Origin of the sequence: Rhodococcus sp. 852002-51564_SCH6189132-a (genome assembly GCF_001665495.1) — a bacterium.
In the GTDB taxonomy this organism is placed as follows: Bacteria; Actinomycetota; Actinomycetes; order Mycobacteriales; family Mycobacteriaceae; genus Rhodococcus; species Rhodococcus pyridinivorans.
Window position 1 is genome coordinate 1 of record NZ_LZMJ01000046.1, and the last position, 40,560, is coordinate 40,560.

Genomic DNA, 40,560 nt, shown 5'->3' on the forward strand with positions numbered 1-40,560 from the left:
TCGGCACAGGGCACATCCTTCCAGCAGTGCCTTGCGGCACCACAGATCAGATGTCACCTATCCGTGCAGCAGTCCCGCCGTAATGCTTCGGCGATCTCTTCGAAGTGTTGCGCCGAGCGAGAATATCGGTCGGGGCCATGAGGACCGCCTGAAAGCCGCCTTCGATTACCAGTAACGCAAACGCAGTGGCTGCCAGGGCGGGGGCCTTTCCGGCGCCGACGTCTCCCTGCAGCAGCCGATTCATCGGCCGGAGGCGGTCATGTCGGTGTGGATATCGGCTATCACCCGCAGCTGTGCACCTGTGGGGTGTACGGCAGGCCGGCCAACCATGCATCGAGCAGTCGCCCGGTGGGCTTGTGGGCGATGCCGACTTCTGCGGCTTGTGCGTTTCGAAGCACTCCGAGGGCAAGCTGCGACCGCAGGAGTTCTTCATAGGCCTGTCGGTCCCGTCCCTTTTCTGCGTGCTGTTTGGATGCGGGGACATGGAGAGCGCGTAGCGCGGTCAGCTGCGACGGCAGCTTCCGTTGAGCCAGCAAGGTCGAGGGATTCGGGTCATCCAGCTTCGGGAGTCGGCGGCGTGCATCGACCGCGGCACGGCGCAGCATCCACGTGTCCACCTCATGTTTCTGCGATTGGGGTAGATCGCGAGCAGTGGTGCGGTGGATTCGCTCATCGGTTCCAACAGTGGTGAGGTCATCTGCAATGCGCCGTTGAAGAACATGGCGGAGACTCGGGTGTTTTCGTCCGCGAGTTGGAATCGCACGTAACATTTTCCCCAGTTCCCCGTATGCTCACGAGTCGTGCGTATCGATCAGGTGTGGCGTTATCCGGTGAAATCGTTCGGAGGAGAACGGATCGACGCCGCAGCGATCGAAGCGGACGGTGTGCGCGGCGACCACCTGTGGGCGCTGGTCGACGCCGAAACCGGAAACATCGCGAGTGCGAAGCGTTTCCGACGCTACGGACTGCTGTTGACCTGCTCCGCACGACTTCTGAACGACGACGACCCCCGCGATCCGGCGGCACTCGAACTCACGCTCGCCGACGGCACGGTGGTGCGCGGCGACGATCCCGAGGTCGACGACCTGCTGTCGAAGCTGGTTGGTCACGACGTGCGGCTCGAACCGCGCGACCGCACCTACGACGAGGCGCCGGTGCATCTCGTCTCCCGCTCCGCGGTCGAAGCGCTCGGCACCGGCGACCCCACCGATGTCGCGTTGCGGCGGTTCCGGCCGCAGTTGGTCGTCGACACTCCGGACACGACCGGTTTCGTGGAGGACGAATGGATCGGCCGACGGGTGTCGGTGGGCTCGGCAGTCCTCGAACCGCACGAGCGCACCGCGCGGTGCGTCATGGTGACGCTCCCCCATCAGGAGGTTCCCGCGCGGCGCGACATGCTGCGTGAGGTGATGACCGCGCATCAGGTGCCCAATGTGCCGGAGGGCAAGCCGATGCCGTGCATCGGTGTTTACGCGACCGTCCCGACTCCCGGCGACATCACCGTCGGCGACGAAGTCCGGATCGGGTAGACCGGGTCACTTCCCGGCGAGGTAGTCCTCGACGAGAAGCTTCTTCTGCACCTTGCCCATGGCGTTGCGCGGAAGAGCGTCGGCGGTACGGATCTCGCGGGGGCGCTTGTGGATCGACAGGGTCTGCGCGACGAAGTCCGAGAGTTCGCCCGGATCACGGAGATCCCCGACGACGTAGGCGACGATCCGCTGTCCGAGATCGTCGTCCGGCACACCCACCACCGCCGCCTCCTGCACGCCGGCATGGTTCAGCAGCGCATGCTCCACCTCGCCGGCGCCGATCCGGTAGCCGCCGGACTTGATCATGTCGACCGATTCGCGGCCGACGATGCGGTGGAAACCCTGGTCGTCGATCACGGCGATGTCGCCGGTCTTGAACCAGCCGTCCTCGGTCATCGACTCGGCGGTCTTCTCGGGGTTGTTCAGGTAGCCGTCGAACAGGGTCGCGCCGGACACCTCCAACTGGCCGAGGGTGTCGCCGTCGTGCGGCACGAGGTTGCCGGCCTGGTCGCGCAGGCGGGTGGAGACGCCCTGGATCGGCAGTCCCACCCAGCCGGGCCGGCGCTCACCGTCGTGGCGTGTGCTGATCGTGATGATCGTTTCGCTCATCCCGTACCGCTCGATCGGCGCGGAGCCGGTGAGGGCGAGCATGCGCTCGAAGACCGGAACGGGAAGGGGCGCACTGCCCGAGACCAGGAGGCGTGCGGACGACAGTGCGCGAGCGGATGATTCGTCGGCAGCGACCCGCGACCACACGGTGGGAACACCGAAGTACAGCGAACCACCGGCTGCCGCATAGGCTTCGGGTTTCGGTCGCACCGTGTGCACGAGTGGCGAGCCCTGCCGGAGCGCGCCGACGACACCGAGGATGAGTCCGTGGACGTGGAACAGGGGAAGTCCGTGGACGAGCGTGTCGTCGGACGTCCAGTTCCATGCCTCGGCAAGACCGTCGAGACCGGCCGCCACGGCGGACCGCGAGAGCACGACCCCCTTGGGGGCGCCCGTGGTTCCCGAGGTGTACATGATCATTGCGGCGCTGCCCGGGTCCGCCTCGGCGTGCGAGGACGACGAACGCGCGCTCGCGTCGACAGGGATCGCAGGCAGGGTGACATCCTCGGGGGCCGTGCCGAGCCACACCTGCGCACCCGAGTCCTTCAGGATGTGGGCGCGCTCGGCAGGACCGGAATCCGGCGGCACGGGCACCGCGGCCACACCGGCCATGAGGCATCCGGTCGTGGCGATCACCGTCTCGATGCTCGCGGTGGCGTCGACAGCGACCCGCGAGGAGCCTGCGACCTCGTCGGCCACAGCGGCGGCAGCCGCGATCAGTTCGGATCGGGTGAGCGAGACGTCTCCGACTCGGACGGCACTGCGGTTGTCGCCGCCTGCTCCGGACTCGGTGAGCGAGGTCAGCAACGGCACGGGCGTGGTGGTCATCGGTGGGTCCCTTCTCGACGTCCTGCCGGACGGTGTCGCGCAGCGTCTGATCCATATTGTGGACCGATGTGCTACGATGCAGTCCGGCTCAACCTATATTCCGTGACGCCTGCCGTCAACGACGCGTGAAAGGTTCCGATGAACAGCGTTCTCACCGCACTCCGCGTGTTCGAAGAGGTCGCGACCACGCAACCGGTCGGGCTGTCGGAGTTGAGCAAGCGCCTCGACGTCCCCAAGAGCACCGTCCAGCGATGCCTCAGGACCCTCGCCGAGGCCGGCTGGCTGCGCCCCTCGACGGCGAACGCCGGGCAGTGGGTCATTACCGGCCGCGCGTTCAGCCTGGGCAGTGCGATGTCGTCCGGCGACGACCTACGCGAGGTCGCACTCCCGGAACTGAACCGCCTGCAGGCCGAGACGGGTGAGACCGTCCATCTCGCCGTGCCGGACGGGAACGAGCTGGTCCTGATCGAGCGACTCGACAGTCCCCATCAGCTGCGCGCCTTCCTCGCCCTCGGCACGCGCCTTCCCCTCCACGCCGCGTCGACCGGCAAGGCCTATCTCGCGTCGCTGCCCGACGAACGGATCGAAGACTTCCTCGCGACCGAACTCCCATCACTGACCGAGCGCACCGTCACCGAACCGGCGGCGCTGCGCGAGGAGATCGCCGAGATCCGCGCCCGCGGGTATGCCGTGACCGAACAAGGGCTGCACGACGGCATCGCCGCCGTCGCCGTCGCGCTGCGTGGGCGCGGTGGCACCGTGCGCGGTTGCTTCAGCATCTCCGGTCCGGCTTCGCGGCTGACACCCGACCTCTTCGCCGACTACGGCGCGAAGGCGCTGGCAGCGCGGGACGCGATCGAGCGTCGCCTACCCTGATCCGCTCCGAGCAGGACTGGCGGGCGCCCCCACCTCTGGACATATCGTTTATCGATAGGTATAACGATTATCGATGGTATCGACAATCGATAGCCCCGCCGTCCGGCGAGTTCGGAGACGACCATGAATTCCACCCACGACACCGACCACCCCCAGAGCCCGGGCGCCGAACCCGACACGCTCTCCCCCACCGAGACGTCGAAGAAGGACCGCACCGAACTGTGGGCGTCGCTCTCGGTCTTCGCGCTGACCTCGGTGATCGTGCTCTTCGACTACGTCGGCGGGCTCCTCCGCTCGCTGAACGACGGCATCGTGACGGCACGGGTCGAGTTCGACGACCCGACCTCCCCAGTGCTCAGCACGCCGAACGGCACCGACCTCGCGACCGCTTCGACCACCGTCATCGATGCCCCCACCGACAAACTCTCCCCCGTCACCGTCGGATTCCTGCGCTCCGCCGAAGCCCTACAGACCCTTGGCTACCTGGCGGCCCTGGGCCTGCTGAGCTGGATCGTGGTCCGATTCGTCCGCGGGCGACTGTTCGACCGTGGCGTCATCCGGCTCGTGAACGCCGCCGCCACCATCGCCATCGCGACGGTCTTCGTGCCGACCATCCCTCGAACGCTCGGCACCAACATGCTCATCCGCGACGTGGACATGAACGACGTTCTCGACAACGCCCCGATCGGCCCGGAGTTCTGGTACGCGTACGTCTTCTGCATGGCGTTGTCCGCCGTGGCAGTGGTCCTGCGGATCGGAAGCCGTATGGCCCGCGACAACGAAGGCCTGGTCTGATGCCACCCGAGAGTGAGCACGCCGTCCTGTGTCACCTCGACCGGCTGCTCGCGGACCGCGGGATGACGTTGACCGAACTGGCCGAGCAGGTGGGAGTGAGCGTCGTGAACCTGTCGGTACTCAAGAACGGACGCGCCCGCGCGATCCGCTTCTCGACCCTCACCGCCCTGTGCCGCGTACTGGATTGCTCTGTGGGCGACATTCTTTCGGTCGACTGACCGACCCCGGAAAACAGCGATGCCCGGAACCTCGTGGGTTCCGGGCATCGCCGATCGGCCCGGCCGGTGGCGCTCCGGCTGACGCACGGACCTGTTTCCTCTATTCCCCGATCGCGGGAAGAATGCGGGTGCGGACCTCACCGAAGCCGATGCGGGTCCCGTTCGGGCCGGGCGCGGTGGCAGAGATGGCGATCTCGTCGCCGTCCTCGACGAAGGTGCGCGTCTCGTCGCCGACCTGCACGGGTTCTGCTCCGCCCCAGGTCAGTTCGATGAAGGCGCCGCGCTGGTCCTTCTCCGGGCCCGAGATGGTGCCGGAGCCGAACAGATCACCGGTGCGGGTCGCGGCACCGTTGACCGAGGTGTGGGCGAGCATCTGCGCGGGCGACCAGTACATCTGCGCGTACGGCGGGCGCGACACGACGTGCCCGTTCCACTCGACCTCGAGATCGATGTCCAAGCCCCACTTCTCGGTGCCCTTCAGGTACGGCAGCGGTTCCGGGTCCTGCACCGGGGTGTCGATGCGGGCGGCCTCGAGCGCGGCGATCGGGACGACCCACGGTGAGATCGACGTCGCGAAGGACTTGCCGAGGTTCGGGCCCAGCGGCACGTACTCCCACGCCTGGATGTCGCGGGCCGACCAGTCGTTGAGGATGACCGCGCCGAAGCAGTGGTCGGCGAACTCGTCGGGGGTGATCCGCGAACCCATCGGGGAGCCGACACCGACAATGAAGCCCATCTCGGCCTCGATGTCGAGGCGGATCGACGGACCGAAGACCGGCACAGGATCGTTGGGACCCTTGCGCTGTCCGCACGGACGCACGATGTCGACGCCCGAGGTCACGACGGTGCTCGACCGGCCGTGGTAGCCGACGGGCAGGTGCTTCCAGTTCGGCATCAGCGGGTCGGGATTCTGCGGGCGGAACAGCCGGCCGAGGTTCGACGCGTGGTTCTCCGACGCGTAGAAGTCGACGTAGTCGGCCACCTCGATCGGCAGGTGCATCGTCACGTCGGCGACGGCGAAGACGGCCTCGTCGGCGACGTCACCGGCGACGAGTTCCTTGATCGCAGCGCGGACTTCGTCCCACCGGGCGCGGCCCCGGGCCATGAACGCGTTGAGCGACGGCTCGGCGAAGACGATGTCGTCCTCGAAGACACGGCTCAGGTCGAGGACCGAATCTCCGACGCGGACACCGACGCGGGGTTCGCTGTCGGCCGTGGAGAAGATGCCGTACGGCAGGTTGTCGAGGCCGAAGAGCGAGCCCTCCGGAATGGCGATGGTGGTCATGCGTTCGTTCCTTCGGTGATCGGGGAAACGGTCGAGGGTGCCAGACCGAGGCCGAGCAGATCCTCGAGCGGTTCGGCGATGCTGCAAGTGCCGTACGACAGGAAACGGCGCCGGACCTCTGCGGCCCGGTCGTCGGAGAGTGCGCCGAGACGTGCGGAGAGCACTGCCCCGTCACGTTCGGCCAGCACGGACGCGACCTCGTCGATGTCGGCTCCGGACAGCACCGCGTCCACCGCGGCCAACAGGTTCACGAACCCGTGCTGTTCGAAGCCCGTCCTCGGGTCGGTGTTGCGCACCGCGTGGTGCAGACCGGCGGTCGCCTTGAACGGAACTCCCGTGGTGACGACCGTCGAGACCGCTGCGGCGAGCTCGGCTTCGTCCGGATAAGCCTCCGCCACGATCCCGCCGGTGCGGAACTTGGCGGCGTACGGCGTCCCGGTCAGTCGGGCGAGGATCTCGGCTCGGCGCTCGTCACGCGGAACCTCGACGAATACATCGATATCCGGTCGACTCACCCTGATCTCGTCGAGCGCCGCGAACAGCTCGTCGACGGATTGCTCTGCGGGGACCGCGATCTCGAGGGCCACCACGGACACCGAGTCCATTGCGTCGACCTGCTCGAGTGCGGGCCGGACGGCGGCGGTGCCGGTCGGTGCGGTCAGGCTCAGGGCCAGCTCACCGGGATACGGGTGCTGCGCCAGGTGATCTGCGAGTTCACCGAGGCGACCGGCCGGGAAGACGAACGCTCCGACGAGCGGTGCGTGCGCGGACGAGCGGTGCCCGGCGTGGGCGGGGACGGCGACGGGCAGCGGGGCGTTGCCCGGAGGGAACAGCGCAGCGTCGTCGCACAGTCCGGTCAGGAGAGGTCCGAAAGTCATTTGGCCGCTCCTGCATTGCGGTTCCAGCTGCCGGCGTAGGCGGCGTCCTCGCACGCGAGCGCACCCTCACCGAGTTCGAGCGGGCGGAAGGTGTCGACCATGACGGCAAGTTCGTCGAAGAACTCGACACCGATGCTGCGCTCGTAGGCACCCGGCTGCGGGCCGTGCGCGTGACCACCGGGGTGCACCGAGATCGAACCCTGGCCGATGCCCGATCCCTTGCGGGCCTCGTAGTCGCCGCCGCAGTAGAACATGACCTCGTCGGAGTCGACGTTCGAGTGGTAGTACGGCACCGGTACGGCCAGCGGGTGGTAGTCCACCTTGCGGGGCACGAAGTTGCAGATGACGAAGTTGTTGCCCTCGAACGCCTGGTGCGCCGGCGGCGGCTGGTGGACGCGACCGGTGATGGGCTCGAAGTCGTGGATCGAGAAGGTGTACGGGTACAGGCAGCCGTCCCAGCCGACCACGTCGAAGGGGTGGTGCGGCATCAGGTAGCGGGTGCCGACGATGCCCTGCGAGGTGCGGTGCTTGACCAGCACCTCGACGTTCTCCTCCTCGACCTGCATCAGCTCGGTCGGTCCGTGCAGGTCGCGTTCGCAGAACGGCGCGTGCTCGAGGAACTGCCCGAACTTCGACAGGTAGCGCTTGGGCGGCACGATGTGGCTGTTGGCCTCGATCGTGTAGGCGCGCAGCGGTGCGTCGCCCTTGGGTACCCAGCGGTGGGTGGTGGCCATCGGCAGCAGGACGTAGTCGCCGGCCTTCGCCTCGAGCGGACCGAAGACCGTCTCGACGGTGGCCTCACCGGACTCGACGTAGACCATCTCGTCGCCGACCACGTTGCGGTACAGCGGCGAGGGCTCGGTCGACACGACGTACGAGATGCGGACGTCGGCGTTGCCCAGGACCAGACGACGACCCGTCACGACATCCGTCTCGGCCCAGATCGTCTCGGGGAACAGATCGTGCAGCTTCAGGTGCCGCGGCTCGAGCGGATGGTTGGGCCTGGTGGTCTGATCGGGCAGCTTCCACTCGGTCGCGTCGACGATCGCCGACGGGATGTACCGGTGGTAGAGCAGCGCCGAGTCGGACGAGAAGCCCTCCTCGCCCATCAGCTCTTCGTAGTACAGGTTGCCGTTCTCGTCGCGGTGCTGGGTGTGACGCTTAGGCGGGATGACGCCGAGCTGTCTGTAGAACGCCATGATTTGACTCCTCGCGGATCTCGGGCGTGCGAGGGAAGGTCGCTCGCCTGGAATTAGTAAATACGTTAACTAATCCGAGGGTGTGAGCGCAACCACGGAGAGGTCACGAGGCTGTGTCAGTTGCGTCCGCGCACGTCGAACTGGCTGCGGTTGGTGATCAGCTTGTTCAGGAGCATCACGAGAATCTGCTGCTCGGTGGGGGTGAGCACCTCCACCCAGGCATCCTCGCGCTCGTTCTGAGCACGGAAGCTGTCGCGGATCTCCTTCTCCCCTGCTTCGGTGAGCGACAACTGCACCGAACGCGCGTCGTGACTGACCGGAGTCTTCTCCAGGATTCCCGCCTCGACCAGCGGTTTCGCGAGGTTGGACACGGCGGCGCGGCTCATCCCGGTGAGCCCCGCGGCGACGTTCGGTTCGATCGGGCCCGCGAGCCAGATGACGAACATGAGCCGATAGGCCGACCACGACCGGCCACGCGGACGGTGGACCGCGGCCTCGAGGTCGTAGGTGACGATATCCGAGGCCCGATTGAGGGTGAGCAGGACTTCGGTTGCGCTGCGGTGATGTTCGCCGCCGAACTTGCTGTTCAGACGCTCCTGTGCGAGTTCGACGAAGGACCAGTAGTCGAGGTCGCGGGGTCTGGACATGCGGTCACAGTACCGCAGATCCGGGATAATTCATCTATTTACTATCCGGTCGAGCGACCGGCATTCGGCAGGACTGTGGAAAACCGCACTCCGATCGCCGCGAAGTCGGCGGAAAACCGCAGCGACCTGCACGTTCATCGCTCATAGTGTTCCGGACATGAACCTCGCACACACCCTCACGCAGTCCCCCACGGACGAACTCCACGGCCTCGCGGGTCTGTCGCTACAGCTGATGGAGATGCTCGGAGCACCCGGTGCCGGTGTCGCGGTCGCCGCGGAGAACCTCTTCCCGCCGATCCCGAGCGAGGTGATCCTTCCCCTCGCCGGCTTCGCGGCCTCCCGCGGGGAGATCTCCCTCGTCTCGGCCGTCGCGTGGACCACCCTCGGCTCCCTCGTCGGCGCACTGCTGCTCTACCTCGCCGGACGCGCCTTCGGCCGTCAGCGGATGTATGCCGTTGTCGAGCGACTCCCCCTGGTGAACACCTCCGATCTGCGGCGCGGCGAAGAGTGGTTCGCCCGGCACGGCGAGAAGTCGGTGCTCCTCGGCCGGATGGTGCCGCTCGTGCGGAGCGTGATCTCGGTTCCCGCCGGGGTGGAGGCCATGCCCGTCGGTCGGTTCGTCGTCCTGACCGCCCTCGGTAGCGCCCTGTGGAACTCGATCTTCGTACTCGCCGGATACCTCCTCGGTGAGAACTGGGGAGTCGTCGAACCGTATGCCGATGTGCTGCAGAAACTCGTGATCGTCGCGGTGGTCGCAGCAGTGGCGGTGTTCGTCGTCCGCCGTGTCCGATCGATTCGCGCCCGTTAGGGTCGGTCCGTGATCGATCACCTTCGGCGCTCACTCGGGACCTCGGTCCGCGCCGTCGTCGGGCTTCTGCTCGGGATCGTCACCGCGGTGACGGGTGTGGCGGCATCGGCTCGCCGTACCACCGACGGACCGGGTCGCGCGGCCGAACGCGACCGTATTCGTCTCGTGCGATGGTTCGACGCCGAGGCGGTCCGGGATCTTCCGGATCGCGAGCCGACCGGATATTTCCTCGTCCGCCTGGCCTACGGTCCGCTCGTCGGCCTCGTCGTCCTGCTCGTCCTGATCTCCGCGACCGGCTACGGGGGCTGGGCGTTCGTCCTGCTGGCAGGCGGTCGCATCTCCGTCGCCGACGGTCTCGTCTCGCTCCTCGTCGCCGCCGTGATGATCTATCTCTCCGTCCGGATGGCGATGATCGTGGGCCAGTGGGACGTCCGCACAGCCCTGCGGTTGCTCGGCGACGATGCCACGCAGCATCGCCTCCGCGACCTGCAGCGCACCCGCGCCGACGTCGTCACCGCCATCGACGACGAACGTCGGCGGATCGAACGCGCCCTGCACGACGACGTCCAGCAGCGGGCCGTCGCGCTCGCACTCGACGTCGGTCGCGCGCGTCGCACCGCCGAACGCGGCGGCGGGAACCTCGTCGCCGACCTCGACAACGCCGTCGCCCAGGCGCAGGCGTTGCTCACCGAACTGCGCGACGTGGCGTGGCGGATATACCCGGCCGCGCTCGACGAGCACGGACTCGCCGCGGCGCTGGAAGGGTTGTCCGCGCACACCTTCCTCCCCGTCGACCTGGATCTGTCGATCGACCCGGAACCACCACACGATGTCGCGGCAGCCGCGTACTACGTTGCCGCGGAAGGGGTCACGAACTCGACGAAGCACTCCGGCGCCGACAGTGTGTCGGTGACCGTCGCGGCGGACGGTCACGTCGTCACGGTCACGGTCGTCGACGACGGATGTGGCGGGGCCGAGATGACGGGCTCCGGGCTGACAGGTCTCGCGCGCCGTGTCGCCGCGCTGGACGGGCAGTTCTCCGTACACAGCCCCCGCGGAGGGCCGACCGTCGTGGAAGCGAGGATCCCGTGCGCATCGTGATAGCCGAGGATTCGACCCTTCTTCGCGAGGGCCTGTCCCGGTTGCTCGCGGACGAAGGCCACGAGGTGGTCGCCGGTGTGGGCAACGCCGTCGAGTTGCACCACGTCGTCGAGCGCGAGGTGCCCGACCTCGTGTTGCTCGACGTGCGTATGCCCCCGACCTACTCGACGGAGGGCATCGACGCGGCGCGGCGCATCAAGGAGGAACACCCGCAGGTCGCTGTGCTCGTGCTGTCGCAATACGTCGAGCACCGGAACGCCACCGGTCTGCTCACGAACGGGTGGGGTGGCGTCGGCTATCTGCTCAAGGATCGTGTGTCGGACGTGGGGGCATTCCTCACCGATCTGGAACGAGTGGCTGCGGGCGGGACGGCGTTCGATCCCGAGGTGGTGCGGCAACTGTTCGCGAACACCCGCCGCGCCGACCCCATCGCCGCCCTCACCGAACGCGAACGCGAGGTGCTCGAGGCCCTCGCCCAGGGTCTGACGAACAGCGGCATCGCCGGTCGTCTGACGATGTCGGTCAGTGCCGTCGAGAAGCACGTCAATTCGATCTTCGTGAAGCTCGACCTGCCGCGCGAAGCCGACCGTAGTCGGCGGGTACGGGCGGTGCTCCTCTATCTCGAGAGCACGGGCACCCCGAGCTCTCGGGACGACCGCTGACGCCCCGTGCGGATCAGAAGAGCGGATACACGAAGTGCCCGACGCCTCCGCCGGGTGCGCTCGACCCCGTCACGTTGGGCAGGTTCGCGGGCAGACGCTGAAGCTTGTGTGGACGGCCTTCGAGGTCGGCCTGCCAGCAATCGGTCGTCACGCCGTGGAAGCCCTGGCACACGATGCGGGTGTTCGCGCCGAACGGCGAGGTCAGCCGCGGCTCGTTCACCAGCGGATTCCAGTAGGCAAGCTCGTCCGGCGTGAGCCAGTTGGCGGGGTCCGCCTCGAACACGTAGATCGGGCTGTTGGGTTGCTGGACCGGCCACTCGTCCTGCGCCGCCGCGATGCCGGCGCCGCCGAGGACGATCCCTCCGGTCACTGCGGCGACCGCTCCCGCTCGCAGTACCCGCCGAAATCCGTTCGCCATCGTTCCCTCCACCCATTCTGTCGGATCCGTCCGTCGACCACATCGAAACACGGACCGCGGGGTCCGATACGACAAACCGAAATTGTCGATCTCCGAAGCTTTCCGGCAATTCGGGCGGGGAGGTCTCCTTCGAGTGACAGATCACGCAACCCGACCTCGCGTGCATTCGAGCACTCGAGCCCTCCAAGAGCACACATCTGTGTGCACAATTGATAGGTGAGTTCAACCCAGTCGACCACCGATCCGCACCACGGCACCCTTCGCAGCCCGCGCTTCTGGCTCGCGCCCTTCGCTGTCGTCGCAGCGATGATGAGTGCCCTGGCCTACTTCTATCTCGGCGCACTCCTCGATCCGAGCGAGAACCTGAGACAGTTCCCGATGGCCATCGTCAATCAGGACGTCGGCGATGTGCTGCCCGGATCGGACGAGCGACAGAACTTCGGCGACCAGATCACCGAGGGCATCCTCGACGGCATCGATCCCGAGGAGATCGACCTCCGACGGATGGGAATCTCGGCCGCCAACCAGGGCCTCGACGACGGCAGCCTGTACGGCGCGATCGTCATCCCGAGCGACTTCACCAAACGCATCTCGATCCTCGCGCAGGCCTCGGTCGTTCCCGGTGACATCGAGAAGCCGATCATCACCCTCTACACGAATCCCCGGACGGGCGCGTTCGCGACGGGCATCGTCACGACGATCGGCGACCGCGCGCTGACCCAGGTGAACGACACGGTCGGGCAGCAGCTGACCGAGACCGTCACCGCGACGCTCGCAGAGTCGGCACCCGACCTGCAATTGTCCGGAGCTTCCAGCCTCGTCCTGACCCAGCCGATCGATGCACTCACCGTCGAGCACAAGCCGCTGCCCGACGGGACGGGCGCCGGCCTGTCCGCCTTCTTCTACACCCTGCTGCTGATCCTGGCCGGCTTCACCGGCGCCACGATCATCAACGCGGTCGTCGACAGCGCCCTCGGTTTCGTGCCCACCGAATACGGCCCCCTCTACATCGCGCGGGAGACCACCCGGATGTCGCGCCTGCAGGTGCTGGCACTCAAGTGGGGCATCACGGTGGTCATGTCGTTGATCGTCTCGGCGTTGTATGTGTGGATCGCCACCGCACTCGGCATGCCGGCGCCGCGCGCGCTGCTGCTGTGGGAGTACGGGGCGCTCGCGATCTCGGCCGTGGGCATCACGTCCCTCGCGGTGATGTCGATCTTCGGCGCGGCGGGCCTGCTGGTGAACCTGATCGTGTTCATCGTGCTCGGCCTGCCGTCGTCCGGTGGCACCATTCCGATCGAGGCCACCCCGCGGATGTTCGAATGGTTGTCGACCTTCGAGCCGATGCACCAGATCTATCTCGCGGTGCGGTCCATCCTCTACTTCGACGGACGACCCGACGCCGGGCTCGGCCACGGCGTGACGATGACGATCGTCGGCGTCGTGTTCGGTCTCGTCGTCGGCGCCCTGGTGACGTGGATCTACGACCGCGTCGGTTTCCACCGGGCCGCGGACGCACCCGTGCGTCTGCCCTGGCGGCCGTCGCGACAGCAGGTTCGGGATTCTGCGGTCGCGACCGACACGGTTCGTTCGAACGACAGCGTGGACGCCGGTGAGGACGATCGTGACGATACGGGCGAATCCTCCGGCAGCTCCGAGCATGCGGGCGAAAGCGACGGGCCCACGAACGAAATGGGGGACCCCGCCGCGCGTCGGGGGTAGCGGCGGAGTCCCTCCACTACCACGGTAGTGGCGGTTCTCGCGGGGATCGCTCTCGATACGGGTGAATTCGAGGGTGAATCGGGGGGTCACCGCGCGTCGGGGTCTGTCGCCGTGATGGAGCACACTGTATGGGTGCGCACGGTCGTCGTTCCTCATCCTGCGGACGGCCGGGGCCGTCGCGGTGCAAGCATCGTCGAGGTCGACGCATTCGGTGCGCCGCTCAGCTCGGTGCGGGAGTACCCCGGATTCGCGGATGCAGTCGCTGCGATCGAAGCCGAATCGCGACCGCGCTGGGTGTGGACCTCGACGGCATCGGTCTATCCCGAGCTGCTCCGCGCCGATGTTCGGGTGCAGCGATGCCACGATCTCGCCACCACCGGCGCCATCCTTGCCGTACGCGAGGGCCTACCCCCGCCCACTGCGGAGGAGCCGGTCGACGAGCGGCCCGGCCTCTTCGATGCGGCTCCCGCGATCGACGTCGAGGCGGTGGTCGAGCAGTTCGCCGAGCAACGTCGCCGCATCTCCGGCGACGCCCGCCTCGAGTTGCTCACCGCCGCCGAATCAGCCGGCACTCTCGCAGCGGCCGAGATGGGTTTCGACGGGTTGCCGTTCTCGGCGCAAGCGCATCGTCGCCTCCTCGAGGACACCCTCGGGCCGCGCCCGACCGGCTACGACCTGCCGAGCCGTATCGCCGAAGTGGTCGAGGAGGTCAGCGCGGTCTTCGGCCGCCCCGTGAATCCCGCCTCCCACAGCGAGGTGCTCGAGGCGTTCCGTCGCGAGGGCATCACCATCGAGTCGACCCGCAAGCATGTGCTGCAGCGGATCGACCATCCCGCGGTGCCTCTGTTGCTGCGGCACCGCGAGCTGTCGAAGTTGTACAGCACGAACGGCTGGCACTGGCTCGACACCTGGGTCCGCGACGACCGGTTCCGTCCGGTCTATGTTCCCGGCGCGGTCGTATCGGGCCGGTGGGCGAGTCGCGGCGGTGGCGCTCTGCAGATCCCCAAGGCGCTGCGGTCGAGCGTGATCGCCGACCCGGGGCGGTCGTTCGTCGTCGCCGACGCGGGCCAGCTCGAACCGCGCATCCTGGCGGCGATGTCGGGCGATCGGCGCATGGTCGCGGCTGCCGGTTCGGACGATCTGTACGCCCCGGTCGCCGCGGCGTCCTTCGGCGGCGACCGCGCGAAGGCGAAGGTCGCGGTGCTCGGTGTTCTGTACGGCGCCACGTCGGGCGACGCGCGTGCCCTGCTGACGGTGCTGCGTCGCAGCTTCCCGACCGCCGTCGACTTCGTCGAACGTGCCGCCCGTGCGGGTGAACGTGGCGAGGTGGTGCATTCGTGGCTGGGCCGTGCGTGCCCACCCGCTCCGGAAGGCTTCCACTCCCACGGTGATGCGCATGCGCGGGGCCGGTTCACGCGGAACTTCGTCGTGCAGGCCACCGCGGCCGAGTGGGCGCTGTGCGTGCTTGCGGAACTGCGACGGCGGCTGACCACCGATCCCGACCCGACGGCCGGCGATCTCGTGTTCTTCCAGCACGACGAGGTGGTGGTGCACACCGGCAACCCGGAACTCGCGTCGTCGCACATCACGGCGTCGGTCGAGGTGGCGACGCGCCTGATGTTCGGCGACACGCAGGTTCGTTTCCCGATGGACACCGCCGTGCGCAGCGTCTACGCCGAGGATGCGGGCGGCGAGTAGGTGGCGTGTGTCCACAGATGCATGACGGCGTAGGCCCGCCACGGCCGCCATTGTTCGGCGCGCTCGGCGGCTTCGCGCGCACTCTCCACCTGCAGGGCTCGTCGGAGAACGAGGTCGCCGGACGGATACGCGTCGCGGTCGCCGAGTCGTAGAGCGAGATAGTCGACGGTCCACGGTCCGATCCCGGGAAGCGCGAGAAGGTCTGCCGCGAACGACAGATGCTCCGGCGCCACCCCGTCGGCTGCGGCCCGGGCCAGTTCGGCGACGGTGCGGGCGCGCGACTGCGTCGTGCCGATGACGGCACGCAGCTCGCTCTGCTCGACCGTCGCGAGTCGGTGCGGCGTAGGGAAGCATCGCAACCCACCGGGTGCACCGTCGCCGAAGGCTGCGACGAGTCGTCCTGCGAATGTGCATGCCGCAGCGACACTCACCTGCTGCCCGAGCACTGTCGACACGGCGGTGGCGAACCAGTCGGTGGTGCCGAGCACGCGCAGACCGGGGTGGGTCTGCACGAGAGGCCCGAGCACGGGATCGGGCTCGAATGCCGCATCCACGACGGACGGGTCGACGCCGAGATCGAGCCACTTCCGGACCCTCTCTTCGATCTCCTCGACATCCGCGCGACCTGCGGTCTCGACATGAACCTCGAGATGTCGCACATCCCCGTGTCTCCCGTCGTCGGGTGTCGCAGGGTCGGCGAAGCGGACGGCGACGTGCGCGGCGCCGCCGTTCGTGCGGATCGCGCGGTGATGGGTGCCGGTAGCGCTGTTGTGGTGTTCGTAGCCGGGGACGGTGTGGCTTCGCAGCGACGCGAGCATCGGCCCCACCGCAACGGGTTCGGCCACCGGGATCCGGAGGGTGGTGATCATGCCACCGACTCGAGTTGCAGCAGCGCCCTCTTCGCCTCGACTCCCCCGACGTACTGCCCCATGCTGCCGTCGCTGCGCACCACCCGATGGCACGGCACCACCACGGGCAGCGGGTTCTTCGCGCACGCCGTACCGACCGCCCGCACCGCGCGCGGGCTCCCGGCCGCGGCGGCGATCTCGGCATAGCTCGCCGTGCGCCCGTATTCGATCTCGGGCAGACGCGTGATCACTTCACGACGGAATCCGTCGGCGAGACGCAGATCGAGCGGAACGTCGAAATGTGTCCTCGTACCGGCGAAGTACTCGTCGAGTTGCCGGACCACCGGGTCGAGTCGCCGCGGCGCGTCGAGCACGCGCGGGCTGATCCGGCGGGAGAGTTCGTCGAGCACGGCGTCGGATCCGTCGGCGACGTAGGCGACCCGCACGAGTCCGACGGGGGTGGTGGCCAGCAGGAGCGGACCGACGGGGGTGTCGACGACGCGGAACGCGACATCGAGCAACCCGGCCGCCTCGGCATCGAGTACGAGCTTCTCCCGCAACCACGCGAGATCGGCCGATCCGACCGAGGGTTGTGGAAAGTTCATGAGCGACACCCTGTTCCGTGTTCGATCCGACGACGCAACGCAACCCGACCGTCGGCCGCCGCGCGACGTGCCGCGGCCGGGCTGTTGCCGAGGATCGTGCCGATCTCCGCATAGGGCAGGCCTCCGACGTAGTGGTAGACCAGCGCCGCACGCTGCGTGAAGGGAAGTTCGGCGACCGCGCTCCACAGTTCGTCGTCGCCCTCACCGGGGTTTCCCGTGGCCGACGCGGGTTCGGGGAGGTTCTCGGTGGGCACCGGCGTCCGCCCGCGCACCCGGTGGATGTCGACGGCCTTGCGGTGCGCGATGGTCACGAGCCACGCTTCGATCTTGCTGCCCGGTGGCAGGTCGGGATAGGCGCGCAACGCCGCGAGGAAGGTCTCGGACCAGGCGTCGTCGGCGTCGACCGGTCCGAGCAGTGCGCGGCAGACCCGGAGGACCGTCGCGCCGTGGCGGGTGACCACCTCCTCGAAAGGAGGCAGGCTCGCCCGCGGTAGGTGATCAGGCAGGGACATGGGTATCGCCGGCGACATCGGGCTCGGCGGAACTCAGCACCCGTGCCTCCTGGTCGAGCAGGAAGCGTTTGCGCTCGAGACCACCGGCGTAACCGGTGAGCTTGCCGCTGCTACCGATGACGCGATGGCACGGCACGATGATGCAGAGCGGATTGCGGGCATTGGCCGCAGCGACCGCCCGTACCGCAGTGGGCCGGCCGAGGGCGAGTGCAATCTCCGAGTAGGTGCGCGTGGTGCCGTACTCGATCGTCATCAGCGCCTCCCACACCTCGCGTTGGAACGGGGTGCCGACGGGAGCGATGGGGACAGTGAACCGGGTACGGCGACCCGCGAAGTACTCATCGAACTGGGTGATCGCCTCGTCGAACCCCCCGGTGACCTGCTCGCCGAAACCGGCGCGGTCGGGCGCGGGGTGATGCTCGGCCATGTACACGCCGCTCAGGACGCCGTCGGTGTTCACCAACGTCAACTCGCCGATCGGTGTGTCGATCACGGTGTGGGTGCGCGATGCGGTCACAGCCTCGATCCTTCCATCCGGTGTGTGCTCTGTACCGGGTAGACGAACGGGACGCCGAAAATGTGAGGTCCGCGATCACGACGATCGGACGTACTGCACTATGACGACATGATCTCGCTGCCTGTGCCCGCGCTCGGAGTCTCGGTCGCCGGTTCCATCGTCGACGTCACCCGGACCGTGCTCGGACGCACCCGCGAGACCGCCGAGTTCGCACTGTCGCTCCCGACGCGGGTGGAAGGCCTGCTCAGCGAGGCCGAATCGCTCATCGACTCGGTCGAATCGCTGATCCGCCGCATCGACAGCGTGGTCACCGACGCCACCGACATCGTCGAGGGAGCGTCGGTGGCCGTCGCGCAGGCCACGCAGGTGATCGCCTCGACCATCGGTGTGGTGGAGGAAGCCGCCGATGCGGTCACGCGCGCCACGGAGATCATCGACTCGACGGGCGGGGTCGTGCGCGATGCGACGGTGGTCGCGGCCGACGCGCGGATCGTCGTCGAGTCCGCCGGCCGCAGCTCCGACGCCGCCGGGGAACTGCTCGAGACCTACAAACCCCTCGCCGAACGTGCCGCTCCCCTCGCCACCCAGTTCGTCGAGGAGTTCTCACCAAAAGAACTGCGCGCCGCGATCAAGCTCATCGACCGGCTCCCCGAGATCACCGAGCGGGTCGACGCGGTCCTGCCCATCATGGCGACACTCGACACCGTCTCCCCCGAGATCCACGAACTGCTCCTCGTCGCCAAGGACGTCCGCCAGGCCATCGTGGGCGTGCCCGGGTTCAACTTCCTGCGCCGACGCGGCGTGGAGAAGGAAACCAACGGTGATGATTGACCGCACCGCGGTCGGTGATGATTGACCGCACCGCGGTCGGTGATGATTGACCGCACCGCGGTCGGTGATGATTGACCGCCCCGGACGGCTCTACTGATGGGCCGTGGAGAGGAACTGGTGCGTCGCCACGTCGACGATCTCGTCGGGCGAGATGGCGATCTCGTCGTTCAACCACGCGGTGACCAGTTCGGCCAGACCCCCGACGAACAGCAGTCCGTTGATCTCGCCCCGTTCGGGCGGCCACGCCCGGTCGCCGTACATGCGGGTCGCTTCGTCGGCGACCATCTGGGCGAAACTCCGTAGCGACGCTCGTCTGTGGGTGCGCAGGGGTTCGAAGCCGGCGGACTCGATGAGTGAGACCCGGCCCTTGCGCGGGTCGTCGGTGAGGATCGCGACGAACGACGCGATGGCGTTCCGCACGAGGTCTTCGAGTGTGCCCGTGCCGGTGCGGAGCACGGCGAGTACGGCCTCGCGCACCTCGTCGGCGATCTTGTCGAGAACCTGCTGCAGCAGATCGTCCCTGCTGGTGAAATTCTCGTAGAAATACCGCTCCGTCAGCTTGGCGTGGGCACACATGGCGGTCATGGTGGCGCCGCTCTTCCCCGAGGCCGCGAACAGTTCCAGTCCTGCTTCGAGCAGGGCTTCGCGCCGCAGCGCGACACGCTGTTCGCCGCTCAGACCGGCATAGCGGCGGGATGCGGGGGAAGTCATGGGACCGATCTTGACAGACCCGATCGATGTGACGCAGACTACACCCCAATCTGACAGGGTCTCCTGTCAGATATCCGCGGAACTGGAGGTTCGTCGTGACCCGGATCCTGGCGGCTCCCCCCGCCCACTCCCATCTGCGCCCGGTCCCGGGACGATCGGGAATACCCGGTATCGGGCACGTCCTCGAATACATCCGCGATCCACTCGCGATGATGCAGAAGCACTGGGACCGATACGGCGAGGTCTCCTGTTTCTCTGCGGCCGGTCGACGCTGGATCTCGGTTCTCGGACCCGACGCCTGCCAGGAGGTGCTGCAGAACAAGGACCGGGCCTTCGCCAACGGCGACGGCTGGTCGGCACTGATCGGGCCGTTCTTCCACGGTGGCCTCATGCTCCTCGACTCGGAGGAACATCTCCGGCACCGCCGCATCATGCAGCAGGCGTTCACCCGATCACGCCTCGAGAAGACCGTCGATGCCATGAATCCGTCGATCACCCAGAAGCTCGACAGGTGGGTTCCCACCGACGGATTCCGTGCATACACGGCGCTGAAGACACTCACGCTCGATCTCGCCACCGACATCTTCATGGGCGGGGCCGAGGACTCCACACCGGCCGAGATCGAAGCGGTGAAGAAGGCATTCATCGACTGTGTGCAGGCGGCGACCTCGATCGTCCGGTACCCCGTCCCCGGCACCCGGTGGAAGCGCGGACTCGACGGACGCCGAGTGCTCGAGGACTTCTTCCGGCACTATCTCCCGGCGCGACGGTCGCGGGAGACGGACGACCTCTTCTCGGTGCTGTGTCACATCGAATCCGAAGCGGGACAACGGTTCAGCGACGACGAGATCGTCGATCACATGATCTTCCTACTGATGGCCGCGCACGACACGTCGACCATCACGATCTCCACGATGATGCAGTATCTCGGGCAACATCCGCAGTGGCAGGACCGGTGCCGGGCCGAGTCGCTCGCATTGGGCACCGCCGTGCCGAGTCACGCCGACCTCGACGCGCTCGGCAGTCTCGATCTGGTGATGAAGGAATGCCTCCGCCTCGTCTCGCCGGTGCCCGTCCTCGCGCGACGAGCCGTGCGCGACATCGAGGTCCGGGGACATTTCGTGCCGGCCGGCACGTATGCCTCTGTCGCGCCGCACTTCACGCACCACATGCCGGAGTACTGGCCGGAGCCCGAACGTTTCGATCCCGAACGCTTCGCGGACCATCGACGCGAGGACAAGGTGCACCGCTATGCGTGGGAGCCGTTCGGTGGGGGCGTGCACAAATGCCTCGGCATGCACTTCGCCGGGGTCGAGGTCAAAGCGATCGTCCACCAACTGCTGCTGCGCTTCGAGTGGCACGTCGACCCCGGCTACGTCGCCCCGCTCGACTTCACGTCGTTGCCGTTCCCGTCGGACGGACAGCCGGTCGACCTGCGACTGCGGTCGACCGACCCCGATCGTCAGGCCATATAGACAATCAGGCCGTGTAGAGACCTGCGCCCGCGCGGCTGAGCACGAGCTTGGGCACCACCGCCCGCGACGACAGCTCGAGCAGCGCGTCGACGATCTCGACGACGTCGTTCACCTCGATCATGGACTCGGCCGGAATCTTGTCCTTGATCCAGTCGGACATGTCGGTGTCGACGTATGCGGGTGCGAGCGCCGATGCCGAGATGCCGTTACCGGACTCCTCGGCGTTGAGCGTCTCCACCAGCGAGATCAACGCGGCCTTCGTCGCACCGTAGGCGGCGAGACCGGCCTCGGCGTAGACACCCGTGATCGACGAGAGCGCAATGATCTTCGCTCCGCGGGCCGGATCGCTCTCCGCCTCGGCGCGCAACAGCGGCAGCGACGCCTGGATGAGCGCGAACGGAGCGTTGAGGTTCACGGCGACCGTCTTGTCGAACCGCCGGGCCGGGAACTCGGCGATCGGGCCTGCCGTGCCGACACCGGCATTGAGAATCAGGGCCTTCATCGAACCGAACGCCTCGCGGTGCGTCTCCACGACGCGGGCGGTGGCTTCCGGATCGGCGAGATCGGCTGCGACGGCGCGTACCTCCTTGGCGCCCACCTCCCGCAAACGCTCGGCGACGCTCTCGAGACGTTCCGCGCCGCGGGCGCTGATCGTCAGTGCGTAGCCGCGTTCGGCGAGACGGGTTGCGATACCGAGGCCGATTCCCCTCGAGGCTCCGGTCACGAGCGCGCTGGTCACGCGTGGGCTCCCTTCAGTGCTGCGAGTCCTGCTGCCACCAGGCCCGGCACGGCTTCACCGGCACAGTCGAAACCGTCGCCGACGGTCGCCCCGGCACGCCACCGATGGTTGATGCCCTCGGCGATCACGGCGAGCTTGAGGTAGGCCAGACCCATGTAGAAGTTCCAGTCGGCGATGTCGCGACCCGACGCCGTGGCGTAGCGCTGCACCAGATCGTCCGCTGCCGGCAGGCGGTCGCTCGACCATGCCGCCGGGAATCCCAGGATGTCGTCAAGGGCCGGATGCCGGTACGCGCACATCATGGCGAGATCGGTGAGCGGGTCGCCGAGGGTGGACAGTTCCCAGTCCACCACGGCGACGACGCATGTCGGATCGGTCGGGTCCAGGATGGTGTTGTCGATGCGGTAGTCGCCGTGCACGATCGACGGAGCGGGTGATTCCGGAATCGACTCGGCGAGCGCGGCGTGCAGCCGTTCGAGGTCCGGAAGTTCGCGGGTCTTCACGCGCCCCCACTGGCTCGCCCACAGCTTCACCTGCCGGGTCACGTAGCCGTCCGGCCGGCCCAGTCCCCCGAGACCGACGGCCTCGAAGTCGACGTTGTGCAACTCGGCGATGATGCGCACGAGTTCACCGACGCAGCGGTCGATCTCGTCGTCACCGAGCGCATCGAGGTCGGCCTTGCTGCGCACCACACGTCCGTCGACGAACTCGACGACGGTGAACGGCGCACCCATCACCGAGTCATCCTCGCACTGGACGACGGTGGGCGCGACCGGCACACCGGTGCCCTTCAGCGCCGACGTGATGCGGAACTCTCGGGCGACGTCGTGCGCCGACGGGGTCAGACCCGTGGTCGGAGGGCGACGCAGGACCCAGTGGGACTTCTCGTCGCGCAGCCCGTAGGTGAGGTTGGACTTGCCGCCCGAGATGAGCTCCGCCCGGAGTTCACCCTGAACGGTCACACCGCAATCGGCGAGGAAGCGCTCGAGGACGGCGAGGTCGAGTCCCTCGTGCACTGCGGTCATTTCGCGGCCTCGCGGGCTGCCTTGCGGACGGCGCCGACGGCACGCTTGGCGATGGCCCAGCGGTGAACCTCGGACGGGCCGTCGTACACGCGGAACGGCCGGACCTCGCGGGTGAGGCGTGCGATCGGAAGGTCCTCGGAGACACCGAGACCGCCGCACATCTGAGCGGAGCGGTCGACGATGCGGAAGATCGCCTCGGCGGCGAAGGTCTTGGCGATCGACGTGGCGTTCGACGCGTGCGAACCCTGGTCGAGTTCCCAGCACGCCTGCACGAGCAGCGCGCGGGTCGCGGCGATGTCGATCTCGTTGTCGGCGATCATCTTCTGGATCATGCCGAGATCGCCGAGGCGGGAGCCGAATCCTTCACGCTCCGCGACGTAGCGGACGGCGGTGTCGTGACCGCGGCGGGCGGCGCCGAGCCAGCGCATCACGTGCGTCATGCGGGCGGGGCCGAGGCGCACCTGCGCGTAGGCGAAGCCCTGGTCGACCTCGCCGAGCACGGCGGAGTCGGGGACGAACAGGTCCTCGAAGTCGACCTCGCAGTGACCACCGATCATGGAGCGGTCGAGAGTGTTGATGTGGCGGCCGACCTTCAGGCCCGCGGTGTCGGCGGGCGCGAGGAACATCGTGGCGCCGCCGCGCTGACCGGGCTCACCCGAGGTGCGGGCCATGATGATGAAGAATCCGGCACCGTCGGCACCGGTGATGAAGTGCTTGCGGCCGTTGATCTTCCAGCCACCGGAGACCTTCTCGGCGCGCGTGTTCAGAGCGTTGGGATCGGCGCCGGCACCGGGGGCGGGCTCGGTCATCGCGAAGGCCGAGCGCACGTCGCCGGCGGCGAGGGGCGCGAGGAACTGCTGCTTCTGCTCGTCGCTGGCGATGTGCGCGAGCATGTGCACGTTGCCCTCGTCGGGGGCGGCGATGTTGAGCGCGGTGGGACCGAAGAGCGAGTAGCCCGCGGCCTCGAAGACCGGAGCGCGGTCGGACATGTCCAGGCCGTGGCCGCCGTATTCGACGGGCGCGTGCGGAGCGAAGACACCGGCAGCCTTGGCGGCCTTCTGCAGGTCCGCCCGGATCGCGTCGCCACCGGCTGCGGTGATGTCGCCACCGTGGGCGTCCTCGACGGGAAGCACCTCGTCGCGGATGAACTGCTCGGTCCGCGCGATGAGGTCCCGGACGTGGTCCGAGTAGGACAGGTCGACCGCCATGCTGAGCTCCTTCCGTACCGACCGATCGATCGCTCGGTTGAGTTCACGGTGGCATATCCCCCGCCATCGGGTCAAGCCCGGACGGGGTGCTCGGCTACCTCGCTCCGACCGCGTTCCGCGCGACCTGCAGGTAGCGGTGCACGATCTCGTCCGGCGACAGCGAACCGTCCGGCCGGTACCAGCTCGCCACCGCGACGCACATCGTCGTCACGGCGCGACTGGCGTCCTTCGGATAGGGCGTGGAGAAGGTGCCGTCGGCGACACCGGCCTCGACGATCTCGTCGATCATGCACTGCTGCTCGTCGCGCAGGGCGACGAATGCACGGCGGGCCTCGGGTTCCATGCTGCGCATCTCGGTCGACGCCACGAACGCCTGATCGCGGCGGAACATATGGAAGCGCAGCAGCGACTCGACGACGGCGTCGAACTTCTCGGAGGGGGTTGGTCCGGCTTCATCGATCGCCTGCCGGCTGCGGGCGAGCAGGTCGTGCAGCACGGTGGTCGTGAGCGAGACGAGCAGCGCCTGCTTCGAGGGGTAGTGGTGGTACAGACCCGGCACCGACAGACCGGACCGCGACGCGACCTCGCGGATGGACGTGCCGTCGTAACCGCGTTCGGCGAACGCCTCGAGTGCAGCGGCGAGCGGCTTCGGCAGGTCGGTCGGGCCGTAGTCCCGCCAAGAGCCGACGTCGCCGGAAACCGAATCCTCACGCGTGTCCATGCTCAACACCGTAAGGGACGGCTCCGGCGACGTCGGCGCTCACAGGATCAGTAGTCGTCCTCGCCGTAGAGGACGAGACCGCGGAGGTTCTTGCCGGCGTGCATGTCGGCGTAGCCCTCGTTGATGTCCTCGAGCTTGTAGGTCTTGGTGACGAGGTTGTCGAGGTCGAGCTGCCCGTTCCGGTACAGCTCGAGCAACTTGGGGATCTGCGAGCGCGGGCCGGTGCCACCGAAGATGGCCCCCTGCAGACGCTTCTGCAGCAGCGTCAGCTCGAACAGGCTCATCGTCACCTGCGAGTCGGTGGCGTGACCCATGCCGACGACCACGACCTGGCCACCCTTGGCGGTGAGACCCAGTGCGGGGCCGATGATGTCGCCGGTGATCTCGCCGACGGTGATGACGGTGACGTTGGCCATCTGACCCCACGTGATCTCACCGATCACCGGTGCGGCCTCCTCGATCGACGCGAAGACATGCGTCGCGCCGAACTCCTTGGCCTTCTGCCGCTTGAACTCGACCGGGTCGATCGCGACGACGAACCGCGCCCCGGCGTGCGCCGCTCCCTGGACGGAGTTGATGCCGACACCGCCGACACCGATGACGACCACGGTGTCGCCGAGCTTGGTGCCGCCGATCTCGGTGGCCGAACCCCAGCCGGTCGCGACACCGCATCCGAGCAGGGCCGCCTTCTCGAGCGGGATGTCCTTCTCGATCTTGATGACCGACGCCTCGTTGACCGTGACGTACGGCGCGAACGTGCCGAGCAGGCACATCTGCAGCACCGGGTCGCCGTTCAGCGTCGCGCGGTAGGTCTTGTCGGAGATCGCCTGACCGGTGAGCAGGCCGGCACCCTCGTCGCAGATGTTCTGCATGCCCTTGGCGCAGGCCCGACAGCGGCCACAGGCGGGGATGAACGCGAGGACGACGTGGTCGCCCTCTTCGAGACCCCGTACTCCCGGGCCCACCTTGGTGACCACGCCCGCGCCCTCGTGACCACCGAGGACCGGGAAGGAGGGAAGCGGTGTCGCCCCCGAGCGCAGATGCTCGTCGGAATGGCACAGACCCGAGGCCGCGAGGCGGATCTGCACCTCACCTGCGACGGGATCGCCGAGATCGATCTCCTCGATCTCCCACGGCTGGTTGATTCCCTTGACGACTGCTGCCTTCGTCTTCACCCGAGCCTCCTGAACCGAAAGTGTGTGTGACGTGCGTCACGGCATTGAAACACTTATCGGACGTTAGAGCAACGGGTTCGGAACTCTTCCGCAGCGGCCATTTACCCGCTACATTCGGTAACAGACAACTTCTCGTGAAGGGCTCCGCCATGATTCACGTCCGCCACAGCGCCGTCGCAGACATCCCTATCGACCTCGCGTTCTCCTACGTCGACGACTACCGGAACGTCCCCGAATGGATGTTCGGAGTGGCCCGCTTCCAACCCGTGGGCGAGCAGATATCCGGCCTCGGTGCCGTCTACGACTCGACCATGCGGATCGGCCCCAAGGATCTCGACTCGCGCGTGGAAGTCGTCGAATGGGAACGCAATCGCGTGATCGTCCTCGACTCGATCGCCGGATTCCGCGCCGCGTCGTCATGGACCTTCACGGACCTCGGCGACGCGACGCGGCTCGACGTCGACTTCGGCTACCGACTGCCCGGCGGGATCGCCGGCCGCACACTCGGCATGCTTATCGAACCGATTGTGGGAACGGCGATCCGGCAGACCGAGCACGCGTTGCGCACGCGGCTCGGTCAGCTCGTCTAGGACCGGACTCAGAAATTGCCGCGCGCGGCCTGCTCCCGCTCGATCGCCTCGAACAGCGCCTTGAAGTTGCCCTTGCCGAAGCCGAGCGAGCCGTGGCGCTCGATCAGCTCGAAGAACACGGTCGGGCGGTCGCCGACGGGCTTGGTGAAGATCTGCAGCAGGTAGCCGTCCTCGTCGCGGTCGACCAGGATGCCCCGCTTCTTCAGCTCCTCGATCGGCACCCGGACCTCACCGATACGGGCGCGCAGCTCCGGATCGTCGTAGTACGCATCGGGAGTCGCGAGGAACTCGACACCCTCCTCGCGCAACTGGTCGACCGCCGTGAGGATGTCGTTGGTGGCCAGCGCGAGGTGCTGTGCACCCGGCCCGCGGTAGAAGTCGAGGTACTCGTCGATCTGCGAACGCTTCTTCGCGATAGCGGGCTCGTTGAGCGGGAACTTCACGCGGTGGTTGCCGTTGCACACCACCTTGCTCATGAGCGCCGAGTAGTCGGTGGCGATGTCGTCGCCGATGAACTCCGCCATGTTCGTGAAACCCATGACGCGGTTGTAGAAGTCGACCCACTCGTCCATGCGTCCGAGTTCGACGTTGCCGACGACGTGGTCGAGCGCCTGGAAGATGCGCTTGGGTGCACCCTCGCGCTTGCGGTAGGTCGAGGTGCGCTCGATGTAGCCGGGCAGGTACGGGCCGTTGTAGCGCGACCGGTCGACGAGTGTGTGCCGCGTGTCGCCGTAGGTCGCGATGGCGCCGATGCGGACGGTGCCGTTCTCGTCGCTGATCTCGTAGGGTTCCTCGAGAACGGTCGCCCCCTGCTTGCGGGCGTGCTCGATGCACTTGTCGACGTCCGGAACCTGGAGCGCGATGTCGACGACGCCGTCACCGTGGAGGCGGTGGTGCTCGATCAGCGGGCTGTCCGGATCCACCGCACCCTTGATCACGAATCGCACGGCGCCGCTGCGCAGTACGTAGGCGTGATGGTCGCGGTTGCCGGTGGTGGGTCCGGAATAGGCGATGAGTTCCATGCCGTAGGCGGACTGGTAGTAGTGCGCCGTCTGCGTGGCGTTTCCGACCACCCACACCACGGCGTCCCAGCCGCTGACGGGGAAGGGATCCCGTTCGCTGTCGTACTCCACGAGACCGACCAGGCGCCGGAGTTCCTCGGCGTCGAGTTGAGCGAGTCGTTCGCTGTCGGTCAGGATGTATTCCAGAGTCATCGCTGCAACCTCCTGCCGCTCACTGCGGCACAGTCGTTGTGTCGTGTGTCACCAGGAGAAACCCACCCGTCGGTTCGACGCAACGTCGCCTTCGGCAACTGGCCCGACTGACTGGAATTCGCCGGAATCTGCACACTCACCTATACAATCGGACTAGTTTTCGGCGCTCGATGGGAAGGAACCGCGATGCGCGAGCCTGTGCAGCTGGACGAATTGGATTTCGCCCTCCTCGAGGCCCTGCACGCCGACCCGAAGATCGGCGCGCTCGAGTTGTCCCGTCGATTGAAGGTCGCGCGCGCCACCGTCTCGGCCCGCCTGCGACGCCTCGAGGACACCGGGGTCATCGCCGGCTACGAACCCCGGATCAACCTCGCCGCAGCAGGTTTCGAAGTGCAGGCGTTCGTGACGATGGAGATCGTGCAGGGCGCGCTCGAAGACGTCACCGAGGTCCTCGAAGGCATCCCCGGTGTCCTCGAGGCGTTCGCCACCACCGGCGCGGGCGACGTCCTGTGCCGCATCGGAGCCGAATCACACCTCGGTCTCCAGCAGACCCTCATCGAGCTGAACCGCTCCTCGATCGTCGCGCGGTCCACGAGTGTGATGGTGCTGTCGGAAGTGGTGCACTACCGGGCGATGCCGCTGCTGCGCACCCTCGAGCCGGAACGATCCGCGAAGGCACCGGCCTACCGCCGCTGAACCGACCACGTCCACAATCCGTCTCCGACTAGCCGGATTGCACAGAAAAAAGCGCTTCGGGCATCCGGACCCTCCGCACGCTGCACAGTTCGATGAAGCACAGTTGCGCAGCATTTGTTACTGACGTCACAGTCTTTCGCCATGAAGAACCTGCTGACGCGATTCGAAGAAAAAGCCCCCGAGATCGTCTTCGAGTGGCACGACACCGAGACCACCGCCCGGGGCTGGGTCGTCATCAACTCGCTGCGGGGCGGCGCGGCCGGCGGCGGCACCCGCATGCGCCGCGGCCTCGACCGGCGCGAGGTCGAGTCGCTGGCGAAGACCATGGAGATCAAGTTCACCGTCTCCGGACCTGCGATCGGCGGTGCCAAGTCCGGCATCGATTTCGATCCGTCCGACCCTCGCAAGGAAGGCGTGCTGCGCCGCTGGTTCGCGGCCGTCACTCCCCTGCTGCGTGCCTACTACGGCACCGGCGGCGACCTCAACGTCGACGAGATGAACGAGGTCGTTCCCCTCACCGAGTCCAACGGCTTGTGGCACCCGCAGGAAGGTGTCGTCAACGGACACTTCGGCAAGGACGAGCGCCAGCGCATCCAGCGGGTGGGCCAGCTGCGACTCGGCGTCGCGAAGGTCGTCGAGGACGCGCGGTTCACCCCTGCAACCAGCACGAAATACACTGTCGCCGATCTGATCACCGGCTACGGCGTCGCCGAGTCGGTCCGTCACCACCAGCTCGTCTATCGGGGCACCGACCTCACCGGCAAACGCGTCGTGGTGCAGGGCTGGGGCAACGTCGGCGCCGCTGCTGCCTACTATCTCGCCCAGGCCGGCGCCTCGATCGTGGGCATCATCGACCGCGACGGCGGCATCCTCGCACCCGAGGGTCTCCCCTTCGACGAGGTCCGCACCCTGCTGCTCGAGCGCGACGGTAACGCCCTGCGCAGCGACCGCATGATCCCCTTCGACGAGGTGAACGCCCGCATCTGGGATCTCGGAGCCGAGATCTTCCTCCCCTGCGCCGCGAGCCGCCTCGTCACCCGCGAGCAGGTCGACCGCATGGTCGCCGCGGGACTCGAGTCGATCGCTTCCGGCGCCAACGTTCCGTTCGCCGACGACGAGATCTTCTACGGCCCCACCTACGAGCACGCCGACAAGTCCGTCGCCGTGATCCCCGACTTCATCGCCAACTGCGGTATGGCCCGGGCCTTCGCCCAGCTCATGGAGGGCGACGTGGAGGTCTCCGACGCCGCGATCTTCGGCGATGTGTCCACCACCATCGAGACGGCCCTGCGCCGCTGCCACGATCGGTCGACCGAGCTCACCGGGCTCGCCGCGACCGCCTTCGAGATCGCACTGGACCAGCTGGTCCCGGCCGGGGAGCGCATTGATGACTGACACCCTGGCCACGGCGACGACCGGCGCCCAGGGCACCGCCGGGACGACGACCGGCGCCCAGAGCACCGCCGGGACGACGACCGGCGCCCAGAGCACCGCCGGCCTGCATCGTGCCATGCGGCCCCGCCAGCTCGTCATGATGAGCCTCGGTGGCGCCATCGGGGCCGGCCTGTTCGTCGGGTCGGGGGCGGGTATCGCCGTCGCCGGCCCGGCGATCCTGATCTCGTTCCTGGTGGCGGCCGTTCTCGTCGTGTTCGTGATGCGCATGATGGGCGAGATGGCCGCGGCCAACCCCGCCAGCGGTGCGTTCTCCGAGCACACCGAGAACGCGCTGGGCCCTGTCGCGGGACGGACCATCGGGTGGTTGTACTGGGTGCAGGTCATCATCGTGATCGCCGCGGAGGCCACCGGCGCCGCCGCGATCACCGCGGTGGCGCTGCCCGGCATCCCCCAGTGGGCGTCCGCGCTGTTCTACATGGTCGTGCTGACGGGCGTGAACCTGGTCGGCGTCCGCCGCTTCGGTGAGGTCGAATTCTGGTTCGCCGCAATCAAGATCGTCGCGATCGTCGGCTTCCTGGTGATCGGCATCGCGATGATCGCCGGGTGGATGCCCACCTTCGAGACGACCGGCTTCTCCAACCTCACGGCGCACGGCGGGTTCGCCCCCACCGGTATCGCCGGTATTGCCGCCGGCCTGCTCATCGTGGTCTTCGCGTTCGGTGGCACCGAGATCATCGCGATCGCCGCCGCGGAGACCGCCGATCCCCGTCGCAACGTGGGCCGCGCGGTGCGCACCCTGGTGTGGCGCATCCTCGTGTTCTACATCGGGTCGGTGCTCGTGATGGTGACGATCCTGCCGTGGACCTCCGAGGATCTCGCGACCGGTCCGTTCGTCGCCGTGCTGCAGGCCGGGGCCGTCCCGGGCGCCGCCGCGGTGATGACCGTGATCGTCGTGGTCGCGCTGCTCTCGTCGCTCAACGCGATGCTGTTCAGCGCTTCCCGGATGATCTTCTCGCTGTCGCACCGCGGATCGGCGCACCCCGTCTTCGGGCGGCTGTCGTCCAACGGCGTTCCCCGCAATGCGGTGCTCGCCTCGGTGGCGTTCGGCTTCGTCACGGTCGGACTGAACTATCTCTACCCCGACCGGGTGCTGCCGCTGCTGCTCAACGCCGTCGGCTCCACGATCCTGGTGCTGTGGACGTTCGTCGCGGTCTCGCACCTCGTGCTCCGTCGTCGCGCACGCCGCAACGGCACCGAGGATGCACTGCCGCTGAAGATGTGGGGCTTCCCGTACCTTTCGTACGCGACGCTCGGTCTGCTGGCCGGCATCGCGGTGCTCGCCCTGTTCGACACCGCTGCCCGCACGCAGCTGCTCGCGACCGGCGCGTTGACCGCAGCGATCGCCGGTACCTGCACGGTGCTGGCACGGCGACGCGCTGCGGCCGGGACGGCTCGGGTCGAGACGGTTCAGGAGCGCCAACCGTAGGGACGCGTGATTATCTCCATGAAGTGACCGGCGGGGTCGAGGAAGTAGGTTCCTCGACCCCCGTCGTTTCTGTTGATGCCGTGCGCCGACTGCCGGGGATCGGCCCAGTGTTCGATCTTCTGCTCGAGGATCCGGGCGTAGATCTCGTCGAACTCCTCCTCCGACACCAGGAATGCGTAGTGCTGCGGCGGATACTCCACATCCGGTGGCGGTTCGGCGAAATCGAGGGTGACGCCGTTGGCGAGTTCGACAGCGAGGAAGTGCCCGGTGGGCACCGGATCGGGCAGCCCGAACAGGGTGGTGAGGAAGTAGGCCGAATGCTGCTTGTCGTCGGCCGCGACGATGGTGTGGTCGAACGCAATACTCAAGGAGAACTCCTTGTGGTCCCGCGCCTCCATGCCTGACGCAGTCCGTCATCGACACGCGACGCTGCGTCCAGAGATACCTTCCGCGCCGGAGGGATGCAAGCGATGAGTTCTCCGCGCTTCCCGGGTCTGTACTCGGCGACAACCTTCGAAAGGGGACGACGATGAAGCTCACGGTGACGACCTTCGTATCGGCCGACGGTGTGGCCCAGGGACCGGGTGGCCCCGACGAGGACCGCAGCGACGGCTTCGACCGCGGCGGTTGGGTGGTGCCGCTGTTCGACGAGGACACCGGCAAGTTCATCGACGAGGTGTTCTCGAAGGTCGACGCATTCCTGCTGGGCCGGAACACCTACGACGTCTTCGCTGCGTCGTGGCCGAACTCGACCGATCCCGACGATCCGGTCGCCCGTGCACTCAACACCCTCCCGAAGTACGTCGCCTCCACGACGCTCACCGCCCCCGAGTGGCAGAACACGACGGTCCTCGAGGGCGACGTGCCCACCGCGGTCGCGGAACTGAAGAAGCAGCCGGGACGGGAACTGCAGGTGCACGGCAGCATCCGTCTGGTCCACACCCTCTTCGAACACGGTCTCGTCGACGAGTACCGCCTCATCACGTTCCCGGTCGTCCTCGGTCAGGGGCGGCGGCTGTTCCCCGTCGGGGGTCGCGACACGAAGTTCGATCTCGTCGAATCGCGCACCACCTCGACCGGTGTCGTCATCACCGTGTATCGGCCTGCCGGACGACCCGAGTACGGACTCGCCGAAGTCGAGTGACCCGAAGTACGAGCCGGTCTGTATCGAGAGCTGCTCTGGCTCGCCTGCCTCATCATCTGTTCGAGACGGCTACGGACCTCGTTCCGGAACGGTCGGCCGGGGCCCGCTCTTGGGGGCCGGTCAAGATAGCATCGGGGCGGGAACTAGGTCAGGACTGGAGATGCCCCGCAACAGACGTCCGCAGGATCGGGAAGAGAAACGCGCAGAGATCGTGGTAGCCGCCCGGCGGTTGTTCGTCGAGGAAGGATACGACGCGGCATCGATGACGCGGATCGCCCGTGACGCCGGAGTCGTGTCGAACACGCTGTACTGGTACTTCCAGGACAAGGACTCGATATTGATCGCGGTCCTGGATGCGGTTCTGGCCGACTCGATGGCCTCCTACAGCGAGATACTGGGCTCGGGCCTGGCCGATCGACTCTTGTGGTTGGTCGAAGAATTGGAGCAGCTGGGTCGGTTGGTGAGCACGGTGCACACACGTGCCGAGAAGTCCGCGTCCGTTCAGCAATGGCACCAGCAGTTCCACACACTGGCCGAAGGATTGTTCCGGGCAGAGCTGATCGAACTCGGCGTGCCCGCTGACGAAGTCGATCCGCTGGTGGCGATCGGCGTTTTCGTGGTCGAGGGCTTGCTGATGCACCCGACGGATCAGGCTCAGCGGCGCGCGGTGATCGAGACGTTGCTCAACAGCGCTCGCAGTCGTGCCGCAGCCACCGGCTGAGCACCTGATCTGCGCGTCCACGAACGCGGAGCGACCTACCGTGCGGTGCGGTCGAATTGCCTTTCCAGGAAATAGAGTTGGTCACGCACGGCGCGTTCGAAGTGGTCACCGACGTAGATGTCGAAGTGGTCACACACGTAGCTCTGAACCTGTACGTGCGCCAGACCCTGTGCGTGACGCTTCGTGGTCTTCGCGGGCGCGGCCGCGTCGTTGTCGCAGACACACAGCAACGTCGGAATGCTGAAGCGGGCCAGCGCACGACCGGGTCGATCGAGCGGAAGACGCAGCGCCAGCCGGGCAGCGAGGGCGTTGGCCGCCTCGAATTCGCCGTTCGGACCGCGCAGTACACCCCAGACGCTGTCGCGGCCGACCCCGGTCTCGGGTTCTTCCCCACCGTCGATCTCCGTCGGCTCGATGTTCTTCGACAGCTGAGCCCGCACCGACGGAAGTCGTTTCAACACCGCGCTGGTGCGCCGCGAGAGCCGGGTCCCCGCGGGCAGGAGTGCGGAAGCGCCGGCGAGGGCGTCGGGTGAGGCCACGAACGCGGGCATCCAGGACGTCCCCGCCATCGGCAACAGGATCGGCTTCGCGCCGAACCACGACCCGACCGTGTCGAGAATGCCTGCCACTGTCAGTGCCACCACGCTCAGCGGGCCGGTTCGTATCCGCGCGCGCAACGCCGCCGGACCGTCGGTGAAGGGGCACTGCGCCACGACTGCCGCGATACGGGTGTCCTCGGAGGCGACTCGAAGGACATGACCTCCGCCGAACGAACTGCCCCACAAGGCGATCCGGTTGACGTCGACCTCAGGAAGTGTGCGCGCGAAGGCCAGAGCGGCATGCCAGTCGGCGCGTTGCCGGCCGATGTCGAGGATCTGGCGCGGCGCTCCGCCGCTGGCCCCGAGGTGACGGTAGTCGAACACCAGCACCGACCACCCTGCGGCGGCGAACCGTTCCGCGTAGGCATCCAGGCGCATCTCCCGCACCGCTCCGAGCCCGTGCCCCATGATCACCATCGGGCGCGGACCGTTCAGGTCGGGTGCGGTGTACAGCCATGCCGCGCACTCGTCCTGGCCGGAGACGAACGAGACCTCGCGCCGCTGCACCGCTACCACCTCGCGCCGATCGGCAGACTCACCGATGTTCATGACTAGCACCCTCCCGCTTCACCACCACATTTCTTGGACGCCATTCAAGAAGGCGTGACGATTACGGTAAAGGCTTCTTGGATGCCGGTCAAGAAGGGAGGGCGAGGTGTACGTCGACGACATCACCGGACTCACACTCACCGTTGACGCCGGTAGTACGCTCGAGTGATCGGCAAGTGGCCGAGCGGGTTCTGTCGGGGAATCCGCTCGGCCCCTTCGCTTATCCCTCGCCGGGTAGGAATATGTCCTCGATTCGACGTCCGAACAGGTGCGCGATGCGGAACGCCAACGGAAGGGACGGGTCGAATCGCCCTTTCTCGATCGAGATGATCGTCTGGCGCGATACCCCGAGTTCGTCGGCGAGCCTCTGCTGCGACCATCCGTTCTCCGCGCGCAGGGCCGCCAGCGAATTCCGCACCCTCAGCCCTTCCGACGCTGCACGGCGTAGCGCACACCGAACGACGCGAAAGCCACGAGAATGACCGCCATCAGCGCGTGCAGGCCCTCGACCTCGATCGGAGCGAACGCCAGAGCGGTGCACCCCAGGCCCGTGACGAGAAGGATGTCGGTGAGAGCGCCCGAGGCGGCTTTCTCGTACCAGGACGACTCGACCGAATCCTCGGGCCGGTCCGTGGCGCCTTCGAGGGTCGACCGATCCACGAGGAGCACCCACGACAGGGCCGACAGTGAGGGTGCGGTCGCCAGCGCGACCGCCACGCCGGCGGCCACGGGATAGCCGGGCACCAGCCCCAGAGCAGCTACCACCGCTGCCAGAACGGCTGTGGCCAGGATTCCGAGGGCGATCGCCGGCGGTACCGCGCCGATCCACCGCGAACCCACCCGCACCTTGCCCCATTTGCTTCGCCCGACCACCGATCCGGCACCCCCGCTGTCCATCGTTTCCCCTTTCGCCGTAAAGCACACTTTACATGTAAAGGTAACTTAACAGTCCGTTCGGTGCGACAGAAACGAGGGGTTCCGTTCGGCCGGGCAGGTGTCATGATGGATCGAGCAGATCGACACGCCACCAGGCGAAGGGACTGCCATGAGCCTCTACAACGATCACGTCGTACCGCGACTGGTGAACATCGCCTGTGCACCGTCGTTCACCGAAGCGAACCGGAAACGAGTGTGCGCCGGCCTGAGCGGCCGCGTCGTCGAGATCGGATTCGGATCCGGCCTCAACGTTCCCTACTACCCCACCACCGTCGAGTCGGTCAGCGCCGTCGAACCCGCGGACCTCGGATGGAAGCTCGCACGTTCGCGCATCGACGACTCCCCCGTGCGCATCGAACGATCCGGCCTGGACGGTCAGTCACTCCCGTTCGAGGACAACACCTTCGACAGCGCACTGTCGACGTGGACGCTGTGCACCATCCCCGATGCCGACGCGGCTCTGCGCGAGATACGTCGTGTCCTCGCACCGGGCGGCACCCTGCATTTCGTCGAACACGGACTCGCGCCGGACGAGAACGTCCGGCGGTGGCAGCACCGGCTCGAACCGATCCAGAAGCGCGTCGCGGGTGGTTGCCATCTGACACGACAAATCGCCGACCTCGTCCGCGGTGCGGGGTTCGAGATCCGCGAACTCGACACCTTCTACGAGGAGAAGACGCCGAAGTTCTTCGGTGCGCTGTCGCTGGGAGTGGCGACACCGACCGCGTGAAGGCGGACAACTGCACAGCAACGTTTGCACACTTCCGGGGACAGATACACGGTGTCGACATCGAGCACATGTCCACTATGTCCGCGATGATTGCATGCATGCCCTCGGACACCCTGCCACTCGCCACGCGCACGCTGCTGAAGCAACTCGACCTGGTCTGGTTCTTCGCAGAACAACACGTGCTGCCGCGGATCGACGAGGCTGCCGTGCACTGGGAACCGTCGTCGAACTGCGTGGGCGTCCGGCGGGTCGACGGGCGTCTCGTCGCCGACTGGCCGGACGAGACGGCCGAGGCCCTCCCCGAGCCCACGATCGCGTGGCTGCTCTGGCACATCGAGTGGTGGTGGACGAACACCGTGGCGGTCTGCAGTGGGGGAACTGCGGTCGGGCCGGACGCCTACGAGTGGTCCGGCTCGACCGACCACATCCGGGCTCTTCGCACCGAATGGGCTGCCCTTCTCGAGACTGCCGACATCGAGAAGACGATCGTCGGACTCATGCCCGAACCCTCACCCCTGTGGGAAGTCGCCGGCTGGGTCAACTTCGAACTGGCGAAGAATGTTTCGGAGATCAGTCAGGTACTGACGCGGAAGGCGAATACGCCGGGCTGATACTTCCTGCGTTTACGCTGGGACGATGCCCGCGATCGGAATGCGCGCGTCGACCGCCTGCCGGAAGTTGATCATCGCGCGTTCGAGGTGGTCGCGGTTCGTCACCAGCACAGCGCCCGTGGCTCGCCGTTCGAGCAGAACGTCGTTGGTGAAGCGTGCGTTCTCGACGGTGGAGGTCGACTGCGATTCCTCGGTGATGCGTTCAGGCGGAATGCCTCGCACGACCAGCCAGTCCTTCATGGCCTGCGCTTCGGTGACGCCGTTGCGCGGCACGCCACCGGTGACGACGATCGGAGATTCCGGATAGCGTTGCGCTGCACGGAGAGCTGCCTCGAGCCGTTCTTCGAGCACCGGCCGGATCTTGCCGTCATCGGTGAGTCCGGCCCCGAGCACGACGAGATGCGTACCCCGCGGATTCAGGTCGAGCATCAGCGGGAAGTGCGGTGTCAGCTTCTCGAGCTCGGTGCACGCGATGATCAGCGCGTCGATGGTTCCCTGGCACAGCGGGGTGACGGACAGTGCACCGTTCACGACGGTGTCGATTGCAGGAGTCGCCGCTGCCTGCCCCGTCGATACACCTACCGCGGCTGTGGCCGCGACTGCGGTCGCCACCACCGTGCGTCGCACAGCTCCCACGCGAGCCCCCCTTTCTTCCTGGACATCGGCCGTGCCGCACTGTGCCATCTCGACGCGCACGTGTGGGAAGTTGGGGCTCGACGCGAAGAAGTATCACCATAGGCCGCGTCGGATTCGATGACGGCTGACAATCGGTTTTACATCCGAACCACTGGTCTATTCATGAACAAGCGCGACAATCGTTGCAAGAGGCGCCATTCGGACGAATCACTGCGCTTTCCGTACTTGCAGAACAGACAGAAACAGAACGTGTGTTCGAGTTGACGACTTCGCACACCCGTGCGACCATCCCTCCACCGACCTGAAAACCGGTCGACCCCGGAAGGTGCGCCAACACCTCACCGGGGTCTGGGCACAAGACAGATAGGGACTGTCATGCACCGTAGGGTGGAGTCTATCCACACGCCTTCGAGAGGCGTATTCCAGCAACGAGCCGCGAGCGCATTCGTCCGCGCCGGTCGCCGCACACCCGCTCCCCCGGGTTCACGCCCGACGTCCTGACTTTCCAGCCCTCCGATCCACCGTGATCGGAGGGCTCGAGGCGTTTCACCTGCATCGTCGCGCACGAGGGCCGTTCCGGTAGCCGAGGCGCGTCGACGCAGCTCGTCGCTCGTCTCCCACAGTCCGACGTCAGCGCGCCGACGCTGCGAGCCGGGGTCGTTCCCTGTCTCGAAACCGACTGGGCACCAGTATCCCTCGTCTCCACAGCTGGTGGTGGAGCACCCGATCGTGCGGGTCGACACGAACGACCGGGTCCAGTGCGAGCCGCACGTCCTCCGCGACGTGGGGCTATCCGTGCTGGCCGAGACGGTCTATCGGGGCATGGCGACCGGGCAGCCTTGGGGAAGGGGACGACGACTCAGGGACCCGAAGGGTCTCCGATCGGTCGAGGGCAGCCGCCCGCAGGGCGCCCGATTCGTTCCCGATCGAATTCATCCTCGTTGCGCGAACCCCGGGTGGAGTGCTGTGATCGGAGCACGGGTCTACGGGAGGGGCCGACGTGACCGGCGTCGTTCAGTTCCGCGAGCGGGACGACACCCCGAAGGAACGGGCCTATTCCGGTCGGATCGCCTCGACTATCAAGGATCTCGGACTGAAGGCCGCGATGGCGGGCCTGCGGGTCGAGGCCCTACGGCCGGGATCGGTGGGATTCCCGAGGGGCGGCCGGCATCCGTCGAACACCGCCACCGAGGATCTCTCCCGCACGGAGCAACCGATGGCCTAACAACCGCTGAACTCGTCCTCTTTCAGAACCGACAGCACTGGGTCGCCTTCACCGATCGATGCTCCCACCGAAGGAGTCTGGTCGACGACGACCCAGTTCTTGTCCCATACCTGCGCGCGTCCCTGACCGGTCGCGTCGACGCTCGTGGAGTAGAACACGCCCGCAGCCTGGATAACATCCTGTGCCGTTTGGAGATCCATGCACACGACGTTCGGCATCACCGCGGTGGACGCGACAGCCGCGACCTGCGTGGTGGAAACTCTCGTGGCGGGAGTGGTTTCCGGAGCGACGGTCCGTGCGGTGGTGGCAGCCGAGGTCGTGTACGGCGTGGTGGTCGTCGGTGCGGCAGCGCGAGGAGTCGTACTCGCGTCGTCCTTCGTGGGTGAATCCAGCCCGTCCGAGATGTCACCGATGATTCCCATAAGGACGATCAGTCCGGCGACGGCAGCGGCGATGACCACCCCGCGCCGGATCCTCGGAGGCTTCGGCGGCTCGGGCGGCGGCGCCATCGCGGCCCGCACATCCCCTGCGAGGAACGCGCGGTGACCGACTTCGGCGCGTGCGGCGATCGCGTCCTGCTCGGCCTTGATCCGCCTGCGACGGTCGCGCAGAGGCTTGCCGATCGCGAGATATCCCAGGCCGGCCGCGAATGCCACGAACAGGATCGCGTCGGCAAAGTTGCCGTTGACTATTTCCACGATCGCCAGCCACAGCGTGATGGCGGCGAACATCCCCGCTACGACTCGCAGGTAGGGGACGACGAACTTCATGTTTCTCCTTCAACCCGACACCAGGCCACGTGTGCCGCTGCTTTCTCGACCGCACACGCGCTGAGCGCCTTCCTGAACTGGTGTCGGAGCACCGCCCCTCGTCGTTACGGGAGGCCGTTGATGGAGGTCATGCGGCCATGGTGGGTGCGATGGCCTCCATCTGCTCGATAACGAGCTTGGTAGCGCTGGTGCGACGGTCCGGCGGTCCGGCGGGCGCAGACCTCACCCGCCCGGGTCCACATCTCCGACGGCGTGTTGCGTCGCACCTTGAAGGACGTCGCCGAGTCGTTCCCGGCCGCACAGTTCGTCGACACGGCCTTCGGCCCGTTCGGCGTGCTTCTCACTCGCGCATCCGACACCATCGGGGCACACGTCGCGGCCCTGCTCGCAGCGGACGAAGCACGCCGCGAGGCGGCACTCGAAGCGCGCCCGCCGCTGGTGGTCGCGACCGACGCATCGAAGGCCCGCAATCGTCGCGGCACCGGACTCGGCTGCGTATCGAACGCCGGTGTAGATCACATGCGGATGGCCTGCGACGCCCGCTCGATCCTCGAAGGCGAACTCCTCGCGATCGAGATGGCCGTCGCTCGCTTCATGCACCCCAAGCTGCACATCCTCACCGACAGCCGGCTTGCCCTCGCCTGCATCGAGGGCACCTACAAAGGCCGTCCCGAGATCGCGGACGTCGTGGAGCGCATCCGGAATCGGATCAAGGGTCGCACCGTCGAGTTCTCGTGGGTGCGCGGGCACAGCGGACACCCGCTCAACGAGGTCGCCGATCGGCTGGCGGTCGCAGCGAGGCGCTGCCACGACGCGAACGTTTCGCCGGAGGTGGCGTCGACGATCGCGAACAACATCGTCGCTTCGTTGAAGAACCCGCTTCCCGAAACCGCTTGACCCGAACAAGTTCCACGAATTGCAAATAGGAGACCCAATGAGTACTCGAGATTTCGACCAGCGCTACAACGCACATCTGATCGCGTCGCTCGCCGCAAGCGTCGGCATCATGCTCGGCAGCATCGGCCCCTGGGCAAGCTTCATGGCCTTCACCAAGAACGGCCTCGAGGGGGACGGCATGATCACTTTGATCCTGGGCGTACTGTCCGCCGTCGCGATGTTCACACTGTTCTCCCGGGGGTCGGCCGGCGGGACCGTTGTTCGGTGGGTCGCACCCGCCGCGAGTGTGATCTGCCTGGGTATCGCGATCTACGACATCATGGACGTCTCGTCGCACACTGCCGAGTTCTTCGGAGAAACGATCGGCGTCCAGATCGGCTGGGGATTGGGGTTGGTGGTGATCTCGTCGGCAATCCAGTTCCTGACGTCGACGACCGTCGCGAAGAAACCCCGCAATCGCGATGACATCCCTCCCGTGAGCGAGGTTCACAACTGAAAGGTGAGGCTCACAACCCAGATGGTCGACCAGCAGGGTTATGAGCCTCATCTTCAGGTTGTCTACCTCGCGAGAAGCTTGCTCGGGCACAGCAACATAGGCAGTGGGACGAGTGAGATCTACCCTGGCAATCTGCACACAACGGCGCAATCCTCCGCCCTCGACCGAGGGCAGCAGAGCGCGAAATGGTCAGCAGAGCGCGTAATAGCGCGCACCTATGACCAC

Annotated in this window: 47 protein-coding genes; 22 read left to right on the forward strand and 25 right to left on the reverse strand. The window is 67.0% G+C overall.

Going from position 1 to position 40,560, the window contains the following annotated elements; translation table 11 throughout:
• Nucleotides 1-281 precede the first annotated feature (281 nt).
• A complete protein-coding gene (locus tag A5767_RS23080; protein ID WP_197483232.1) occupies nt 282-605 on the reverse strand; it encodes a hypothetical protein in 324 nt (107 codons plus the stop codon).
• A gap of 195 nt (nt 606-800) precedes the next feature.
• On the opposite strand from A5767_RS23080, the gene A5767_RS11095 reads away from it, so the two are divergent.
• Nucleotides 801-1,529, forward strand: coding sequence for an MOSC domain-containing protein (locus tag A5767_RS11095; RefSeq protein ID WP_064852317.1), 729 nt, complete (start codon nt 801-803; stop codon nt 1,527-1,529).
• Nucleotides 1,530-1,535: 6 nt separating this feature from the next.
• Here the strand turns inward: A5767_RS11095 and A5767_RS11100 are convergent, their stop codons facing one another.
• The gene (locus A5767_RS11100) at nt 1,536-2,966 is read right to left on the reverse strand and encodes an acyl-CoA synthetase (RefSeq protein ID WP_064852318.1); all 1,431 of its coding nucleotides are present in this window, start codon (nt 2,964-2,966) and stop codon (nt 1,536-1,538) included.
• Nucleotides 2,967-3,104: 138 nt separating this feature from the next.
• Here A5767_RS11100 and A5767_RS11105 point away from each other — a divergent pair, with 138 nt between their 5' ends.
• The 3 genes from A5767_RS11105 (at nt 3,105) to A5767_RS11115 (ending at nt 4,855) form a co-directional block, all read left to right on the forward strand.
• Complete coding sequence (locus A5767_RS11105; RefSeq protein ID WP_064852319.1) at nt 3,105-3,842, forward strand: IclR family transcriptional regulator; 738 nt, start codon at nt 3,105-3,107, stop codon at nt 3,840-3,842.
• A 123-nt stretch (nt 3,843-3,965) separates the two neighbouring features.
• The gene (locus tag A5767_RS11110; protein ID WP_064852320.1) at nt 3,966-4,637 is read left to right on the forward strand and encodes a hypothetical protein; all 672 of its coding nucleotides are present in this window, start codon (nt 3,966-3,968) and stop codon (nt 4,635-4,637) included.
• Nucleotides 4,637-4,855: a helix-turn-helix domain-containing protein gene (locus tag A5767_RS11115; RefSeq protein WP_006554669.1), complete on the forward strand. Its 219-nt coding sequence runs from the start codon at nt 4,637-4,639 to the stop codon at nt 4,853-4,855. The genes A5767_RS11110 and A5767_RS11115 overlap by 1 nt, the downstream gene beginning before the upstream one ends.
• 100 nt (nt 4,856-4,955) lie before the next feature.
• Here the strand turns inward: A5767_RS11115 and fahA are convergent, their stop codons facing one another.
• The 4 genes from fahA to A5767_RS11135 all read right to left on the reverse strand — a co-directional run bounded on the left by fahA (nt 4,956) and on the right by A5767_RS11135 (nt 8,864).
• On the reverse strand, nt 4,956-6,140 hold the full coding sequence (fahA, locus tag A5767_RS11120; protein WP_064852321.1) for a fumarylacetoacetase: 1,185 nt from the start codon (nt 6,138-6,140) through the stop codon (nt 4,956-4,958).
• Nucleotides 6,137-7,018, reverse strand: a complete 882-nt coding sequence (locus A5767_RS11125; protein WP_064256484.1) for a hypothetical protein — start codon at nt 7,016-7,018, stop codon at nt 6,137-6,139. Before A5767_RS11125 ends, fahA begins: the two co-directional genes overlap by 4 nt.
• Nucleotides 7,015-8,217, reverse strand: a complete 1,203-nt coding sequence (locus tag A5767_RS11130; RefSeq protein ID WP_024102288.1) for a homogentisate 1,2-dioxygenase — start codon at nt 8,215-8,217, stop codon at nt 7,015-7,017. Before A5767_RS11130 ends, A5767_RS11125 begins: the two co-directional genes overlap by 4 nt.
• A gap of 116 nt (nt 8,218-8,333) precedes the next feature.
• Nucleotides 8,334-8,864, reverse strand: coding sequence for a MarR family winged helix-turn-helix transcriptional regulator (locus tag A5767_RS11135; RefSeq protein ID WP_064852322.1), 531 nt, complete (start codon nt 8,862-8,864; stop codon nt 8,334-8,336).
• 157 nt (nt 8,865-9,021) lie between these two features.
• Here A5767_RS11135 and A5767_RS11140 point away from each other — a divergent pair, with 157 nt between their 5' ends.
• The 3 genes from A5767_RS11140 to A5767_RS11150 are packed head-to-tail and all read left to right on the forward strand — an operon-like array spanning nt 9,022 to nt 11,435.
• A complete protein-coding gene (locus A5767_RS11140; protein WP_006554664.1) occupies nt 9,022-9,672 on the forward strand; it encodes a DedA family protein in 651 nt (216 codons plus the stop codon).
• Between the two features lie 9 nt (nt 9,673-9,681).
• Nucleotides 9,682-10,773 carry a sensor histidine kinase gene (locus A5767_RS11145; protein WP_006554663.1) on the forward strand — a complete coding sequence of 364 codons (1,092 nt, stop codon included), beginning with the start codon at nt 9,682-9,684 and terminating at the stop codon, nt 10,771-10,773.
• Entirely contained in the window at nt 10,761-11,435 is a 675-nt protein-coding gene (locus A5767_RS11150; protein ID WP_064852323.1) for a response regulator transcription factor, read from the forward strand. Before A5767_RS11145 ends, A5767_RS11150 begins: the two co-directional genes overlap by 13 nt.
• Before the next feature lie 13 nt (nt 11,436-11,448).
• Here A5767_RS11150 and A5767_RS11155 read toward each other — a convergent pair whose 3' ends face one another.
• Nucleotides 11,449-11,853, reverse strand: coding sequence for a hypothetical protein (locus A5767_RS11155; protein WP_006554661.1), 405 nt, complete (start codon nt 11,851-11,853; stop codon nt 11,449-11,451).
• 216 nt (nt 11,854-12,069) lie between these two features.
• Here A5767_RS11155 and A5767_RS11160 point away from each other — a divergent pair, with 216 nt between their 5' ends.
• Nucleotides 12,070-13,575: a YhgE/Pip domain-containing protein gene (locus A5767_RS11160; RefSeq protein WP_006554660.1), complete on the forward strand. Its 1,506-nt coding sequence runs from the start codon at nt 12,070-12,072 to the stop codon at nt 13,573-13,575.
• A 132-nt stretch (nt 13,576-13,707) separates the two neighbouring features.
• Nucleotides 13,708-15,273 (forward strand): bifunctional 3'-5' exonuclease/DNA polymerase, encoded by a 1,566-nt coding sequence (locus A5767_RS11165; RefSeq protein WP_197483233.1) that lies wholly within the window; start codon nt 13,708-13,710, stop codon nt 15,271-15,273.
• Here A5767_RS11165 and A5767_RS11170 read toward each other — a convergent pair.
• The 4 genes from A5767_RS11170 to A5767_RS11185 are packed head-to-tail and all read right to left on the reverse strand — an operon-like array spanning nt 15,246 to nt 17,755.
• A complete protein-coding gene (locus A5767_RS11170) occupies nt 15,246-16,142 on the reverse strand; it encodes a DNA-3-methyladenine glycosylase family protein (RefSeq protein WP_064852325.1) in 897 nt (298 codons plus the stop codon). The genes A5767_RS11165 and A5767_RS11170 overlap by 28 nt on opposite strands.
• On the reverse strand, nt 16,139-16,726 hold the full coding sequence (locus A5767_RS11175; protein WP_071936527.1) for a methylated-DNA--[protein]-cysteine S-methyltransferase: 588 nt from the start codon (nt 16,724-16,726) through the stop codon (nt 16,139-16,141). Before A5767_RS11175 ends, A5767_RS11170 begins: the two co-directional genes overlap by 4 nt.
• Nucleotides 16,723-17,238 carry an RNA polymerase sigma factor gene (locus A5767_RS11180; RefSeq protein WP_064852326.1) on the reverse strand — a complete coding sequence of 172 codons (516 nt, stop codon included), beginning with the start codon at nt 17,236-17,238 and terminating at the stop codon, nt 16,723-16,725. The genes A5767_RS11175 and A5767_RS11180 overlap by 4 nt, the downstream gene beginning before the upstream one ends.
• Nucleotides 17,225-17,755, reverse strand: coding sequence for a methylated-DNA--[protein]-cysteine S-methyltransferase (locus A5767_RS11185; protein ID WP_064852327.1), 531 nt, complete (start codon nt 17,753-17,755; stop codon nt 17,225-17,227). Before A5767_RS11185 ends, A5767_RS11180 begins: the two co-directional genes overlap by 14 nt.
• Before the next feature lie 108 nt (nt 17,756-17,863).
• On the opposite strand from A5767_RS11185, the gene A5767_RS11190 reads away from it, so the two are divergent.
• On the forward strand, nt 17,864-18,586 hold the full coding sequence (locus tag A5767_RS11190; RefSeq protein ID WP_019288272.1) for a hypothetical protein: 723 nt from the start codon (nt 17,864-17,866) through the stop codon (nt 18,584-18,586).
• 90 nt (nt 18,587-18,676) lie between these two features.
• On the opposite strand, the gene A5767_RS11195 is transcribed toward A5767_RS11190, so the two are convergent.
• Nucleotides 18,677-19,297: a TetR/AcrR family transcriptional regulator gene (locus A5767_RS11195; protein WP_064852328.1), complete on the reverse strand. Its 621-nt coding sequence runs from the start codon at nt 19,295-19,297 to the stop codon at nt 18,677-18,679.
• A 95-nt stretch (nt 19,298-19,392) separates the two neighbouring features.
• On the opposite strand from A5767_RS11195, the gene A5767_RS11200 reads away from it, so the two are divergent.
• Complete coding sequence (locus A5767_RS11200) at nt 19,393-20,772, forward strand: cytochrome P450 (RefSeq protein ID WP_064852329.1); 1,380 nt, start codon at nt 19,393-19,395, stop codon at nt 20,770-20,772.
• Nucleotides 20,773-20,776: 4 nt separating this feature from the next.
• Here A5767_RS11200 and A5767_RS11205 read toward each other — a convergent pair whose 3' ends face one another.
• From A5767_RS11205 to A5767_RS11225, 5 genes are all read right to left on the reverse strand, one after another.
• Entirely contained in the window at nt 20,777-21,511 is a 735-nt protein-coding gene (locus tag A5767_RS11205; protein WP_064852330.1) for an SDR family NAD(P)-dependent oxidoreductase, read from the reverse strand.
• Nucleotides 21,508-22,536: a phosphotransferase family protein gene (locus A5767_RS11210; protein ID WP_064852331.1), complete on the reverse strand. Its 1,029-nt coding sequence runs from the start codon at nt 22,534-22,536 to the stop codon at nt 21,508-21,510. The genes A5767_RS11205 and A5767_RS11210 overlap by 4 nt, the downstream gene beginning before the upstream one ends.
• Entirely contained in the window at nt 22,533-23,744 is a 1,212-nt protein-coding gene (locus A5767_RS11215) for an acyl-CoA dehydrogenase family protein (RefSeq protein WP_024102297.1), read from the reverse strand. Before A5767_RS11215 ends, A5767_RS11210 begins: the two co-directional genes overlap by 4 nt.
• A 94-nt stretch (nt 23,745-23,838) precedes the next feature.
• Nucleotides 23,839-24,465, reverse strand: coding sequence for a TetR/AcrR family transcriptional regulator (locus A5767_RS11220; protein ID WP_064256474.1), 627 nt, complete (start codon nt 24,463-24,465; stop codon nt 23,839-23,841).
• A gap of 47 nt (nt 24,466-24,512) precedes the next feature.
• Nucleotides 24,513-25,640: an NDMA-dependent alcohol dehydrogenase gene (locus A5767_RS11225; RefSeq protein ID WP_006554686.1), complete on the reverse strand. Its 1,128-nt coding sequence runs from the start codon at nt 25,638-25,640 to the stop codon at nt 24,513-24,515.
• Between the two features lie 149 nt (nt 25,641-25,789).
• On the opposite strand from A5767_RS11225, the gene A5767_RS11230 reads away from it, so the two are divergent.
• On the forward strand, nt 25,790-26,230 hold the full coding sequence (locus A5767_RS11230) for an SRPBCC family protein (protein WP_006554687.1): 441 nt from the start codon (nt 25,790-25,792) through the stop codon (nt 26,228-26,230).
• Between the two features lie 8 nt (nt 26,231-26,238).
• Here A5767_RS11230 and hppD read toward each other — a convergent pair whose 3' ends face one another.
• Nucleotides 26,239-27,444: a 4-hydroxyphenylpyruvate dioxygenase gene (gene hppD, locus A5767_RS11235; RefSeq protein ID WP_064852332.1), complete on the reverse strand. Its 1,206-nt coding sequence runs from the start codon at nt 27,442-27,444 to the stop codon at nt 26,239-26,241.
• Nucleotides 27,445-27,630: 186 nt separating this feature from the next.
• Between hppD and A5767_RS11240 the strand changes: the two genes are divergently transcribed.
• From A5767_RS11240 to A5767_RS11250, 3 genes are all read left to right on the forward strand, one after another.
• The gene (locus A5767_RS11240; RefSeq protein WP_006554689.1) at nt 27,631-28,140 is read left to right on the forward strand and encodes an Lrp/AsnC family transcriptional regulator; all 510 of its coding nucleotides are present in this window, start codon (nt 27,631-27,633) and stop codon (nt 28,138-28,140) included.
• Nucleotides 28,141-28,281: 141 nt separating this feature from the next.
• The gene (locus tag A5767_RS11245; protein WP_064852333.1) at nt 28,282-29,535 is read left to right on the forward strand and encodes a Glu/Leu/Phe/Val dehydrogenase dimerization domain-containing protein; all 1,254 of its coding nucleotides are present in this window, start codon (nt 28,282-28,284) and stop codon (nt 29,533-29,535) included.
• The gene (locus A5767_RS11250; RefSeq protein ID WP_041803481.1) at nt 29,528-31,021 is read left to right on the forward strand and encodes an amino acid permease; all 1,494 of its coding nucleotides are present in this window, start codon (nt 29,528-29,530) and stop codon (nt 31,019-31,021) included. Before A5767_RS11245 ends, A5767_RS11250 begins: the two co-directional genes overlap by 8 nt.
• Here A5767_RS11250 and A5767_RS11255 read toward each other — a convergent pair.
• Nucleotides 31,003-31,419 carry a VOC family protein gene (locus tag A5767_RS11255; RefSeq protein ID WP_064852334.1) on the reverse strand — a complete coding sequence of 139 codons (417 nt, stop codon included), beginning with the start codon at nt 31,417-31,419 and terminating at the stop codon, nt 31,003-31,005. The two genes, A5767_RS11250 and A5767_RS11255, sit on opposite strands and share 19 nt — an antisense overlap.
• Nucleotides 31,420-31,550: 131 nt before the next feature.
• Here A5767_RS11255 and A5767_RS11260 point away from each other — a divergent pair, with 131 nt between their 5' ends.
• Together A5767_RS11260 and A5767_RS11265 are read left to right on the forward strand one after the other, a co-directional pair.
• Nucleotides 31,551-32,165 carry a dihydrofolate reductase family protein gene (locus A5767_RS11260; RefSeq protein WP_033097447.1) on the forward strand — a complete coding sequence of 205 codons (615 nt, stop codon included), beginning with the start codon at nt 31,551-31,553 and terminating at the stop codon, nt 32,163-32,165.
• 160 nt (nt 32,166-32,325) lie between these two features.
• Nucleotides 32,326-32,886 carry a TetR/AcrR family transcriptional regulator gene (locus tag A5767_RS11265; protein ID WP_064852335.1) on the forward strand — a complete coding sequence of 187 codons (561 nt, stop codon included), beginning with the start codon at nt 32,326-32,328 and terminating at the stop codon, nt 32,884-32,886.
• 35 nt (nt 32,887-32,921) lie between these two features.
• On the opposite strand, the gene A5767_RS11270 is transcribed toward A5767_RS11265, so the two are convergent.
• The 3 genes from A5767_RS11270 to A5767_RS11280 all read right to left on the reverse strand — a co-directional run bounded on the left by A5767_RS11270 (nt 32,922) and on the right by A5767_RS11280 (nt 34,931).
• Nucleotides 32,922-34,034, reverse strand: coding sequence for an alpha/beta hydrolase (locus A5767_RS11270; protein ID WP_064852336.1), 1,113 nt, complete (start codon nt 34,032-34,034; stop codon nt 32,922-32,924).
• A gap of 220 nt (nt 34,035-34,254) precedes the next feature.
• Nucleotides 34,255-34,452, reverse strand: a complete 198-nt coding sequence (locus A5767_RS11275; RefSeq protein WP_019288259.1) for a helix-turn-helix transcriptional regulator — start codon at nt 34,450-34,452, stop codon at nt 34,255-34,257.
• A gap of 2 nt (nt 34,453-34,454) precedes the next feature.
• On the reverse strand, nt 34,455-34,931 hold the full coding sequence (locus A5767_RS11280; protein WP_064852337.1) for a hypothetical protein: 477 nt from the start codon (nt 34,929-34,931) through the stop codon (nt 34,455-34,457).
• A gap of 148 nt (nt 34,932-35,079) precedes the next feature.
• Between A5767_RS11280 and A5767_RS11285 the strand changes: the two genes are divergently transcribed.
• Both A5767_RS11285 and A5767_RS11290 read left to right on the forward strand, forming a co-directional pair.
• The gene (locus tag A5767_RS11285) at nt 35,080-35,700 is read left to right on the forward strand and encodes a class I SAM-dependent methyltransferase (RefSeq protein ID WP_006554698.1); all 621 of its coding nucleotides are present in this window, start codon (nt 35,080-35,082) and stop codon (nt 35,698-35,700) included.
• Between the two features lie 98 nt (nt 35,701-35,798).
• Nucleotides 35,799-36,311 (forward strand): DinB family protein, encoded by a 513-nt coding sequence (locus A5767_RS11290; RefSeq protein WP_231913173.1) that lies wholly within the window; start codon nt 35,799-35,801, stop codon nt 36,309-36,311.
• Nucleotides 36,312-36,323: 12 nt separating this feature from the next.
• Here A5767_RS11290 and A5767_RS11295 read toward each other — a convergent pair whose 3' ends face one another.
• A complete protein-coding gene (locus A5767_RS11295) occupies nt 36,324-36,938 on the reverse strand; it encodes a YdcF family protein (RefSeq protein ID WP_024102311.1) in 615 nt (204 codons plus the stop codon).
• 1,009 nt (nt 36,939-37,947) lie between these two features.
• Between A5767_RS11295 and A5767_RS11300 the strand changes: the two genes are divergently transcribed.
• Complete coding sequence (locus A5767_RS11300) at nt 37,948-38,172, forward strand: hypothetical protein (RefSeq protein ID WP_064852339.1); 225 nt, start codon at nt 37,948-37,950, stop codon at nt 38,170-38,172.
• Here A5767_RS11300 and A5767_RS11305 read toward each other — a convergent pair.
• Together A5767_RS11305 and A5767_RS23720 are read right to left on the reverse strand one after the other, a co-directional pair.
• The gene (locus A5767_RS11305) at nt 38,169-38,942 is read right to left on the reverse strand and encodes a PASTA domain-containing protein (RefSeq protein ID WP_064852340.1); all 774 of its coding nucleotides are present in this window, start codon (nt 38,940-38,942) and stop codon (nt 38,169-38,171) included. The genes A5767_RS11300 and A5767_RS11305 overlap by 4 nt on opposite strands.
• A 127-nt stretch (nt 38,943-39,069) precedes the next feature.
• On the reverse strand, nt 39,070-39,168 hold the full coding sequence (locus A5767_RS23720; protein ID WP_138844859.1) for a DUF3387 domain-containing protein: 99 nt from the start codon (nt 39,166-39,168) through the stop codon (nt 39,070-39,072).
• 26 nt (nt 39,169-39,194) lie between these two features.
• Here A5767_RS23720 and A5767_RS11310 point away from each other — a divergent pair, with 26 nt between their 5' ends.
• Nucleotides 39,195-39,839, forward strand: a complete 645-nt coding sequence (locus tag A5767_RS11310) for a ribonuclease H family protein (RefSeq protein ID WP_064852341.1) — start codon at nt 39,195-39,197, stop codon at nt 39,837-39,839.
• 37 nt (nt 39,840-39,876) lie between these two features.
• Nucleotides 39,877-40,335 (forward strand): hypothetical protein, encoded by a 459-nt coding sequence (locus A5767_RS11315; RefSeq protein ID WP_064852342.1) that lies wholly within the window; start codon nt 39,877-39,879, stop codon nt 40,333-40,335.
• Nucleotides 40,336-40,560 lie beyond the last annotated feature (225 nt).

Bases quoted from the DNA above. Each gene is read 5' to 3' on its own strand.
- A5767_RS23080 (WP_197483232.1), bottom strand. From the start codon at position 605: ATGCTGCGCCGTGCCGCGGTCGATGCACGCCGCCGACTCCCGAAGCTG.
- A5767_RS11100 (WP_064852318.1), bottom strand. From the start codon at position 2,966: ATGACCACCACGCCCGTGCCGTTGCTGACCTCGCTCACCGAGTCCGGA.
- A5767_RS11105 (WP_064852319.1), top strand. From the start codon at position 3,105: ATGAACAGCGTTCTCACCGCACTCCGCGTGTTCGAAGAGGTCGCGACC.
- A5767_RS11110 (WP_064852320.1), top strand. From the start codon at position 3,966: ATGAATTCCACCCACGACACCGACCACCCCCAGAGCCCGGGCGCCGAA.
- A5767_RS11115 (WP_006554669.1), top strand. From the start codon at position 4,637: ATGCCACCCGAGAGTGAGCACGCCGTCCTGTGTCACCTCGACCGGCTG.
- fahA (WP_064852321.1), bottom strand. From the start codon at position 6,140: ATGACCACCATCGCCATTCCGGAGGGCTCGCTCTTCGGCCTCGACAAC.
- A5767_RS11125 (WP_064256484.1), bottom strand. From the start codon at position 7,018: ATGACTTTCGGACCTCTCCTGACCGGACTGTGCGACGACGCTGCGCTG.
- A5767_RS11130 (WP_024102288.1), bottom strand. From the start codon at position 8,217: ATGGCGTTCTACAGACAGCTCGGCGTCATCCCGCCTAAGCGTCACACC.
- A5767_RS11135 (WP_064852322.1), bottom strand. From the start codon at position 8,864: ATGTCCAGACCCCGCGACCTCGACTACTGGTCCTTCGTCGAACTCGCA.
- A5767_RS11140 (WP_006554664.1), top strand. From the start codon at position 9,022: ATGAACCTCGCACACACCCTCACGCAGTCCCCCACGGACGAACTCCAC.
- A5767_RS11155 (WP_006554661.1), bottom strand. From the start codon at position 11,853: ATGGCGAACGGATTTCGGCGGGTACTGCGAGCGGGAGCGGTCGCCGCA.
- A5767_RS11170 (WP_064852325.1), bottom strand. From the start codon at position 16,142: ATGATCACCACCCTCCGGATCCCGGTGGCCGAACCCGTTGCGGTGGGG.
- A5767_RS11175 (WP_071936527.1), bottom strand. From the start codon at position 16,726: ATGAACTTTCCACAACCCTCGGTCGGATCGGCCGATCTCGCGTGGTTG.
- A5767_RS11180 (WP_064852326.1), bottom strand. From the start codon at position 17,238: ATGTCCCTGCCTGATCACCTACCGCGGGCGAGCCTGCCTCCTTTCGAG.
- A5767_RS11190 (WP_019288272.1), top strand. From the start codon at position 17,864: ATGATCTCGCTGCCTGTGCCCGCGCTCGGAGTCTCGGTCGCCGGTTCC.
- A5767_RS11195 (WP_064852328.1), bottom strand. From the start codon at position 19,297: ATGACTTCCCCCGCATCCCGCCGCTATGCCGGTCTGAGCGGCGAACAG.
- A5767_RS11210 (WP_064852331.1), bottom strand. From the start codon at position 22,536: ATGACCGCAGTGCACGAGGGACTCGACCTCGCCGTCCTCGAGCGCTTC.
- A5767_RS11215 (WP_024102297.1), bottom strand. From the start codon at position 23,744: ATGGCGGTCGACCTGTCCTACTCGGACCACGTCCGGGACCTCATCGCG.
- A5767_RS11220 (WP_064256474.1), bottom strand. From the start codon at position 24,465: ATGGACACGCGTGAGGATTCGGTTTCCGGCGACGTCGGCTCTTGGCGG.
- A5767_RS11230 (WP_006554687.1), top strand. From the start codon at position 25,790: ATGATTCACGTCCGCCACAGCGCCGTCGCAGACATCCCTATCGACCTC.
- hppD (WP_064852332.1), bottom strand. From the start codon at position 27,444: ATGACTCTGGAATACATCCTGACCGACAGCGAACGACTCGCTCAACTC.
- A5767_RS11240 (WP_006554689.1), top strand. From the start codon at position 27,631: ATGCGCGAGCCTGTGCAGCTGGACGAATTGGATTTCGCCCTCCTCGAG.
- A5767_RS11245 (WP_064852333.1), top strand. From the start codon at position 28,282: ATGAAGAACCTGCTGACGCGATTCGAAGAAAAAGCCCCCGAGATCGTC.
- A5767_RS11250 (WP_041803481.1), top strand. From the start codon at position 29,528: ATGACTGACACCCTGGCCACGGCGACGACCGGCGCCCAGGGCACCGCC.
- A5767_RS11255 (WP_064852334.1), bottom strand. From the start codon at position 31,419: ATGGAGGCGCGGGACCACAAGGAGTTCTCCTTGAGTATTGCGTTCGAC.
- A5767_RS11260 (WP_033097447.1), top strand. From the start codon at position 31,551: ATGAAGCTCACGGTGACGACCTTCGTATCGGCCGACGGTGTGGCCCAG.
- A5767_RS11265 (WP_064852335.1), top strand. From the start codon at position 32,326: ATGCCCCGCAACAGACGTCCGCAGGATCGGGAAGAGAAACGCGCAGAG.
- A5767_RS11270 (WP_064852336.1), bottom strand. From the start codon at position 34,034: ATGAACATCGGTGAGTCTGCCGATCGGCGCGAGGTGGTAGCGGTGCAG.
- A5767_RS11280 (WP_064852337.1), bottom strand. From the start codon at position 34,931: ATGGACAGCGGGGGTGCCGGATCGGTGGTCGGGCGAAGCAAATGGGGC.
- A5767_RS11285 (WP_006554698.1), top strand. From the start codon at position 35,080: ATGAGCCTCTACAACGATCACGTCGTACCGCGACTGGTGAACATCGCC.
- A5767_RS11290 (WP_231913173.1), top strand. From the start codon at position 35,799: ATGCCCTCGGACACCCTGCCACTCGCCACGCGCACGCTGCTGAAGCAA.
- A5767_RS11305 (WP_064852340.1), bottom strand. From the start codon at position 38,942: ATGAAGTTCGTCGTCCCCTACCTGCGAGTCGTAGCGGGGATGTTCGCC.
- A5767_RS11315 (WP_064852342.1), top strand. From the start codon at position 39,877: ATGAGTACTCGAGATTTCGACCAGCGCTACAACGCACATCTGATCGCG.